We start from the raw sequence: 52332 nt of genomic DNA on the forward strand, positions 1-52332 counted from the left end.
CATGTCTTGTGTTATACTGTTTGACATGAGGAATATGGTCTCCTTTCTGGTGTGTTTGGTGTGGTAGCTTAACTATATCACAGGAGACCCTATTTCTCATACTTTTTTATTCGCTTGTCCAAGATGTATTATAGTCCTACAGATTTTTCCGCCGGAAAACGCCGCGTTGGTTGACGCGCGCGGGCGGGTATGGTATGATACCCTTATATAACCCCGGCGTGGCCGCATGGGCCTGCGCCGGTAGTGAGGAGACAGAACAGCATGGTTTTTTGGAAACGGGAGCTGCGGGAGCTGGAGGCTTCCGGGCACCGGTTCGAGGATATTTTTCGCATTTTTTCCACGGAATTCACGGACACGCCCTTTTCTCTGCAGTTTACTGCCGGGCAGACGCAGCGCATGAGCTATGCGGAGCTGACGGCTCTGACGAACCGCTTGGCGCGTGTGCTGCATGCGCACTTTGCCGGGCAGGAGGGCGCGTTTCTGGCGATCCGCATGGAAAATTCTCCCCTGTGGGTCGCGGCGTTTTTTGGCACGCTGATGGCGGGCTTTCGGCCTCTGCTGCTGAACCTGCGGCTGGACGACGCGACGCTGGCCCCGGTCGAGCAGCTGGCGGCGGGCGTTCTGACGGACCGGCCGCGCGCGGGCTGTATCGATCTGTCCGCGGCCGGTGATGCGGCGGGATTCACGCCCGTCTGGGCCGATGAGATCGCTCTGATGACCTCCGGCACGACCGGCACGCCGAAGCTCGTGCTCTATGACGGCGCGGCAATCACGGCACAGCTGCTGCAGTCTGAGAGCATCGTGCGCAAGTGCCCGGAGGTCAAGCACGACCGGCTGGCGCGCGAGCTGCGGATGCTGGCATTTTTGCCGTTCTATCATATTTTCGGCCTGATGGCCTCGCTCTTGTGGTTCATTTTCTTCGGCGTGACGTTCGTGTTTCTCGAGCGCTACGACAGCCGCAGCATCCAGTATGCCTGCAAGGTCGGCCGCGTGACGCACTTTTTTGCCGTGCCCGCCGTGTGGGAGCAGACGGCCCGCCAGCTCCTGCGCGAGGCAGAGCGGCAGGGGCAGAAGGAAAAGCTCCTGCGCGCCGTGCGCTTCTCCAACGGGCTGCAGTCCGTCTTCCCGCGGCTCGGCGCAAGGCTGGCGCGGCGCGTGCTGTTCCGCCGCGTGCGGGAACAGGCGCTCGGCACGGAGCCAATGTTCTGCATCAGCGGCGGAGGCTTCCTGCAGCCGCAGGCGGCCGAGCTGATGAACGGCCTCGGCTACGGCATGCACAACGGCTACGGCATGACGGAGACGGGCATCCTGTCCGTCGAGCTGTCGCGGCGGGCCAAATGGCGGCTGTCCGGCGGCGTCGGTCAGCCTCTGCAGGCGCTCTCCGGCGGCTGGCGCATTGCGGAAGACGGCGTGCTGGAGCTGCGCTCTCCGCTTCTATACACGGCCATGCTCGAAAACGGCGTGCGCGTGCCGCGCGATCCGGAGGCATGGTTCCGCACGCGGGACGTCTTCCGCGCCGAGGGCGGCAGGTGGTATATGGAAGCCCGGCAGGGCGACCTGATCATTGGCGCGAACGGTGAAAATCTCAGCCCGGACCTGATCGAGCAGCGCCTTGCCCTGCAGGCCGGGACGGCCAGTTGTGTGCTCGGTATGGAGCTGGAGGGCGATGAGCGCCCCGTGCTGATCGTGCAGACGGCTGCGGACGACTATGCAAGAGCCAGAGCCTCCGCTGCGGCCTATGAGGCGGTTGCCCGCCTGCCGCTGACGATGCGCCCGGCGCGTATTTTCCTGACGGAGCAGGAGCTGCCCATCAGCTTCGGCAAGCCCCGCCGCGCAGAGCTGCGCGAAAAACTGGCGGACGGCTCGATCGTCCTGGCCCCGGCGCACCGGCCGGAGCCGGAGGAGCTGACCCGGCTGGAGGACGAGAGCAGCCGCGCGCTCGTGCAGGAGCTGTGTGAGCTTCTCGGCTCCGTGACGGGGCAGACCGTCGGCCCGGACACGCAGCTCCTGCAGGAGCTCGGCGTGGACAGCCTGACGTACTACAATATTTTTTCCGCCGTTTCGGAGCGCTACGGCATCAGCCTGACGATGGATGCTGCGCACCCGCTGTTCACGGCGCGGGATTTTGCCGCTGCAGTGCAGGCGGAGCGGGAGGCGGTCGAATGAAGCTGCTGTTCCGCTGGATCAACAAGCTGCTGTGCGGCTGGAACGTCGGCCTGTATTTCCGGCCGCGCATCCGCTACGAGGGCAAGAAGTGCCTCCCGGCCTTTACACGCGGGCCGGCAATTATCATCACGAACCACAAGAACCAGATGGATTTCCTGCTGGTGCTGTATCTGTTCTATTTCCGCTATGTCCGCTGCCTCGTCGGTAAGACGTTTTATGAGTGCAACCGCTTCCTGAACTGGTGCCTGCGGATGCTCGGTGCCATCAAGGTCGACCGCTTCTCGTTCGGCATGGACTTTTTCTGCGAGTCGGTCGAGGCGCTCCGGCGCGGGCAGCTGCTGCTCATCTTCCCGGAGGGGCGCTTCTCCACGACGGGAGAAATTCTGGAATTCCGCAGCACGGCGGCCCTGCTCGCCCTGCAGACCGATGTGCCCATCATCCCCATGTGGCACTCCGTGAACTATGGCTTCGGCAAGCGCACGGACGTCGTCATCGGCGAGCCGATCCGCCTTTCGGAGCTGTGCTCTACGGCCAATCCGGACGCGGCGGAGCTTGACCGCCTGACGGCCATCCTGCGCGACAAGGTCATCGAGCTGCGCGGCATGGCGCAGGAGGCGTGAGCCATGCGGAAGCTGCTGCAGCGGCTGTGGGATATCGCCGCAGATTTTGCAAATTTTATGGGCGGCCTCGGCATGCGCCTTGTCTGGCTGCCGAAGCTCCATTTTTCGCCCGGCGCGGAGCATGTGCGCACGGACCCCGGTCCGGCGCTGTTCGTGCTGAATCACAGCTGGTGGATGGATGCCCCGATGCTGTGCCTGCTGTGCCGCCGCAGACGCATTTCCGTCGTGGCGGCGGGCGAGATGTTCACGGGCGTGCGCAGCCTTGCCATGCGCTCGCTGCGCTGCATCCCGGTCGACCGGGCCGCGGGCGCGGACCTGAGCTTCTTCCATGAGGCGCTGCGCCGCCTGCGCGCGGGCCGGTGCGTCGCCATCTTCCCGGAGGGGGCGCTCAACCCGACGGAAACGCTCCTGCCCTTCAAGCAGGGGGCGGCGCTGCTGGCCCTGCAGGCCGGGGTGCCGGTCATCCCCGTCTACAGCGCGGGGAACTATCAGCCGTTCCAGCGGCTGCAGTTCCGGTTCGGCGCGCCCATCGTGCTGACGCAGCGGCCGAACGCCGCGGGCGTGCAGGAGGCGACGCAGTGCCTGCAGGAGGCCATGGAGCGCCTGCAGGAGGAGCTTTATCTGGAGATGAAACCGAAATATCGGAAGCGTGCGGCAGAGTTTCACCGCCGTTTCCGGGAAACGACGCTCCGGCGGCAGCGGGAGCAGCAAAAAGGAGAGAGAAATCATGACGCTTGAACGCCTGATCCGTGTTGCGCAGACGGCGCTGGAGGGCTCGGAGGCAGATCTCACCCATGTAACGGTGCAGACCCGCCTGCAGGAGGACCTCGGCCTGAACAGCATCACGATGCTGATGCTCATGATCGGCATCGAGGACGAATTTTCCATCCGCTTCCCGACGGAACGCCTGCCGGAGCTGCACACCGTTGGCGATGTGGTCGCCGTCATCGAGGAGCTGCTCCATGCTCCGGCGTAAACGGCTGGCAGACCTGCCGGAACACTGGGACTTCGGCGAGCTGACGCCCGGTGCGCAGGTGCGTGTGCGGCGCAGCGGGTATTACCACCACGGCATTTACATCGGAAACGGTGAGATCGTCCATTTTGACGGCTCGCCGAATGAGCAGGATGCAGCTGCCGTGCGGGTGCGCCGCACCGGCATGGAGGAATTCCTGCGCGGCGGCCTGCCGGAGCTTCGCATCTATGGCCGTGCGGAGCGAAAGCTGCTGCGCGCGCCGGACGAGATCGCCGCAGCCGCGCTTTCTGCCGTCGGCCGCGGCGGCTATGACTACCGGACGAACAACTGTGAGCACTTTTCCAACGAATGCGCTTTTGGCGAGCACTACAGCCGCCAGAGCGGGGAGGGTAACGAATGAAAAAGTGGTGGATTGTTTTGATAGCCGTTCTGGCGATCGCCGCTGCGGCGGTCGTCGGCTATATGCTCAGCACGGCGCCGCGCGGCGTGGAGAGTCTGCAGGCCACGCAGCCGGAGACGGCCGCGCCCACGGAGCCCGCAACGGAGCCGCCGACCGAAGCGCCGACGGAGCCGCCCATGGAGGCGGGCGAGACGCTGGTCCTCAACGGGACGGAGCTTGTCACGGCCATTTCGGACGGAACGGAATACGTTTCGGCAGACGCGCTGCAGCAGGCGGGGCTTCCCCTGCCGGAGGCGGAGCCGCTTCAAAACGGCGGGACGGACTATTATGTGCTGTCCGCCGTCTCGGAGGAGAATCGCTGCGCGGAATATGTCGACGACGAGACCGGACTTCGCTATCTGACGCCCGGTGCGGCGCGCTTTTCCATCGAGCAGAGCGTGAACGTGCCGGTGCTCATGTACCATGCTGTCAGCGACAATATGTGGGGCATTGACGAGCTGTTTGTCAGCCCGGCCTCCATGGAGGAGCAGCTGCGGTATCTTGTGGACAACGGCTATGAGCCAATCTGGTTCTCCGATCTGGCGGAGCTGGAGCAGTACGAGAAGCCTGTCATCCTGACGTTTGATGACGGCTATGACGACAACTACACGGAGCTTCTGCCGCTGCTGCGGAAATACAATGTCAAAGCGACGGTGTTCATGATCGCCGATGCCATGGGCATGCAGCACAAAATGACGGAGGAGCAGGTGCGCGAGATGGCGGATTCCGGCCTCGTTTCCATCCAGAGCCACGGCCTGACTCATGCGGATATGGATGCCATGGACGAGGAGACGCTCATCCGGGAGCTTGGCGAGTCGCAGCGTATCCTGACGCGCGTGACGGGCCGTCAGCCCTCGGTGCTGTGCTATCCGACGGGCCGCTACAGCGACCTGACGCTCGAGGTCGCAGAGCGCTACTACAACTTCGGCCTGAAAATGGTCGGCGGGCAGTATAACACGGCGGACGATCCCTTCCTTGTGAGCCGCTATTACGTCTCGCGGTATACGGGCCTTGACAGCTTCGCTGCTATGGTCGCCCCTGCGGGCACATAAACAGGCCGCAAAATGCAAAACACGCAAAAGCAGGTCCTTACGGACCTGCTTTTGCGTATCAGCCTCGCAGAGTTCGCCGCCCGCAGACGGCGAACGAATTGCAATCTCTTTGTCGGAAAAGCCCGAAGGTTTTTTTCGATTTTTTTCGACAGGAAGGCCCGGCCTGCTCTACCGAGCGGCCGGGTCGTTTTCGTGATCCCTTTGAAGTAAATTATCCAGCATTTTCAGGCACACGGCGCGGAAGACTGCTTCGTCCTCCGGGCTGATGCCCTGCCGCAGCAGATGGTCGGTCTCATCGAGGCACGAGACGAACTGCGCGTGCATGGCGCGGGCCTTGTCCGTGGGCAGGAGCTGCTTGCAGCGCTGGTCGCGCGAGACCGCGCGGCGCTCGAGCAGGCCTGCGGCCTCCATGCGCTGAAACAGGCGGCTGAGCGTTGCACCGCGCAGCTGGAAGCGCTGCTCCACGTCGCGCTGCGTCAGGCAACGGCCCTCGTTGCGCAGCAGATAGTGCAGGATCATGCCCTGTGTGCCGGTCAGCTCTACAAGCCCGGCCTCCGATGCCGCTGCGTCCAGATGGCGGCGGATCTGATTGGACAGACATTTTACGACACCGCCGATGGGCTGCTCCATCTGCTGCATGGATGCTCCGCCTCCGTTTCTGCTTTTGGAATTTATAAATCTTATTATACCGCCGGATCGCGGCTCCGTCAACCGTGGAATGACAGAATTAACAAAAAATCCATTGACAATTTAGTGATATCGCCATATAATTAGCATGCTAACAATTTGAAGCAAGGAGGAATACCATGCTGAAAACCTTGGGGGCGCAGGTGAAGCAGTATCGCTGGGTCACGTTCATCACGCCCGTTTTTTCTGCGCTGGAGGCCGTGGCTGACATGTTCCTGCCGATGCTGATGTCCCAGATTATCGACAAGGGCGTCAAGGTCGGCGGACAGGCCGGTATGCAGGCCGTGCTGCACTACGGCGCGATCATGGTGGCCGTTGCCATCGGCGCGCTGCTATGCGGCATTCTGGCGGGCCGCTTCGCCTCGATCGCTTCAACGGGCTTCGCGGCGAATCTGCGGCAGGCCATGTTTGCCAACATCCAGAGCTTTTCGTTCTCGAACATCGACCGCTTCTCCACGGCAGGCCTTGTTACGCGCCTGACGACAGACGTCAGCAACGTGCAGCTCTCCTATCAGATGATCACGCGTATCTGCGTGCGCGCGCCTGTCATGCTCATCACGGCGCTCATCATGGCATTTTCCATTCACGCCAGCCTGAGCATGATCTTCGTTGCGGCCATCGTGATTCTGGCGGCTGCGCTGTCGTTCATCATCTTCAAGGCGACGGGCACGTTCAACCGCGTGTTTAAGAAGTACGACGATCTGAACGCCAGCGTGCAGGAGAACGTCGGTGCTATCCGCGTCGTCAAGGCCTTCGTGCGCGAGGATTATGAGCGCAGCAAGTTCAACAAAGCGGCCAACGCCGTCTACCGCATGTTCGTAAAGGCGGAGACCTACGTGTCGTTCAACAACCCCGTGATGATGCTGACGGTGTTCGGCAGCATGCTGGGCCTGTCGTGGCTCGGCGCAAAGGCCATCGTGCTTGAAGGCTTCACGGAGGGCGGCCTGATGAGCCTGTTCAGCTATGTCATGAGCATCCTCATGAGCCTGATGATGATCTCCATGATCTTTGTCATGATGAGCATGAGCGTGGCAAGCGCCCGCCGCATCTGCGAGGTGCTGAACGAAAAGGCCGACCTCACCAGCCCGGCGCAGGCGCTCACGGCCGTTCCGGACGGCAGCGTGGATTTTGACCACGTCAGCTTCTCCTACCGGCAGGGCAAGGGCAAGCCCGTCCTGCAGGACATCGACCTGCACATCGAGGCCGGGCAGACCATCGGCATCCTCGGCGGTACGGGCAGCGCGAAGTCGAGCCTCGTCAACCTGATCTCCCGCCTGTACGATGTATCGGAGGGCAGTGTTCGCGTCGGCGGGCACGATGTGCGTGAATATGACCTGACGACGCTGCGTGACGAGGTCGCGGTCGTGCTGCAGAAGAACGTGCTGTTCTCCGGCACGATCCTGGAAAACCTCCGCTGGGGCAACGCGGAGGCCACGCAGGAGGAGTGCGAGCGTGTCTGCCGTCTTGCCTGCGCGGACGATTTTATTCAAGCCATGCCGCAGGGCTATGAGACCTACATCGAGCAGGGCGGCACGAATGTCTCCGGCGGGCAGAAGCAGCGCCTGTGCATCGCCCGCGCCCTGCTGAAAAAGCCGAAGATCCTCATCCTCGACGATTCGACGAGCGCCGTCGATACCGCGACGGACGCGCGCATTCGCAAGGCCCTGCGCGAGGAGATCCCGAATACGACGAAGATCATCATTGCCCAGCGCATTTCCAGCGTGCAGGACGCCGACCGCATCCTTGTTCTGGACGAGGGCCGCGTCAACGGCTTCGGCACGCATGAGCAGCTGCTTGCCTCGAACCGCATCTATCAGGAGGTCTATCAGGGGCAGACGCAGGGCGGCGGCGACTTCGACGAGAAGGAGGGTGCATAATATGGCGACGAAACCGATGCGCGGCCCTGCCGGGCGCGCGATGCACGCCACGGAACGGCCGAAGAATACCGGCAAGACCATGCGCCGCACCATGGCCTTCATCCTGAAGCACTATAAGTGGCACTGCCTTGCCGTCGTGATCTGCATCGTCCTGACGGTGCTGGCCCAGCTGAACGGCACGCTGTTCCTGCAGAAGCTCTATGACAGCTACCTTTCCCCCATGCTGGAGAGCGGCAGCACGGACTTCACGCCCCTGCTGCACAAGCTCATCCAGGTCGGCGCGGTCTACGCCATCGGCGTGCTGTGCTCGTGGGGCTATACCCGCCTGATGGTCAATGTCTCGCAGGGCACGATGCGCAACTTCCGCGAAAAGCTCTTCGGCCATATGGAGAGCCTGCCCATCTCGTATTTCGACACGCATTCCCACGGCGACATCATGTCCGTCTACACGAACGATATCGACACGCTCCGCCAGTTCATCGGCCAGAGCCTGCCGCAGCTGTTTTCCAGCATCATCAGTATCGTGAGCGTGTTCGTCAGCATGATCGTGCTCAATGTGCCGCTGACGCTGCTGACGCTCGTCATGGTGGCTCTGATGCTGTTCGCCACGAAGAAGATCGCCGGGAAGTCAGGCAAGTTCTTCGTCCGGCAGCAGCAGGACCTCGGCAAGGTCAACGGCTATATCGAGGAAATGATGCAGGGCCAGAAGGTCGTGAAGGTCTTCAACCACGAGCAGGCCGCCATCGAGCGCTTCAACGAGCTCAACGAGCAGCTGCGCGACAGCTCCTGCCGTGCCAACAGCTATGCAAACGTCCTCATGCCGGTCAACGCCCAGCTCGGCAACGTCAGCTACGTGCTGTGCGTCGTGGCGGGCGCGGCGCTGGCGCTGCATGGCTATGTCGGCCTGACGCTCGGCACGCTCGCGGCGTTCATGACGCTCAACCGCAGCTTTAACCAGCCCATCACGCAGGTCAGCCAGCAGCTGAACTCCGTCGTTATGGCCATGGCCGGTGCGGAGCGCGTGTTCCGTCTGCTCGATGAAAAGTCCGAGACGGATGAGGGCTATGTGACCCTTGTCAACGCGGTCGAGCATCCGGACGGCACGCTGACCGAGAGCGAGAAGCGCACCGGCGTGTGGGCGTGGAAGCATCCGCATCAGGCGGACGGCACCGTGACCTATACGAAGCTCGCGGGCGACGTGGTGTTCCACGATGTGGACTTCGGCTATACGCCGGAGAAGATCGTTCTGCACAACATCGATCTCTATGCGACGCCGGGCCAGAAGATCGCCTTTGTCGGCTCGACGGGCGCAGGCAAGACGACGATCACGAACCTCATCAACCGCTTCTATGACATCGCGGACGGCAAGATCCGCTATGACGGCATCAATATCAACAAAATTCGCAAGGACGACCTGCGCCGCAGCCTCGGCATGGTCCTGCAGGATACGCACCTGTTCACCGGCACGGTCATGGAGAACATCCGCTACGGCCGTCTGGATGCTACGGACGAGGAATGCATCGCTGCGGCGAAGCTGGCCAATGCGGACGGCTTTATCGAGCGCCTGCCGAACGGCTATGACACCATGCTGACGAGCGACGGCGCGAACCTCAGTCAGGGCCAGCGCCAGCTGCTTGCCATTGCGCGCGCCGCCGTGGCAGACCCGCCAGTGCTGATCCTTGACGAGGCGACGTCCTCCATCGACACGCGCACGGAGGCGCTTGTGCAGGCCGGTATGGACGGCCTGATGAAGGGCCGCACGACGTTCGTCATCGCCCACCGGCTTTCGGCGGTGCGGAATGCGGACTGCATCATGGTCCTTGAGCAGGGCCGCATCATCGAGCGCGGCACGCACGACGATCTCATCGCCCAGAAAGGCCGCTATTACCAGCTCTATACCGGCAAAAAGCCGGAGAAATAAAACCAAAGACGCTGCAGCTTTTTCGTGGCTGCAGCGTCTGTTTTACTTTTTCGGCAGGATGACGCGGAACGTCGAGCCCTGCCCGGGGGCGCTGTCGACCTCGATGACACCGTCGGACAGCTCGACGATGCGCTTGACGAGCGGCAGGCCGAGGCCGTTTCCCATGGCCTTGCGGGAGCTGTCGCCCTGATAGAATTTCTCGAAAATGCGCGCTTGCACCTCGGGCGTCATGCCGCAGCCGTGGTCCATGACGGAGACGACGGCGCATTCCGTCTGGTCGAGCAGGCGCAGGAACAGCTCCTGCCCCGGCTCACTGAATTTGATGGCATTGCCGATGAGGTTCGTCCAGACCTGCAGCAGCAGCGGCTCGCAGGCCGTCACGCTCACGGCGTCCAGCTCGGCACGAAAGCTCAGCGACTTTTCCTCCCACTGCGGCTCGAGCATCACAACGGCCTGCCGCAGCTGCTCATCGAGGCGGAACGTGCTGCGCTGGTCGGAAAGCGACTGATTTTCGAGCTTTGAGAGCATGAGGATGTTGCCGACGAGCGTGGAGAGGCGGTGCGTGTTATAGAGGATCTTGTCCAGATATTCGTCGCGCTCCGCCTGCGTCAGGCCGGTGTCCTGCAGGAGCATGGCATAGCCCTCGATGGCGGTCAGCGGCGTCTTGAATTCGTGTGAGACGCTGGAGACAAAGTCGTTTGTGACGTTGTTGATCCGGTTCATCTCGCGCACGAGTGCGTTGAAGTTCCGCAGGGTCGTCTGCACCTCTTCAAGCTTACTCGGGTCTTCGACCGTGATGCTGTAGTTGCCGCGCGCGACCTCGCGCGAGGCCTTGCTCAGCTTGACCATCGGGGCCAGCACGCGCCGCCCGACGAGAAAGCTGGCGCTGCCGCTTGCGGCGGCCGCCACGAGCAGCAGGGCCACGAGCGTGGAGACGTTGATGTGGCCGATGACGCCGAGCTGCTGCAGGGCCGTCAGCGCGCCGACAACGGCGCCGAACGAGATGATGACGACGATGGCGATGATGAGCAGGTAATACGTCCGCAGACGCAGGGAAAAGCGTTTATCCTTCTTCATGCTTCCGCTCCGCCTTATAACCGATGCCCCGAACGGTTATGATCTCAAAGTCCTGATTTTCCCGGAAACGGTCGCGCAGCCGGTTGATGTGCACGTCCACCGTGCGGGGGTCCGTGTGGGTGTCGATGCCCCAGATGTCGTCCATGAGCTGCTGCCGCGTGAAGATGTGCCCCGGCGAGGAGACGAGCTTGTATAGCAGCAAAAATTCCTTCTGCGGCAGGACGGTCTGCACGCCGCCCGTCAGAACGGAGAACGAGTCGAATTCGAATGTCGTTGTGCCAAGCGTCTGCCGCCGGTCCGCGACCATCTGCGCGCGCCGCAGCAGGGCGTTGATGCGCAGCACGAGCTCGTTGACGTTGATGGGCTTGACCAGATAGTCGTCCGCCCCGGCCAGAAAGCCGAACTGCATGTCCTGAAAGCCGTCGCGCGCCGTGATCATCAGCACGGGGATAGTGCTGCCGCTGTCGCGCAGGCCGCGCACCAGCGCATAGCCGTCCAGCTGCGGCATCATGATGTCCGAGACGATGAGGTCGATATAGTCGCGCTCGAGGACCTGCAGCGCCTCCACACCGTCGGCTGCGCCGATGGGCTGGAAGCCGTGGCGCGTCAGTACGCGGCAGAACAGCTGCCGCAGCTCGGCGTCGTCCTCGGCAACGAGAATCTTGAACATGGGGATCCCTCCGTTTCCGTCTTCTCAGTATACCACAGACGGCCGGATTTTGGAACGGAAAATTTCCGGTTTATGAACTGAAATTCATAATCGGTTGACGCAGAATTGATAATTCCGGGATATGATATCAGTAGAAATAGGAAAAGGACGGAAACGGAATTGAAAAATAAAATGTCGCGGCAGGAACGCCGCGAGGCGCGCCTGCGGCAGGAAAAGCTGCGCCTGCAGAAGAAAAGCAAGCTGACGCTCGTCGTCTATGCCGTGATCCGGCTCATCGTGATCGGCGTGCTCATCCGCTCTGCCTTCAACGGCCAGATCGAGAGCGTCTATACCTGCCTTCTGACGCTCGTGCTGCTGCTCCTGCCCTCCATTCTGGAGCGGAAGCTGGGGGTACGCCTCCCGGCCGGCCTGGAGATCACGGTCGTCATCTTCATCTTTGCAGCGGAGATCCTCGGCGAGATCGCCTGCTTCTATGTGACGGTCCCGTTCTGGGATAAGGCCCTGCATACGACGAGCGGCTTTATCTATGCGGCGGTCGGCTATTCCATGGCGGACGTTCTGAACCGCCACAAGAAGGTCAGCTTCGAGCTTTCGCCGCTGTTTCTGGCGCTCGTGGCGTTCTGCTTCTCCATGACGATCGGCGCGGTGTGGGAAATTTTTGAATTCTCCATGGATAACCTGTTCCACAAGGATATGCAGAAGGACACAGTCATCCAGCAGATCACCTCCGTGGCGCTCGACCCGACGAACCGCAACATTCCCATCACCATTTCAAACATTCAGGATGTCGTCGTGAACGGCGAGAGCCTCGGCCTCGGCGGTTATCTGGACATCGGCCTGTATGACACCATGGGCGACCTGATCGTCAATCTTATCGGCGCGGTCGTGTTCAGCGTCATCGGCTATTTCCATCAGAAGCACCGCAAAAAGTCCGTTGTGACGCAGCTGTTCGTCCCGCAGGTGGACGAAAAAGAGGAGGATGTGCAGCATGAATGATAAGGAGCACCGCAATCTGGAGCGCGCGGGAAAGGCGGATACGGACCGGATCCTGACGATCCCCAATGTGCTAAGCTTTTTCCGGCTGGCGCTCATTCCCGTGATCATCGTACTGTATGCAAAGAATGAGGTCTGGTGGGCGTTCGGCATGCTCGTGCTGTCCGGCGTGACGGACGTTGTGGACGGCTGGGTCGCGCGGACGTATCACATGGTCTCGAATTTCGGCAAGGCCATCGACCCCGTTGCCGACAAGCTGACGCAGATCGCCGTGCTGCTGTGCCTCATGCCTATGAAGTGCTGGTGGGTCGTCGGCATTCTGGTTTTGAAAGAGGTCTCCATCGGCATCATGACGCTCCTGACCCTGCACCACACCGGCATGGTCTACGGCGCGGGCTGGTACGGCAAGCTGTGCACGGCCGTGATCTACCTTTCCATGTTCGTCCTGATGCTCTGGCGGACGGCGCCGGACTGGTTCCTGTATGCGGATGCCGCGCTCTGCGCCTGCCTGATCCTGCTGGCGTTTGTGAAGTATGCCATCCGCTACGGCGGCATTCTGCGGGAGGCGCGCGCAGACGGCGCGCGGAAGCAGGCATGAATGCGCCGATCCTCTCGTTTTTTGCGGCGCATGCCCCGCGGCAGGCGCTGCACCGCGGCCGCAGGAGGCGCTTCTTCCGCTGCCCGGCCTGCAGAGCCGTGCAGATCGTCCCGGCAGGCTGCGGCCAGACGAAGATCGTCTGCCGCAAGTGCGGGGAGATATTCTTACGGAGAACTTGAATACGACAGGGGGCCGCTTATGGAGGGGCTCCATAAGGAGGAAGGCAGTGCAGAATTTGTGCTGCCTTCTTTTATACGATTCGAAAACGGATCGATACTGGATTATTGGTGACAAAACCCGATGCTCGCTGTATCTGTGGACAAAATGATATTCCGGGCTTTGCCCGGAGTGATATTTTCCTTTTCGGAACGTGATAGAAAAGCCTCCCGGCTTTTGTGATATTATATTCGCCGGTGAAACTGCCGCAGGCAATATCACGATGCGAAGCATAATATCACTGTCCGAAGGACAATATCACTCGCCGTCAGGCGAATATAACTGAGGCGCACTTCCGGAGTGCGCCTCTCGTGCGGCCTCCTTTTTGCGGGAACTTCCGGTGCTCTGCTGCGTCTAAGCAACAGAACATCTGCAAAGGAGGAATCACGCATGAAGCTGAAACAACTCATCTGCCTGCTGCTGGCAGCACTGCTGCTCGGGGCCTGCGGCAGTCCCGCCGCTCCGACGGAGGCAACGGAGGAAACGAAGCCGACCGATGCCGGGCTGGACCCGGTCGTTCCGAGTGATGCCGTCGAGTCGTCGGAAAAGCCGGAGCCGGTCGAGGATCTGACCGTACCGGATCAGACGGCGGCGGTAGGCGGGGCGAATTTCGCGCTCGGTCTGCTGCGCAGCGCGGCAAAGCCCGACGCCACGACGATCCTCTCGCCGTATTCCGCCCTGCTGGCCCTCGGCATGGCCGCAAACGGCGCGGGCGGCCGCACGCTGGAGGAGATGGAATATGCCCTCGGCGCGAAGCTGGACGATCTGAATGCCTGGCTTGCTTCCTGCCGCGCGGCGGAGGACGGCGAGGTCGTCTCCGCAAATTCGATCTGGACACGGAATGGAACCGTGCAGCTCCTGCCGGAGTTCCGGCAGACCATGGAGCAGAAATACGGCGCGGAGGTCCATGCCGGGGACCTCAGTGTTGCGGCCATCAACGAATGGGTCGATTCTAACACGAAGGGGCGCATCAAAAAGCTCCTGGAGCAGGATGACCCGAGCATCGTGACCTATCTCATCAACGCCATGACATTCGACGCAGAGTGGGCCAGCCCCTATGAGCCGCAGAGCTGCAGCGAGGGTACGTTCCACGCGAGCGACGGCACGGAGCAGACCGTGACCTACCTGTCCGGTGAAGAGCGCGGCTATCTTGAGGTCGCGGGCGCAACAGGCTTTGTGAAGCACTATTCCGGCGGACGCTATTCCTTTGCGGGCCTTCTGCCTGCCGAGGGCACCACACCGGAGGAGCTGCTCGAGGCGTTGGACGGCGCGACACTGTTGAATGCCCTCTGTGAGCCGCAGGCGAAAAAAGTCTATACGCGCATGCCGAAGTTCACGGCATCCACGACGGCGTCGCTGCGGCCCGTGCTTGAGGCCATGGGCATGCAGACGGCCTTTACGGACGCGGCGGATTTCTCCCTGCTGTCCGATACGCCCCTGAAGATCGACGCAGTCCAGCAGAAGACCTATCTGCAGGTCGATGAGAGCGGCACGATCGGTGCGGCCGTGACGAGCCTTCCCATCATGGAGACAACGGCTGTGGAGACGGAGCCGCCAAAGTATGTCGAGCTCACGCGCCCGTATCTCTGCGTGATCTTCGACCATGAGACGCAGAGCATCGTCTTCCTCGGGATTGTGAATCAGATCTCATAACCTGCAGCCCGTGCGCGGAAAATTCCGCGCACGGGTTGATTTTTTCCCCCATTAGTGGTATAACTAGTGATACAAGTTATACAAATCGGAAATGGAGGAACGACCATGGGAAACAATGGCTTCCCGGAGGGAAAATACATGACGACCGTGAAGGTCGGGCCGAAGGGGCAGATCGTCATCCCGGCCGAGGTGCGCGAAATGTTCGGTATCGCGCCGGGCGACCAGCTTCTGCTGCTGGCAGACACGGAGCAGGGCATCGCTCTGCCGCCCAAGGCACAGGCCGGGCAGATCTTTGCGGCCATTACGGCGGCAATGCCGAAGAGAAAGGATGACAAAGCATGAACGCCATTGAGACCCATGCCCTGACGCGCCGCTTCGGTGCGCACACGGCCGTGGACGGGCTGGACCTGACCGTCCGGCAGGGCGAGCTGTTTGCCCTGCTGGGCGTGAACGGAGCGGGCAAGACGACGACGCTGCGCATGCTCTCGGGCCTGCTGCAGCCGACGGGCGGCGAGGCGGACATCCTCGGCTTTCGCCTGACGCAGCAGCCGCAGGAGATCAAGCGGCGCATCAATCTCTCCCCGCAGGAGACGGCCGTTGCGCCGAACCTGACGGTACGGGAGAATCTCGAGCTTATCGCCGGGATCTACGGCGCATCGCGCCGGGAGGCCGCGCAGCGCGCGGCGGAGACGATCGCGGAGTTCCATCTGGGCGAGGTAGAGCGCAGCCGGGCCAAAACGCTCTCCGGCGGCTGGCAGCGGCGGCTTTCCATCGCTATGGCGCTGATCTCGCAGCCGCAGCTCGTATTTCTGGATGAGCCGACGCTCGGGCTGGATGTGCTGGCGCGGCGGGAGTTGTGGCAGGTCATCCGAAGCCTGCGCGGCAGAGTGACCGTCATCCTCACCACGCATTATCTCGAGGAGGCGGAGGCGCTTTCCGACCGCATCGGCATCCTGTCGCACGGCAGGCTGCGTATCTGCGGCACGGCGCAGGAGCTGTGCGCCGCGGCGGGCGAGACGCGCTTTGAGGAGGCCTTTATCAAGCTGGCAGGGGAGGGAGTCCAATGAGAAGAATGCGCTTTTTTGCCTCGCGCAACGCGCGCGAAATTCTCCGCGATCCGATCAGCGTCGGCTTCGGCGTCGCGTTTCCCATCCTGCTGCTCCTGCTGCTGAGCTTCCTGAAGCGACATATCCCGGCGGAGGCCCACATGACGCTCTTTGAGCCGGAGCAGCTTGCGCCGGGCGTCAGCGTGTTCAGCCTGAGCTTTCTGGCGCTGTTTTCCGCGCTGCTGCTCTCACGCGACCGCTCGTCGGCCCTCATCCTGCGGCTGTATGCCTCGCCGCTGACGGGGCGGGATTTCATCCTCGGCTATCTGCTGCCCATGCTCCCCATGGCGCTGGCACAGACGCTTGTGTGCCTGCTGGCGGCCATCCCGCTCGGCCTGCCGGTGTCGTGGCGCATTCTGGCCTGCACGGCGGTCAACGTGCCCATCGCGCTTGTGAATTTGGCGCTCGGGATGCTGTGCGGCACGCTGCTGCCGGAAAAGGCCGTCGGTGGGATGTGCGGAGCCTTGCTGACCAATGTCTCGGCGTGGCTCTCCGGCATCTGGTTCTCGCTCGACCTTGGCGGAAAGGTTTTCCGCCGCATCGCCTACGCGCTCCCGTTCGCCAACGCCGTCGACGCGGCGCGGGCCGCTCTGGCAGGGGACTGGGGCGGCATGTTCCCACAGCTCTGGATCGTTCTGGCATGGGCCTTTGGCCTGCTGACGGCGGCCATTGTGATCTTCCGCAGAAAAATGACCGCAAGATAAATTTCCGGTGCACCGATTTTCGGTGCACCGTTTTTTTCCTTGACAGGGAAAGCCGAGTATGCTACTATGAAAAAATGTTAAGACTGTCTAACTTTGGAGGGAGAAGCCATGACCTTAAAGGAGCTTCCTGTTGGAAAAAGCGGGCTCATTACGGCGGTCGGCGGCGAGGGGATCCTGCGCTGCAGACTGCTGGATATGGGCCTGATCCCCAATACGCGCGTGACGGTGCAGAAGATCGCCCCGATGGGTGACCCCATGGAGATTCGCCTGCGCAGCTATGAGCTGACGCTTCGCATGGACGACGCGGCGCAGATCGAGATCCTGCCGGAGGTGGGCGCATGATCTTTGCACTGGTCGGAAATCAGAACTGCGGCAAAACGACGCTGTTCAATCAGCTCACCGGGTCCAACCAGCATGTCGGCAATTTTCCCGGCGTGACGGTCGACAGCAAGGAGGGCGTGATGCGCGGCGCAAAGGGCTGCAGCGTCGTCGATCTGCCGGGCATCTATTCTCTGCGACCCTATACGGCCGAGGAGATCGTGACCCGCGATTTTATCCTGAATCAGAAGCCGGACGGCATCATCAATATCGTCGATGCCACGAATATCGAGCGCAACCTCTATCTGACGCTGCAGCTTCTTGAAATGCAGATCCCGATGGTGCTGGCGCTCAACATGATGGACGAGGTGCGCGGCAACGGCGGCACCATCGATGTGCAGAAAATGTCCGATGAACTCGGCATTCCGGTCGTTCCCATCGCCGCGGCGAAGAACGAGGGCATTGAGGATCTGGTCGAAAGCGCCGTGCGCGTCGCGCATACGCGTACGCTGCCGAAGCGCGTGGATTTCTGCGACGACGGTCCGGTGCACCGCTGCATCCACGCCGTCTCGCACCTGATCGAGGATCACGCGCAGGCTGCCGGGATGGCCCGGCGCTTTGCGGCGACGAAGCTCATCGAGGGCGACGAGGACATCATCAGCCGCCTCCTGCTCAATCAGAACGAGCTGGAGATGGTCGAGCACAGCATCGTCGAGATGGAGGACGAGGGCAAGCTGGACCGCAATGCCGCCATTGCCTCCATGCGCTATGACTACATCGAGCGCCTGTGCTCCAAAACCGTGGTCAAGTGCCGCGAGAGCCGCGAGCATCTGCGCAGTGTGCGCATTGACCGCGTGCTGACGAACAAATATGCAGCCCTGCCGATCTTTGTCGGCATCATGCTGCTGATCTTCTGGCTGACGTTCGACGTGGTCGGCGCGGGCCTGCAGGACCTGCTGGCGCTGGGCATCAGCCGCCTGAGCGCGGTGGTCGACCATGGCCTCACGGCCTATGGCATGAACCCGGTGGTACATAGCCTTATCATCGACGGCATTTTTGCCGGCGTCGGCAGTGTGGTGAGCTTCCTGCCCATCATTGTGGTCATGTTCTTCTTCCTGTCCATTCTGGAGGATACGGGCTATATGGCGCGCGTCGCCTTTGTGATGGACAAGCTCCTGCGCAAGATCGGCCTGTCCGGCCGCAGCTTCGTGCCGATGCTCATCGGCTTCGGCTGCACGGTCCCCGCCGTGATGGCAACGCGGACGCTGCCGTCCGCTCGCGACCGCCGCCTGACGATCCTGCTGACGCCGTTCATGAGCTGCTCGGCCAAGATCCCGATCTATGCCGTGTTCACGGCGGCATTCTTCCCGCAGCATGCTGTGCTCGCTATGGCGCTGCTCTACTTTGGCGGCATGGTCGTCGGCGTGCTCATCTCCCTTCTGCTGAATCACACGGTGTTCCGCGGAAATCCCGTCCCGTTCGTCATGGAGCTGCCGAATTATCGCCTGCCGACGCTCAAGAGCGTGGCCATGCTCCTGTGGGACAAGGCGCGCGACTTCCTGCAGCGCGCGTTTACGGTCATTTTCGTGGCGACGCTTGCCATCTGGTTCCTGGAGTCGTTTGACCTGCACCTGAATTTCGTGACGGACAGCAGCAGGAGCCTGCTTGCGTCCGTCGGGCGCATCCTCGCGCCGGTGTTCCGCCCGCTGGGCTTTGAGGACTGGCGTGTGACGACGGCTCTCATCACCGGCTTTACGGCCAAGGAGGCCGTGGTCAGCACGCTCGGCATCCTGACCGGCGCGGGAACGGAGCACCTGAGCGCGGCGCTCTCCGGCCTGTTCACGCCGCTGTCGGCCGTGAGCTTCCTGACGTTCACCCTGCTCTACACGCCGTGCGTCGCGGCCATTGCGGCCATCGGGCGCGAGCTGGGCGGCAGGCTGCGTGGCGCAGTCGTTGCGGTGTTCCAGTGCGTTGTAGCCTGGTGCGTTGCGGCGGGGCTGTATCAGCTCCAGCTGCTGATCGCCTGACGCATGGGCTGGCTGGAATGGGTCGTGCTGGCGCTGCTGGCGGCATGGCTGGCTGTGTCGCTTTGGCGCATGCTGCACCACCGCGGCTGCGGCTGCGGCGGCTGCAGTGGAGACTGCGCCCACTGCCGGACGTCCTGCGGAAAAGAAGACAGATAAAGGGGATGCGGCCGCATCCCCTTCAGACTGTCAAAAAACCTGCTTAGCCGAAAATTTCGGAGGGAAGGATAGTGTGAAAGGAAACCGTCAGGGTTTCCTTTCGCGTCAAATAACCCGCCGCAGCGGCAGAATTGCAAAATAGTGCTACAAAATTATATTTTGCAATTCGGAAAGCAGCTTGTCTAAAAAGTCCCTTTGGACTTTTTAGACAAGCTGAGGGGGATGCGGCCGCATCCCCTTTTGCTTTGACATCCGGCGGAAGATGTGCTATACTTTCCCAGTATTGGCATAGAATCGAACAGATAACCGGAAAGAAGGTTTTTCATGAATTTTATCGAATGGCTGAAGGTCATCTTGCTCGGCATCGTGGAGGGCATCACGGAATGGCTCCCCATCAGCAGCACGGGCCATCTGATCCTGACGGACGCCATCTGGCCGCTGCAGCAGTCGGATGCGTTCAAGGAGATGTTCAACGTTGTCATCCAGCTCGGCGCGATCCTTGCTGTTGTGGTGCTCTACTGGAGCAAGCTCTGGCCCTTCCACCGTAAGCGCATCCCGCAGCGCTCGTGGTTCGCCCAGCAGAGCACGAACGGCTTCGTGGGCGGCCTGCAGCGCTTCGGCGACCGTTATTGCTGCATGGACAAGATCGTCATGTGGCTGAAGATCGCGGTGTCCTGCCTGCCTGCCATGCTCATCGGCCTGCCGCTGAACGACTGGCTCGACAAGCACTTTTATAACCCGACCGTCGTGGCCCTGATGCTGCTGCTCTATGGCGCCGGCTTCCTGTTCGTCGAGCGGTATAACCGCAGCCGCAAGCCGCGCGTGAATTCCATCGCTTCGCTGCGCTGGTCGGATGCGCTGCTCATCGGCGTGTTCCAGGTGCTCGCGCTCATCCCCGGCACGTCGCGCTCCGGTGCGACCATTCTCGGCGGCATCCTCATCGGCACGTCGCGCGAGGTCGCCGCGGAATACACGTTCTTCCTCGCCGTGCCCGTGATGTTCGGCGCGTCGCTGCTGAAGATCGTGAAATTCGGCGCGATCAGCGGCACGGAGCTTGGCGTGCTGCTCGTCGGCATGGCGGTCGCCTTCGGTGTGTCCATCCTGGCCATCCGCTTCCTCATGGGCTATATCCGCAAGCACGACTTCACGGCATTTGGCTGGTATCGCATCGGCCTCGGCCTGCTCGTGCTGCTGTACTTCTATGTGATCCGCTGATATCAAGCGGGACCGCCTCACAAAGAGAGGCGGTCCCGGTATTTATATGTACTTGATTTCGAGGCTGCCGAAGCTGAGATCGGCATCCAGCAGGATCTGTGCCTCGGGATGTTCACAGGGCGTCCCGCGCTGATCGAGGCTGGCTGCCGTCGTGTCCTTCCCGGAGACCGTGACGGCGAAGCGGTCCGGCACGAGCAGCGTCAGGCTGCCGAAATTCGTCTCGACGGTCAGCGGGCAGTTGTCCTGCACGGCCTCGCAGCCGGACAGGTCGACGGTGAAGTCTCCAAAGCTCGCCTCGATCCTGCCGCTGCGCAGGAGCGGCGTCACGACCGGCACGCGGCAGGAGCCAAAGCTCAGCTCGCAGCTCAGGTGGCCGTTATCGCAGTGCGTGTTCTGCGTGAATTTCCCGCCGTAGGAGGCGCGCACATGGTGCTGCTTCCGCCTGCGGCCGCAGAAATAATCGACCAGCAGGCTCACGCCCCACAGCAGCAGAAAGACCGGGATCAGGACGCTCCAGCGGAAGCCGATGGACAGAAAGCCGAATGCGGTCAGCAGCGAATAGCCGCCTACGAGCATCAGGCCGATGCTGAAGCAGGAGAAGCGGTGCGTCAGCATGCTCAGACCGCCCAGCAGCAGGGCGGATGTCCAGAGGATCGTCCAGACGGATACATCGAATTTTCCCAGCGCATTGACAAGAAACAGCGCACCGATGGCGAGGACGTAGATCGCGAACCACAGCCCGCTGCGTGCGGCGCTGCCGATGGTGTAATCCAGAATGTGTTCCTTCTCCTCCGGCTTGATGACCTCTGCCTCGTGTACGCGCTCCTCCTTCGGTGGTGTGCGGCCGAGCAGCTCATCCACGCTGATGCCGAAGATGGAGGCAAGCTCCGGCAGAATGGTGATGTCGGGGCAGGAGAGGTTGTTCTCCCATTTGCTCACCGCCTGTGCGCTCACGCCGACGCGCTGCGCCAGCTGCTCCTGCGTCATGCCCAGCCGCTTGCGGTGATAGGCAATGCGCTTTCCAAGCGTTCCCTGTTCCATTGTGATTTTCCTCCTTCATGTTCTGGCATTACCATATCATGAATTGGCCGAAAAAGCTATCATCCGGTCGTTCATTTTGCAAAAAACCGCCGCTCAACTTCCGGTTGAGCGGCGGTTGTGCCTTTCAAAACGACAATGCCCGGCGCTTTCGCGCCGGACATTGGAGAAATCAGGTTTACTTCTTCTCGGACTCAGCGATCTCCTTCAGGGCATCCTTGCGGCTGAAGTTCGCGCGGCCCTTCTCATCGAAGCCCATGAACTTGACCCACGTCATGTCGCCGACGTTCAGAACGTCCTCGACCTTTTCGACGCGGCGGTTTTCAAGCTTGGAGATGTGGACCATGCCGTCGTGGCCCGGAGCGATCTCGACGAACGCGCCGATCGGCAGGATGCGGACGACCTTGCCGTAGTACAGGGCGCCGACCTCGGGGACGAAGCAGATGTCGTCGATCATCTTCTTGGCGGCGTAGCCCGCAGCGGGATCGACCGCAGCGATGAAGACGTTGCCGTCGTCGTCGATGTCGACCTTGGCGCCGGTATCGGCGCAGATCTTCTGGATGGTCTTGCCGCCGGAGCCGATGACCTCGCGGATCTTCTCGACGGGGATCTTCATGGAGATCATCTTCGGAGCGTACTCGGAGACGTCCGCGCGCGGCTCGGAGATGCAGGGGAGCATGACCTTGTCCAGAATTTCAAGACGGGCCTTGCGGCAGCGCTCGAGTGCGTCGGCAATGATCTCCATCGTCAGGCCCTTGTTCTTCAGGTCCATCTGAATGGCGGTGACGCCTTCCGTCGTACCGGCGACCTTGAAGTCCATCTCGCCGTGGAAGTCTTCCACGCCCTGAATGTCCGTGAACGTGCGCCATGCGCCGGTCTCCTGATCGGAGATGAGGCCGCAGGAAATGCCGGCGACCGGGCGCTTGATGGGAACACCGGCGTCCATCAGTGCCAGCGTAGAGCCGCAGATGGAGGCCTGCGACGTCGAGCCGTTGGAGGACAGGACCTCGGAGACGACACGGATGGCATACGGGAACTCCTCAACGCTCGGGATCACAGGCAGCAGGGCCTTCTCGGCGAGGGAGCCATGGCCGATCTCGCGGCGGGAGGTGGAGCGGCTTGCTCTGGCCTCGCCGGTGGAGAACGACGGGAAGTTGTAGTGGTGGATATAGCGCTTCGTCTCTTCCGGATAGATGGTGTCGAGCTTCTGCGCGGCGGACAGTGTGTTGAGCGTGCAGATGGACAGGACCTGCGTCTGGCCTCTGGAGAACAGGCCGGAGCCGTGGACGCGCGGCAGAACGCCGACCTCGGCGTCGAGCGGGCGGATCTCGTCCATCTGGCGGCCGTCGACGCGCTTGCCCTCGAGCAGCCACTTCTTGACGACCTTCTTCTGCATCTTATACAGGCAGACCTCGATGTTGACGTCGAAGTCCTCATACTTTTCGGCGAACTTGTCGGCGAAATCGCGGCGGGCCGCGGTCAGGCGCTCCTCGCGGACGTTCTTGTCGTCGGTGTCGAGGGCATATTCGATCTGGTTCATGCCATAGGCGCACAGATCGTCGAGCAGGTCGTGGTTGACGGCTGCCTTTTCAAACGTGAACTTCGGCTTGCCAATGGTCTCGACGATGGTGTTGATGAACTTCACGACCTCCATGTTCGTCTCATGGGCGATGCGGATGCACTCGAGCACGATGCTCTCCGGGGCTTCCTTGGCCTCGGTCTCGATCATGACGACCTTCTCGAACGTTGAGGCGATGCACACGAAGCACTCGGAGGCGCTGCGCTGCTCGGCAGAGGGGTTGATGACGTACTGGCCGCCGACATAGGCGACGTTCGTCGTGGCGATCGGGCCGTTCCAGGGGACGTCGGAGCAGGCCACAGAGATGGAAGCGCCCAGAGAGGCGACGATCTCAACGGGGTTCTCGTAGTCGTTGGCAAGGACGGTGCAGGTCACGACGACATCGTTGCGCAGCTCATCGTCGAAGAGCGGGCGCATCGGACGGTCGATGATGCGGCTGTTGAGGATGCCGCGCTCGGAGGGCTTGCCCTCGCGGCGGTTGAAGCTGCCGGGAATGCGGCCGACGGCGTACATTCTCTCCTCGAACTCGATGGTCAGCGGGAAATAGTCGATGCCGGGCTTGGGATCCGGGGAGCAGGTGACGGTCGTGAGCACGACGGTGTCGCCGTAGCGGCAGATGCACTCGGCGTCGGCCAGCTCTGCGACCTTGCCGGTCTCGACGGTAAAGGGACGGCCGCCGATGGAAGTCTCAAACACATGGTGGTTGGGATACTGTTTTCTGGTGATCATGGTTTATCCTCCTGTCAGAATGAAGTTCCACGGGAGGTTTAGCACTTGAAGCCGCGGCCAAACGCGCGCTCGGCAGCGCCTTCAACTGCTAAACTTCGCTCCCGTGTGCGGGGAAATGCGGGGATGGGGAAATCGTGAAAATGGGCGGACCGCTGGCGGGCCGCCCATTGTTCGTGATTACTTACGGATGCCCAGACGAGCGATGATGGCGCGATAGCGGTTGATGTCCTTCTTGGCCAGGTAGTCGAGCAGGCTGCGGCGCTTGCCGACCATCATGAGAAGGCCGCGGCGGGAGTGATTGTCGTGCTTGTGCTCACGCAGATGCTCGGTCAGCTCGTTGATGCGGGCGGTCAGGATCGCGATCTGGACCTCGGGGGAACCGGTGTCGCCCTCATGGGTCGCATACTCGGCGATGATAGCGGTTTTCTTTTCCTTCTGGATCATGGGAATACTCCACCTTTCAAAATATTATCCAACGGCTAAGTCCGGGCGGGCGGAATGCTCCTTCCGGAGCGGTCTCCCAGAACTGAGCGCGTGGATGTACCGGCAAAATTACCAGCCGTAATATCGTAGCATAGAATGACGGAAAAGTAAAGGATTATTTTTTGTCCGCGTCGCTTTTCTGCGGGATCCCGGCGCTTTCCGGCGCGCGGAAATCCAGCGTGATGGAGGCAAGCTCTGTCTGCAGCGGGTGATAGTGCACACCGGCGGCGTCCAGCATGCGCTTTGAGGCACGGATGTTGGCCGTTTCGGCGTATTTGTCGGAAAAATAGATGATCTCCCGGATGCCGCTCTGGATGATGGCCTTGGCACACTCATTGCATGGGAACAGGGCCACATACAGTCGCGCGCCGCGCAGCACGCGGCCGCCTGCGTTCAGAATGGCGTTCAGCTCCGCATGGACGACATAGGGATACTTTGTCTCCGCACCCTCGCGCTCCCACGGAAAGACGTCGTCGCTGCAGCTGCAGGGCAGACCGTTATAACCGGTGGAGAGGATGATGTTGTCCGGCGAGACGATGCAGGCGCCGACCTGCGTGTTCGGGTCCTTGCTGCGGCGGGCGGCCAGCAGGGCGACGCCCATGAAATACTCATCCCAGGAAATGTAGTCGGTTCGTTTCATCGCGGCTCCTTTCGGACGGGTCAGGCGAGAAAGCGCAGGGCCTTCACGCCGGTCAGGGCGAGCGTCACGAGCAGACCGGCAATAAGCACGCCGGCATAGATGGCGGGCAGGGCGCGCTTCAGCCGCATCTCCATCAGCGCGGCGACGAGGGCGCCGGTCCAGGCGCCGGTGCCGGGCAGGGGAATGGCGACAAGGATGCACAGACCGACCAGCTCGGATTTGCGCACACGGCTGCTCTTGCGGTCGGCGCGGCGCTCCAGCGAAACGGCAAGACGGCCGAGGCGGGGATAGCGCTTCATCCAGTGCAGGATCTTCCGCACGAACAGCAGCAGGAACGGGACGGGCAGCATATTGCCCAGTGCGCTTGCGGCGAAGGCCAGCCAGGGATCCAGTCCCTGCGAAATGCCATAGGGGATGCCGCCGCGCAGCTCCACGACCGGCAGCAGCGAAATGAGAAACGTCATCACGCATTTGCCAAGGACGGTGCCGAACAGCCAATCGATCATCGTTTCAGCTCACCTTTCAGAAATGTATCCTCAGTATAGCATACGACGCGCCCGATTGCAAGAAGAATGCCTGACGGAAGTCAGGCATTGGCTGTTACGGCAGCGCATGGACGAGGATGCCGATGTTGCGCCGGTAAATTTCGTCGAACTGGGAAAGCGGCAGCGGATTCGTGCCGAGACCGGCCTCGATCGTATAGCCGGGGCGGCGGAAGTCCTGCAGGAACCAGTCCTTATAGCCCGCAAAACCCGAGGCGAACGGCGTGTCCTCCAGCCGGTAGCCGCTGACCCGCGCCAGCCGTTCACCGAGCTCCTGCGCACCGGGCGGCGCATAGTCCTGAAAGCGCCAGTAGATCTCTTCTCCCTGCGTGTGATAGGACAGCGTGACGTCCGGCCGGATGGTCTGGGTCAGAGCTGCCATAGCAGCCGTTTCCGGCTGGTCGAGCGGCGAGGCCCCGACATAGTCCCGAGGGGCCGGGCCGGTGAAGCCGAGTGCGAATTTGTTTGTGCGCGCCTGCTCCCAGCCTGCGGGGTAGTTCAGATTGAGGTCCGTCCCCGTCAGATTCGCCTTCCAGCCGCCCGGGAACGGAATTTCCGGGAAGCCTGCCGCGATGCGCTGCGCTGCCTGATACTGTTGGCTGCCCGGCCGGATGGCCCCCGTGACGAGGTCGACGCCGTCCGGGTTCACCATTGGCACGAGCCACAGCGTTGTGCGCCGCCAGAGCTGCTGGGCATCCATGCCGAGGATGCGCCCCTCCGTCGCCACGGCATAGGCGTATTGCTCCAGAAACAGCAGCAGGACCGGTGTTGTGATCCACTCGTTCGCATGGTGGCTGGCGTTATAGAGCGCACAGCGCGGCCCCTGCCCGATGCGCAGGGCTGTGACGGGCCTGCCCCACGCCGTCCGGGCAATGCATTTCTGTGACAGGAACGGATAGCGCACGAGAAGTCCCTGCACGCAGATCTGCAGCAGCTCCGATGAAAACGGGACGTCCGCCGGCACGACGGGGAAGCCGTAGGGCACGTTCAGATATTGCCCCGGGATGAGCAGATTTGGGTTCTGGTTCGGATTGGCCGTCAGCATGGCGCGGACGGATGTGCCGCGCGCCGTGGCGATGCGGTAATAGGTGTCGCCGGGCTTGACCATATAGCGTTCATAGCCCAGCAGCAGCGGCGTGAGCCGCTGCATGGTCAGAATATCCTCCTGCCCGGACGGATACAGGCCCTCGCGCCGCTGGAATTCCTCCAGATCGGCGGCACCCGCCCGCTGCAGGGCAAGCTCGGTCAAGCGCATAGAAAATTCCCCCTCCGGGACATATCTATGCCGGAGGGGGAACATTCATGTGCAGCTTGTCAAAATAAGCTCCTTCGAACCTTCTCTCCGAAACTTTCGGCCGGGCGGTATTTTCGACAGTCCGGCAGTTGCTTCAGGAGTTCTCTTCCGGGGCCTCGGGAGTTTCGTTGTCCGCAAAGTCCTCTTCTTCCGCAGCGGTTTCGGTTTCCGGCTCCGTCTCGGGCTTGGCCTCGGGTTCGGCTTCGTCCTCAGGCTGCTCGCCGGCAAGCTTGGTCTTCGCGGCTTCCAGCTCCTGACGCAGGCGGTTGATGCGGCGGAACGACTGGGAGATGCGCTCACACAGCGGGTCGTACTCGGCGTCATCCGGCTCTTCATCCGTGACGTAGTCCTTGTAGTAGACCTTACCAAGCTGCGTGTAGCAGCGGCGGATCTTGTCCTGCTCCGCCAGAATGGCAAACTTCTTCTTGGAGATCAGCGCGACGAGACGCGCGGTCTGGGCTGCGCCGGCCGCAACGTGGACGGCCTTGCACTTCAGGGTTTCCATGGTTTCCTTCATAAAAGATCACTCCTTTGATTCGTCGGGTTCAATGGATTCTTCGGTTTTCCCGGATGCTTCGTCCTCCGGCTCAGATGCTGCATCTTCCGGTTCGGCGGTCTCCTCCGGCTGCGTCTCTGCGGCCGTGGCAGCGGCGGCTTCGGCGGCTGCCACGCGGTTGACCTGCATCTTCGCGGGATCGTGTCTGACAAAGATGGCCTGATACAGCAGGATGCCGAGCGACAGCAGCATGGTCACGGCTGCGAGCAGCTGGCTGACACGGACCGGGCCGAGCCACAGGCTGTCCGTGCGCAGGCCCTCGATGACCATGCGCCCTGCGCCGTACCATGCGAGATATGCAAGGAACATCTGACCGTCGAATTTGCGCTTCTTTGACAGGAAGTGCAGCACGACAAAGCCGGTCAGGTTCCAGACGGACTCATAGAGGAACGTCGGGTGGAAATACTGCAGCGCACCGTTCTCAACCAGGCCCATGCGAAGGAAGCAGGTCGTCACGCCGCCGTGGGCCTCTCGGTTGAAGAAGTTGCCCCAGCGGCCGATGGCCTGCCCGAGCAGCAGACCGATGCCGGTCAGGTCAAGGCAGGGAAAAATTTTGAGCTTCCGAACACGGGTATAGATCAGCATGCCGAGCACCGCGCCGATGACGCCGCCGTAGATGGCAAGACCGCCGCTGCGGATGTCGAGGAAGCGATACCACGGGATGCCGGGGCCGAAGAACTGGTCCCACTCGAAGATGACATAGTACAGGCGCGCGCCGACGATGGCGGACGGCAGGCAGATGAGCACGAGATTGAGAATGTCGTCCTGCGTGACGCCGAACTGCTTTGCCCGGCGCAGGCAGTACGTCACGGCGAGCAGCACGCCGATGGCGATGATGACGCCGTAGAATTTGATCTCGAAGTTTGTTCCCGGGATGCAGAAGCCGTCGGGCGGATTAATGCCCTCAATGCCGAGCCCGGGGAAGCTGATGGGACTGGTTAAGAAGATGTTCATGCGGATTCCTCACTTTCATTGGGAAGAATGATGCTGAGCGCGGCGCGCTCCGGGCGGATGACCTGCCGGATGAATTGCAGCACGTCCTCGGGCGTGACGGAAGCGTAGGCCTCCGGGAAGGAGAAGTAATCCACGCCGTCGAAGTGGTAGGCACACATACGGTAGCACACACTTTCAAAGCTGTCAAGGTCGCGGGTGCGGCGGCCGAGCGACGAACGGATGAGCCGGTCAAACAGCGCGCGGTCAAAGCCCGCGCGGGACAGGCGCTGCGCCTCGTCCAGAATGGCGCGGAGCACGGCGTCCGGGTCGCGGCTGTCGCCGCCCGCGCTGAACAGGCAGGCATCGCGCACGCTCTCATATCCGGCGGAAAAGTCCGAATTGATGAGGCCCTCGTCATACAGGCGCGTGTAGAGCGCCGAGGATTCTCCTACGAGAATTTCGGCAGCCAGATCGCCGATGATCTCGCGGCGCATGGACTCCAGACCGCGGGCGGGCGGCTCACATTTGAAGCCGAGGCAGAACGTCGGCATGGCGATCTCCATATGCCGGACCGTGCGCTTTGTCGGGCAGGTCATGGCCTCGGCCGGGCCGTAGTCCCGCACGGGGACCGGCTCTGCATGGGCGTTTGCGGACTCCGCACGGGCGATCTCCTCCACCAGCGCAGGGTCGACATCGCCCGTTACGCAGAGCATGAGATTTGCGGGCGCGTAGAATGCCGCATGGCAGTCCTGCAGGACCTGCGGGGTGATCTCACCGATGGATTCGACCGTTCCGGCGATCGGAACGCGGATGGGGTGATGCGCGAACATCGCGCCGAACAGGTCCTCATAGGCGCGGGAGTCTGCGCTGTCTTCATACATGCGGATCTCCTGGGCGATGATGCCGCGCTCCTTTTCTACGCTCTCGGCCGGGAACCACGGCGTGAGCACCATGCGCAGCAGAATACGGAGATTTTCGGCGAACTGCTCGGTGCAGTCGAAATAATAGGCCGTCATGGCATAGCCGGTGAAGGCGTTCGGATAGCCGCCGTGGGCCGCGAAGAGGTTCATCGCGTTGTCCTCCGGCAGATCGAACATCTTGTGCTCCAGATAGTGCGCCACGCCATCCGGCGTGCGGCAGGGGATGCCGCCGCGCGTGAAGGACGTGTCGACGGAGCCGTAGTCCACGCCGAGGAAGGCGTAGCTGCGGGCAAAGCCGGGTTTCGGGACGACGCGGAGGAGCAGGCCGTTTTCAAGCCGCTGCTCCCAGTAGCGCTCGCCGAGGCGCGGGAATTCATGCAGTGTCATGCTTCGTCTCCCTTCAGGAAATAGATCGTGTCCGTGGTGATGCGCCGGGCTGCGCGCACGACATCTTCGACCGTCAGGGCGGGGAGCTTCTGCAGCATGGTCTCGGGGTCGTCGCACGGCTCGATGGACATGCCGATATACCAGTCGTCGAGCGCGGCGGGCGTGTCCAGCCCGGCGCGGACAGCGGAGATCAGCGAGCGGCGGGCGGATTCCAGCTCCTCCGGTGTGATCTCGCCGCGGCGGCAGGCGTCCAGCTCGGCCAGAATGGCGTCGCGTGCCGTTTCATACTGATCAAACGAGATACCGGACGACACGATCATCAGACCCTTGAACTTCTCAACGGCGGATGAGGCATAGTAGCACAGTGAGCGCTTTTCGCGGACATTCACGAACAGCTTGCTCGTCACGCCGCTGCCGTAGACGGAGTTGAGCAGCACGAGGGCGGGATAGTCCGGGTCGGAGGCAGTGATGCCGGTGCGCATGCCGATGACGAGCTTACCCTGCGTGACATCCATGGACTCCGTAACCTCGCGCACGGTCTTCGCGCTTCGGCGCACGACCGTCGGCGGGGGAGAGACGGGGTCACGCTCCAGTCCGTCAAACAGCGGACGGAACAGGGCGGCGGCCTCCTGCGGCGTGCGGCGGCCTGCGTAGAACAGCATGATGGGAGCGGTGCGCAGCACCGTGCGCCAGTGCGCCGTCAGGGCCTCCGGCGTGATCGCGGCGACGTCCTCAGCATAGCCGAGGCGGGGAATGCTGGCGGCTTCGCCCTCGCACATGATCCGGCGCATGCGCATGGCGGCGTAGACGCGCTTGTCGTTCTGCGCGGACTCGATGGCGTGGATCAGGTTCTGCTTTTCGCTTTCAACATAGCGGGCGTTCAGCAGGCCGTTTTCCAGCGCGGGATGGAACAGAATATCGCGGAAAAAATCCACCATCGGGGCAAAGACGGCCTCGCCCGCCGGGAGGAAGGCCTCTTCAATAAAATCAGCGTAAAAGCCGGTCAGCTTCGTTTCGCCGCGCAGGCGGACGAGTGTGCCGAGCGTTGCGCCGTACAGCTCGTCAAGGCGCATCGAGATGGCGCGCATATCCGGCCAGCGCTCCGAGCCGCGCAGCAGCACACTTGGCAGCAGGGCATCGAGCGGGGCGGCGGCCCGTGTGTGCGGGCGCATCAGGTTGAAGCTAAAGCAGCCGGACTTGAATTTCTCGGTCTGCACGGCCAGCAGGGTAACGCCTGCGGCCAGCTCGATCGTTTCGATCATGGGCATTCATCCTTTTTCAGCATGTTTGCCTTTATTATACACGTTTTTCCCGGAAATGAAAGAGCCGCAAAAAGATTTCGCTTGTTATTCCGGGCGGAATCCTGTAGAATAGGGAGAAGTGATTTGTATTTATGGAGGGATGAACATGGAGCAGTGGCTTGAAGTGACCATCCGAACGGCATCCGGCGGCATCGATCTTCTGTGCGCCGAGCTGACGGAGGCCGGGTTTGACAGCTTCGTCATCGATGACAGCGAACAGTTCCGCCAGTTCCTCGACGGCGCGCGCGCCTATTGGGATTATGTGGATGAAAAGCTTGCCGCGCGGATGCGCGACCTGTCGCAGGTGCGCCTGTACCTGCCTGAGGAGACTGCGGAGGCTCAGCTTGCAGAGCTGCGCGCCCTGCTCGCGGAGCTGCCCGGCCGCTATCCGGCCTGTGAATTCGGCCCGCTGACGCTGGCGCTCGACCGCATCCCGGACGAGGACTGGGCCAATTCCTGGAAACAGAACTACCGCCCCCTGCCAGTGGGTGAGCGCCTGCTCGTTGTTCCGCAGTGGATGACGGTCGACGACCTGCAGGGCCGTCTGCCCGTGATCCTCGATCTCGGCCTGACGTTCGGCACGGGCGAGCATGCCTCGACGCAGCTTTGCATGCGCGCGCTCGAGTCGCTCCTCCACGGCGGAGAGCGCGTGGCAGACCTCGGCAGCGGCAGCGGCATCCTTTCCGTCAGCGCCCTGCGGCTCGGCGCGGCAAGCGCCGTCGGCGTCGACATCGACCCGAGCGCGGAGCATATCGCCGCGGCGAATGCGGCGCAGAACGGCTTCGGCCCGGACCGCTTCACGGCGCGGACGGGCGACGTCGTCGAGGATGCGGATTTTCTGCAGGCGCTGGCGGGCGACGGCTTTGACATCGTGTGCGCCAACATCGTGGCCGATGTCATCATCCGTCTTGCGCCCGTTGTGCCGAAGCTCATGCGGCCGGATGCGGCGTTCGTCTGCAGCGGCATCCTCACGACGCGGGAGGACGACGTGCGCGCGGCGCTTGCTGCCGCCGGGCTGGAGATCGTCCATGCGGCGCACGAGGGTGAATGGTGCGGCCTGACGGCGCGCCTGGGGGCGCGCTGAGATGCCCCGCCTTTCCTATCGCAGGCGCCTGATGCTGCGCAAGCTCCTGCGCGTGCTCGGCATCGTGCTGGCGGCGGCCATCGTCATCGGCGCGGCGCTGCTGCTGTACCTTGAGCCTTATGTCACCTATGACCGCGACGGCGCGCACCTCTCCCTGAAGAAAAACGCGCAGGATCCGGACGGCACGGGCGCGACGGCGGCGCTGCCGGAGGTCTCGGATGCGCAGATCGTCTATGACGAGGCGCAGCCCGGCTCGGACCGGATCGCCGACCTCGGCGGCGTGTATGTCACGACGCAGATGCTGCGCGACCCCGAGGCCGTGCGCGCGGCACTCGAGCAGCAGGGGGCCTGCGCCGTTCTGCTGCAGCTCAAGAGCACGTTTGGCAATTTTTACTATTCCAGCTCCATCGACGGCGCGGAGCTGGCGGACGTCGATACGGCGGCCGTGGATTCCCTCATCGACTGGCTCAGCCAGCACGGCTATTACCTCATTGCGGAGGTCCCGGCCTTCTGCGACACGGCGTTTGCGCTGGCCAATTCCGCTGCGGCCCTCCCGCTTTCGAGCGGCGCGCTGTGGATGGACTCCAACGGCTGCTACTGGCTCGACCCCGCGAGCGAGACCGTGATGATCTACCTCAAGCAGATCGCGCGTGAGCTTTCGAGCCGCGGCTTCCGCGAGGTCGTGTTCTCGGACTTCCGTTTCCCGGCGAGCAACAGCATCTCCTATCATTCCGAAAAGTCCGGCGCGGAGCTGACGCAGGACGCGGCGCAGGAGCTGACGACGTTCTTCTCCGGGAGCAATCTCATGATCTCGTTTGAGACGGACGACACGGCCTTCCCGGCCGATGTCTGCACGGGCCGCCTGTATATCCGCGATGTGGACGGCTCAAAAATCGAAAAATTCGCGCAGGCCTATGGCGGCGCGGAAAATCTGACAGAGCTCGTGTTCCTGGTCAACTCAAAGGACACGCGCTTCGACGAGCGCGCCGTGCTGCGGCCGCTGCTGAATTCCTGAGGAGGGACGAGAATGCGAAGAACAGACCGGGAGATCACGGACCGGCAGGAGCTGCTGGACGTCATGGCGCGCTGTGACGTCTGCCGCCTTGCCCTGAATGACGAAAGCGGCTATCCCTATGTCGTGCCGCTGAATTTCGGTATGGAGGAGCGGGACGGTACGCTGTATCTGCTGTTCCACGGCGCGCTGACCGGAACGAAATATGACCGCATGGAGCGGGACCCGCGCGCGACGTTCGAAATGGACTGCGGCCACATGCTCTGCACCGATGAAGCGAAGGGCATGTGCACCATGGCCTATGAGAGCGTCATCGGCCGGGGGCGGCTCGAGCCGGTCCCGGAGGCGGAGCGCGAGGCTGCGCTGCAGTGCCTGATGGCGCACTACGGCCGCCCGGACTTTGCCTTTGACCGTGCGTCCGTGGCGCACACGCGGGTATTCCGTCTTGCGGTCGAGTCCATGACGGGCAAGCGACGCAAAAGGAAATAAGAAACACATTGGCCTGCCGCCATCGCGGCAGGCCGTTTTGATAACCATATTCCATTTCATAATGGCTCCGGCAGGGGAATATACTCTCCCATAAGAATACAACGAGGTGGGAGAATGGAACATATCGTCAATCAGATCATCCTAACCGGAAATCTCGCCGGTGCTCCGCGCTATTCCCATGAAAACCACGGCCGCCGGTTTTATGCTTTCCCGCTCGAGGTCGAGCGCCTGTCCGGCACGACGGACACGCTGCCGGTGCTCGCGCCGCTGGAGCTTCTGGAGCAGACGCCCGCGGCAGGCGGGGATACGCTGTGTGTGACGGGGCAGATCCGCTCCTATAACAACCGCGAGCCGGAGGGGCGGCGGCTCGTGATCTCCGTGCTGGCCGAGACGATGACGCTCTGCAGCGCGGCGCACGACAACCGCGCCGAGCTGCTCGGGACCATCTGCCGCGCGCCGGTCTATCGCCGCACACCGCTCGGGCGGGAGATCTGCGACGTGATGCTCGCGGTGAACCGGCCCTATCGCCGTGCGGACTATCTGCCCTGCATCCTCTGGGGCCGCACGGCGCAGGAGGCGGCGGAGCTGCCGGTCGGCACGCAGTTGGCGCTGACCGGGCGGCTGCAGAGCCGGGAGTATATCAAAATGCTCGGCACCACGGCCGAGCGGCGGACGGCTTATGAAATTTCTGCGATCTCGGCGGAGCCGGTCCGGGAATAACCAGGAATAAAAAATGCAGCGGCCGGGGAGGCGCACTCCGTAGGGATGTGCGCCTCCGTTATATTCGCCTGACGGCGAGTGATATTGTCCTTCGGACAGTGAAATGATGCTTTGCATCGTGATATTGCCTGCGGCAGTTTGAGCGGCGAATAGAATATCACAAAAGCCGTGCGGCTTTTATATCACGTTCCGAAAAGGAAAATATCACTCCGGGCAAGGCCCGGAATATCACTTTTTTGTCCATAGGCACAATGAGCATCGGATCATACAAAAAGAAGGCAGCACAAATTTTGTACTACCTTCTTCCTTACTAAGCCTCTCTTAAGAGAATAGCTCCGGCCGCATGTTGATTTGGATTCTCAGATCGGCTCGTCCATCAGACGGTCGAATTCTGCCGCGACGCGGTCGAATTCTTCCTCGGGGATGTCGAGCAGATCGAAATCGGTGTCGTTGCGCTGATAGCCGTAGAGATAGACGTCGTCGGAATCGTCCAGGGCCTCCAGTGCGATATATTCCTTGCCGTCGAGCTCGAACGTGCCCATCATGCCGCAGTCGAACGTAACGCCGTCGTCAAATTCCAGCGTGATGATCTCGTCCTCGCCGTACTGTGCGCGCTTGTCTTCCATGTCAATGACCTCCGTTTTGTTGGTAGCTTCAGTATACACGCTTTTTATTCCGCATGCAAGTCCAAAAATTGCCGATAAGCCGTCGGCAGGCCGATCTCGTGCTGCAGCGCGTTCTCATCCGCCCAGGTGAACTGCGGCGCTTCCGCCGCACACGTCAGCCAGACGCCGCGTAGGTCCCACTGTACATGCGTGAAGATGTGCGTCCGTTCGGCCGTTTTCAGGATACCGGTCGGATGCACGCCCCACTGCTCCGCCTGCCGGAGCGCCTCCGCCGTTTCCAGCTTGCCGGGCACGTCCGGCAGCTGCCACAGCCCTGCCAGCAGGCCGCGGGACGGACGTTTGCAGACGGCGAGCCGGTCGCCGCACTGCAGCACGAAAACGGTGCGCTTCTCGATGCGGCGGGGCTTCTTCGGCGGCTTTGTCGGGAACTGCAGCTCCGCCCCCTGCGCGTGGGCTTCGCAGAGCGCACGCAGCGGGCAGGCGTCGCACTGCGGTGCGCCGTTCGGCAGGCAGACGGTCGCGCCCAGCTCCATGAGTGCCTGCGTGAAATCGCCGCAGTGTCCTGCTGGATAGATTGCGCTCAGCGCTTCTCCGATGCGCCGCCGCACGCGCACGTCGGCCGGAGAGTCGGCACAGGCCGTCAGCCGCAGGATCACGCGCAGAACGTTGCCGTCCACGGCGGCAGCGGGCGCCTCAAAACAGATGGAGGCGATGGCCCCGGCGGTATAGTCGCCGATACCGGGCAGGGCGCGGATGGCGGAAAGCTCCCGCGGGAACTCGCCGCCGTGCTGCTCCATGACGCACTGCGCCGCCTTCTGCAGGTTGCGCACACGGGAATAGTAGCCGAGGCCCTCCCAGAGCTTCAGCAGCACGTCCTCGGGCGCGCTTGCCAGCGCAGCGATATCCGGCAGACGCTCGAGAAAGCGGAGATAATAGCCGCGGACGGCTTCGACGCGCGTCTGCTGCAGCATGATCTCCGAGAGCCAGACGTGATACGGCTCACGGTCGCGCCGCCATGGCAGGTCGCGGCGGTGTTCCGCAAACCACGGCAGCAGCAGGACGGGCAGCTGCTCAAGCATGTTCTTTTCCTCCTTAAAACACAATGGTCCTGCAGCGAATGAACTGCAGGACCATTTGTTATCAGACTGTCAAAAAAGCCTCGCAGAGTTTGCGCCCGCAGGCGCAAAGAAAATGGAAATCAATTTCTCCGGCGGCGTGTACGTCGGAGAAAATACCGCTCGGCTCGCAAACGTGCGAAGGGCGCGCCCTTCGTGCGCTGCAGCGAGCCGCAGCCCCGTTCAAACGAGAGCCCAGTGAAACGGGTCTCGTTTGAGAGCTTGTCAAAAATACTTTTTTGACAAGCTCTTGTTATTTCGTTTCCTGCTTGCCGCTTTCGGCGGCGGAGGAGCGGCGGGCGGAGCGTCTGCGCCTGCGGCGGCGTGCGGCAGACGGACGCGCGGCCAGTGTGTCATATTTCTGCGCGGCCTCGCTGTTGCCCTCATAGACAAGACGGCTGGCGCGCTGCGTGCCGCCGGGCTCGTCGCTGATGCGGATGCGGACCAGATAGCGCCCGTGCTCCGGGCACTCGGCCATCGCCATATAGCGGTGGCCCTGCTGCGAGATCCAGCGGCCGTTGCGCATGCTCTTGCCGCATTTCGGACAGTGGTTCTCGCGGCTTGTCATGGCTTCTATGGCGGCCTCACGGGTCGCGTAGCCATGGAAGACAGAACGGCTGATGCAGCCTGCGGGCGGATCGCCGTGGAAGCCGTCCGCATGGCTCTGCAGGGCCTGCTTATATTCTGCAATGCCGCGCGGCAGGTCCAGACGGCTGCAGATGATGGCCGTGTGGTAGGCATCACCGAGCGCGTCGTGCGCCGGGCGCGACGGCTCGATGCCAAGCAGCTCCATGGCGGTCGAGAGGGCCTTCTGAGTGTTGCCACAGCCGGTCTGCGCATTGAAGATCATCTGCGCATTGTACCACTGCGTGATCCAGTCCGGCTCGCCGTCGTGCAGCAGGATATTGTCCTCCAGCACCGTGATGTCGTCAAAGCCCCACGTCAGGAAGATGCAGGGGCCGCCGATCCAGTCACGGAAGCGCTCGAGCGCCTCGGGGAAGGAAAGACCCTCCTCGCGCAGGCGGGCGTCGCGCAGTCCTGTGAGCTTGGAGACGCGGCTGTTGAGCTTTTTATAGTATTTGGGGCGCACCAACACCTGAAATTCATCGGCGATCTTGCCGGTCTCGAGCAGGCGCACTGCGCCGATCTGAATGATCTCCCCGTGGATCTGCACCGGCAGCACCTTCTGCGCCGCATAGGAGCCGGGCCACGGCTGATTCCACTCCATGTCCAGAACGATATACTGCATGGATATTCCTCCGCCTTCTGATTCACAATCAACTTAAATCATATCATACTTTTCTCAGCACCGCAACAACACTTTTTGCGCTGCGGCATAGAATGGAAAAAAAGAAGAAAGCCAAAGCAGACTGTCAGAAAACCTGCCCGGACGAACGTTTCGGAGGAGCGGCAAAATTGCAAAATCAAACTACAAAATTTTGCTTTGAATTTTTTTGGCGGAAAAGTCTGAGAGGTTTTTGACAAGAGGAAAAGGAGAACTGTTTATGCCGTTTTTATTTCTGAGTCCCTCCACGCAGGCGGGCAATCCCTATGTGACGGAGGGAAACGAGCGCCTGTGGATGAACCGTATCGCCGACCGGATGGAACCGTATCTGCGCGCCTCCGGCATCAACGTCACCCGCAACGACCCGGAGGGGACGGTCGGCACGTCTATCCGCGCCTCGAACGCCGGAAACTATGATTTCCATCTTGCTCTGCACAGCAACGCCGCGCCGCCGCAGTCGGCCGGGACCGTGCGCGGCATCGACCTCTATTATTATCCCGGCAGCACGGACGGCCTGCGGATGGCTAATATCCTGGCGGATAATCTGCGCGAGATCTATCCGCTGCCGCAGAGAGTGCGGCCGCTGGCCTCGACGTCCATCACGGAGATCCGCCGCGTGCGTGCCCCGTCCGTGCTGGCGGAGCTGGGCTATCATGACAACCGCGCCGATGCCGAATGGATCGAAAACAATCTCGAGGCCATTGCGCGCAGTCTGACCCTGTCCGTGACGGAGTATTTCGGCGTGCCGTTCCTCTCGCCGCGGCCGGAGCGGGAGGGGGTCGTGTCCGTGAACAGTGGGAATCTTCTGCTGCGCGGCGCTCCGGCCACAACGGCCCGCATTCTCGCGCGCATGCCGAACGGCGCGCCGGTGCGTATCCTCAATTCCTATGACGACTGGTCCGTCGTGGATTATGACGGCCTGCTCGGCTGGGCGAAAAGCGAGTATCTGCGGCCGCTTCCGTGACATTGCGACAAAAAGCCCGCCGTGCCCAAAAATAAGACAGCTTTTCCGCTGTGCCTGAAATTGCGGCACGGCGGAATTTCTGTCTATTGTGCGGAAAAGACGGGCATCTTATAATAAGGCTACAAATTCGATAGAAACGACGGAGGAACTGAGCATGTATTATTCCAGTGGTAATTATGAAGCGTTTGCCCGCCCGCAGAAGCCGCAGGGCGTTGACGAAAAAGCCGCATATCTCATCGGCTCCGGCCTTGCCGCTCTGGCGGCTGCCTGCTATCTTGTCCGAGATGGTCAGATGGCCGGTGAGCGGATCCATATTCTGGAGAAGGACCCGATCCCCGGTGGCGCGTGCGACGGCTATCAGTATACCGACATCGGCTATGTCATGCGCGGCGGCCGCGAGATGGACAACCATTTCGAGTGCATGTGGGACCTGTTCCGCTCCATCCCGTCCATTGAGACGGAGGGCGTAAGCGTGCTGGATGAGTATTACTGGCTCAACAAGGCAGATCCGAACTACTCGCTCTGCCGTGCCACGGAGAAGCAGGGCCAGGATGCCCATACCGACAAGAAGTTCGGCCTGTCCGACAAGGCCGCAATGGAGATCATGAAGCTGTTCTTCACACCGGATGAGGAGCTCTACAACAAGCGCATCGACGAGATATTCGACCACGAGGTGCTCGATTCGAACTTCTGGCTCTACTGGCGCACGATGTTCGCCTTTGAAAACTGGCACTCCGCGCTGGAGATGAAGCTGTATCTTAAGCGCTTCATCCATCATGTCGGCGGCCTGCCCGATTTTACGGCTCTGCGCTTCACGCGCTACAATCAGTACGAGTCCATGATCCTGCCGATGGTGCATTATCTGCAGGAGCACGGTGTGGACTTCCAATACAACACGAAGGTCGTCAATGTGGAGTTTGACATCCGGAACGGCCGCAAGGCGGCACGCCGCATCGTTCTGCAGCGCGAGGGCAGGGGGGATGCCATCGACCTGACGGACAACGACCTTGTTTTCATCACGAACGGCGGCTGCGTCGAGAACTCCGCCTACGGCAGCCAGAATGAGCCCGCGGCCTTCAACAAGACCATCCGCGAGGGCGGCGGCTGGGATATGTGGCGCAAGATTGCGGCACAGGATCCGTCGTTTGGCCATCCGGATAAGTTCTGCAGCGATCCGGAGCAGTCGAACTGGATGAGCGCGACCGTTACGACGCTCGACCGCAGGATCGTGCCGTATATCGAGAAGATCTGCAAGCGCGACCCGTTCTCCGGCAAGGTCGTTACGGGCGGCATCGTCACGGCCCGCGATTCCGGCTGGCTTCTCAGTTGGACGATCAATCGCCAGCCGCAGTTCCGCAATCAGCCGAAGGACCAGCTCGTCATCTGGGTCTACGGGCTGTTCTCGGACAAGCCGGGCGACTTCGTTAAGAAGACCATGCGCGAGTGCACTGGCAAGGAGATCTGCATGGAGTGGCTGTATCACCTCGGCGTGCCGGTCGCCGAGATCGCGGATCTCGCAGAGCATAGCGCAAAGACCGTCCCTGTTATGATGCCGTATATCACCGCGTTTTTCATGCCGCGTGAAAAGGGCGACCGCCCGAACATCGTTCCGGACGGAGCCGTGAACTTCGCCTTCCTCGGTCAGTTTGCCGAGACGGCCCGCGATACGATCTTCACGACGGAGTATTCCATCCGCACCGGTATGGAGGCCGTCTACAGTCTGCTCGACATCGACCGCGGTGTGCCGGAGGTCTGGGGCAGCACCTATGACGTGCGCGACCTCGTGAACGCCAGTGTTGCCCTGCGCGACGGCCGCAAGATCACGGACATGGACCTTGGCGTAGTCGAAAAGCTGGCTCTGAAGGAGCTGCTGAAGAAGGTACGCGGCACGGATGTTGAGAAGCTGCTCGCCGAGCACGGCGCGATCTGAGGCGGGATACAATAATATATAGGAAGCAATTCAGCGCCGCACGGTCGCCCGGGCGGCGCTTTTATGTGAAAAACAAAGAAAATTCGCAAATGCCCCCTGACATTTTTGCGCAAAATGTGGTATGATATCCATAGAATGGCAGAAAACAGGAAGGAGTGAGCGAAATGCTGGAGCCTGGTCAGACCATACTGTACGGAACGGAGGGGATCTGCACGATCGAGGCGATCGAAACGCTGCGGATCGGGGGAAAGCGCAGCAAATACTACGTTCTGCGCCCGGTGTATCGCACGCGCGCGACGATCTATGTCCCGACGGACAACGAGCTGCTGTGCAGCCGGATGCGGCCCGTTCTGTCCGAGCCGGAGATCGAGAGCCTGCTTCAGTCCGCAGCGGGCGAAAGCATCTCCTGGATCGATGACCCGAACGAGCGCAAGCAGGTGTTTGCCCAGATCCTGTCCGGCGGCGACCGCAGGCGGGTCCTGCACCTGATCCGGATGCTCTATGTACGCCGCCGCGAGCTGCAGAAAAACGGCAAGCATCTGCGCATTGCCGACGAGCAGACCCTGCGCGACGCGGAAAAGCTCCTGAACGACGAGTTTGCCCATGTTCTGCACATCCCGCAGCAGGACGTCCCGGATTACATCCGCAGCCGGATGGAGCGGGAGGCCTGAGGCGGCGCGACCCACAACGAATCAACAGGAGGAATCATCATGGAAAAAGTCTACACGGAAAAGGCACCTGCGGCCATCGGCCCGTATTCTCAGGCAATGAAGGCAGGCGGCCTGCTGTTCACGTCCGGCCAGATCCCCATTGATCCTGCGACGGGCGCCGTGGCGGGGGAGGACATTACGGCGCAGACCGAGCAGGTCATGCAGAATCTCGGCGCAGTTCTCGAGGCGGCCGGAACGTCGTTCCAGCGGACGGTCAAGACGCTCTGCTTCCTGCAGACGATGGACGACTTCGCTGCGTTCAACGAGGTCTATGCCCGCTATTTCACGGAGAAGCCCGCACGCAGCTGCGTCGCCGTGCGCACGCTCCCGAAGGGCGTCCTCGTCGAGGTCGAGGCGATCGCGGAGCTGTAAGGCACGGCTAAGAGAGGGGAAAGATCGTGTATTGCAGATCATGCGGCTGTAAATTGGAGCCGGAAGCACGTTTCTGCCGCAGCTGTGGGGCACCGGCCCCGGAGCCGCTGCCGGTCCAGCCGGTCGTGCAGATTCTGACACCCGAACAGCCGGCCGAACAGACGGCACGGAAACCTTCCGGCGGATGGGGAAAATTCTTCTTCGGTCTGCTTGCCGGTGTGTTGTGCTGTGCGATCGCAGCCGGCGTATTTGCGCTGTGCCGGAAGGGCGGCGCGGAGACCAAATTGGAGGGCAGCGGCTTCGACTCTCCGGAGGCGGCTATGCAGGCCTATCTCGACGGGCTGCTCAACGGAGATGCAGAGAAAGCGATCTCCAGCTTTGCCATTGAGACCTTTACTGCGCATTTCGATTGGAAGACCTATGCCGAGCGACGCAGTATGTATCTGCCGAATTCCTACAGCCCGGACTGGTTTGGTGCGGAGCAGGTGAATCTCGCCGTTCGTTTCCGCGATGCAGCGGGAGCACTTTATACGCAGTATCGCCTGATCGCTTTGGCGGACACCCCCTATGACATGCAGGATGGAATTGACGCTGTGCACTTCGATTCAACGAATGATCTGGAAAACTTCACCCGCGAGTTTGCGGACGATGACATCCGGTCAAACATGCACGTCGAGGAAATCGTGTGCGCCGAGGAGTATCCGGATGCGGATTTCCAGGAACGTTACGCGAGCGAGGCAAATACCAAAAACCGCGAGGGACTTCGGAAAGAGTGCGGCGCGGATGAGCTGTGCACGGTGTTTGCGTCCGTAAGCTTCGACGGGGAACAGTATTGGTTCGCCATGGAGACGGCTTGCTATGACGGCGTCTGGTATAACCTCTCTCTGAACGGGAATGGCGGTGCACTGCTTGGATTTCCGGCATACGGTATCGGCATCGTCGAGTAGATCAACAGAAATCGGGGCGGCTGCAGGCCTCTGCGGCCGCCTGTTTCGGCCTCTTGCAGGGAAATCCTGAAAATCTCCGTTTTTCACAAAATAATCTGAAAAAAATTATGAAAAAAACCGAAAAAAGGCTTGACATTCACGGCTGCGTGGATTACAATATAAGGGCGCGCGTTGAGGGATGCTCTGCGCACGCACTGCGATGATGCGGGAGATTGCGCCGATGGCGGTAACTTCCGCGGAGTATGTCCGGTCATCGGGCGGCTGAGGCACTTTGTGTGCGTGGCGTATATCGCCGCACATGAGGCACGGCCGGCGAACGTCGGCCTTTTTTCATGGCTGCGGAGTGATACGCACGGTTAAGCGTACAGCAAAAGCGCTTCGACCGTACCCAGCAAACCAGAGAACTGAGTACGTTTCAAGGAGGAAACAACAACATGGCAAACGAAATGATCAGAATTCGCCTGAAGGCCTATGATCATCAGCTCATCGACTCCACTGCGGAGAAGATCGTCGAGTCGGCAAAGCGCAACGGCGCGACCGTCTCCGGCCCGATCCCCCTTCCCACGAAGAAGGAAGTCGTCACCATCCTTCGCGCTGTTCACAAGTATAAAGATTCCCGTGAGCAGTTCGAGCGCAGAACCCATAAGAGACTGATCGATATCCTCAATCCGAATGCGAAGTGCATCGAAGCTCTGCAGGGCCTCGACCTTCCGGCCGGCGTTGAGATTGAGATAAAGCTGTAATCCCGCTCCGGGATACAGCGAGCCCCGACCGCCCGAGGTGGTCCCGGGTCATGTTGGCAGACCAATGGCTGCCCAATGGTCAAGTCTTCCAACCAATAACCTAAAAAGGAGTAAACAACATGCAGAAAGCAATCATCGGCAAGAAAGTGGGCATGACCCAGATCTTCGATGAGAACGGCCATGTGATCCCTGTTACGGTCATCGAAGCAGGCCCGTGCGTCGTCGCTCAGAAGAAGACGATCGAGAATGACGGCTATGTTTCCGTGCAGCTGGCTTACGGCGAGGTCGCCGAGAAGAAGCTCAGCAAGCCGGAGCTGGGTCATCTCAAGAAGGCTGGCATCTCTGCCAGAAAGCACCTGAAGGAATTCAAGCTTGACAATGCTGCTGAGCTCGAGGTCGGCGCCGAGATCAAGGTCGACACCTTTGCTGCTGGCGATCACGTTGACGTGACCGGCATCTCCAAGGGCCACGGCTATCAGGGCGTCATCAAGAGATGGAACGCACAGCGCACCCCGACGACCCACGGCGGCGGCCCGGTCCACCGTCATGCAGGTTCCATGGGCTCCTCCTCCGATCCTTCCCGTATCTTCAAGGGTAAGATCGGCGCAGGCCAGATGGGCGTTGAGCAGGTCACCGTGCAGAACCTTGACGTCGTCAAGGTCGACGCGGACCTGAACATGCTCGTCATCCGCGGCGCGATCCCCGGCCCGAAGGGCGGCCTTGTGTACGTCAAGAGCACTGTCAAGAAGATCAAGGAGACGCACGGCGAGGCTGGCGTCAGCAAGAACCCGCAGAAGGCTTCCGCTCGTAACCCGCAGAAGGCTTCCGCGAGAGGCTAAGGAAAGGAGCTAAATCACCATGCTTAAGACCAATGTTTACGACATGAACGGCAAGCAGGTCGGCGAGGTTGAGCTTTCCGAGGCTGTGTTCGGCATCGAGCCCAACGAGTCCGTCGTCCACGACGTCGTCAAGAATCATCTGGCCAACTGCCGTCAGGGCACGCAGTCCGCACTGACCCGCGCTGAGGTCTCCGGCGGCGGCAAGAAGCCCTGGAAGCAGAAGGGCACCGGCCACGCCCGCCAGGGCAGCACCCGCGCCCCGCAGTGGACGCACGGCGGCATCGTCTTTGCCCCGAAGCCCCGCGATTACAGCTACACGCTCAACAAGAAGGTCCGCCGTCTGGCTCTGAAGTCCGTTCTGAGCGCCAAGGCTCAGTCCGCTGACATCGTCGTCATCGACGAGATCAAGATGGACGAGATCAAGACCAAGAAGTTCGCCGGTTTCCTGAGCGCAGTCAACGCCGACTGCAAGGCTCTGGTCGTGACCGCTGAGGCCAACGAGAACGTCGTCCTCTCCGCCCGCAACCTGCCCGGCGTCCAGACCACCTTTGCCAACCTCGTCAATGTGTACGACATCCTCAATGCGAAGAAGCTCGTGCTCGACAAGGCTGCGCTTGCGAAGATTGAGGAGGTGTTCGCATGAAGACCGCATACGATATCATCATTCGCCCGGTCATCACCGAGCAGTCCATGGAAGCCACTGAACTGAAGAAGTATGTCTTCCTGGTCGCGGAGAGCGCCAACAAGACCGAGATCAAGAAGGCTGTTTCCGAGATCTTCGGCGTGAAGGTCGAGAAGGTCACCACCATCCGCATGGATGGCAAGCTGAAGCGCCAGGGCAGATATCCCGCCGGCCGTACCGCCAGCTACAAGAAGGCTGTCGTCAAGCTGACCGCCGATTCCAAGACCATCGAGTTCTTCGAGGGTATGGTCTAATCCATCTCATAAAGGAGTGTAACGCAAAATGGCGATTAAAACGTATAAGCCTTATACCCCGGCCCGCCGCGGCATGACCGTGTCTGCTTTCGACGGCGTCGATAAGAAGGCAAAGCCCGAGCGTAGCCTGCTTGAGACCCTGAAGAAGAATTCCGGTCGCAACAGCTACGGCAGAATCACCGTCCGCCATCGCGGCGGCGGCAACAAGCGCAAGTACCGCGTGATCGACTTCCGTCGCGATAAGCTGGATATGCCCGCTGTCGTGCAGCGCCTGGAGTACGATCCGAACCGCAGCGCGTTCATCGCGCTGGTCAAGTACGAGGACGGCGAGCTGCGCTATGTGCTCGCACCGGTCGGCCTGAAGGCCGGCGACACCATCCTCGCCTCCGCCGCTGCGGATATCAAGCCGGGCAACTGCCTGCCGCTTGCCAACATCCCCGTCGGCACCATCATCCACAACATCGAGCTGCAGCCCGGCTACGGCGCTCAGCTTGTCCGCTCCGCCGGCGTCGCTGCACAGCTGCTGGCGAAGGAAGGCGAGCTCGCTCAGGTTCGCCTGCCCTCCGGTGAGGTCCGCTACGTCCGCATGAACTGCACGGCGTGCATCGGCCAGGTCGGCAACATCGACCACGGCAACGTGCACATCGGCAAGGCCGGCCGCAAGCGTCACATGGGCATCCGCCCGACCGTCCGCGGCTCCGTCATGAACCCGAACGATCACCCGCACGGCGGCGGCGAAGGCCGCGCACCTGTTGGCCGTCCCGGCCCCGTCACTCCGTGGGGCAAGCCTGCAATGGGCCTGAAGACCCGCAAGGCGAAGAACCCGACCAACAAGTTCATCATCAAGCGCCGCAACGGTAAGTAAGGAGGAAATGAAACATGAGCAGAAGTATTAAGAAAGGCCCGTTTGTTGCTCCTGAACTCTACAAGCGCGTGGAAGAGCTTAACAAAACCGGTGAGAAGAAAGTTCTGAAGACCTGGTCGAGATCCTCTACCATCTTCCCCTCCTTCGTCGGTCATACGATTGCTGTCCATGACGGCCGCAAGCACGTTCCCGTCTATGTGACAGAAGACATGGTTGGTCATAAGCTGGGCGAGTTCGTTCCCACGAGAACGTTCCGCGGTCATTCCGGCTCCAAGACCTCCAATTCTAAGTAAGGAGGAGAAAACATGGAAGCGAAAGCTCATCTGAAATACCTGCGTATTTCCCCGCGCAAGGTCTCGATCCTGTGCGACATCATCCGCGGCAAGGATGCCAAGACTGCCTGCGTCTATCTGATGCAGACGCCCAAGGCTGCTTCCGAGCCGATGCTCAAGCTCCTCAAGAGTGCGATCGCCAATGCTGAGAATAACAACGGCATGGACGTCGACAAGCTGGTCGTTACCACTGCTGTCGCGAACCCCGGCCCGATCCTCAAGCGCGGCAGAGCCACTGCCAGAGGCAGATACAGCCGCATTCTCAAGAGAACCACGCATATCACCATCGGTGTGAGCGAGAAGGCTTAAGGAGGTTACTATGGGACAGAAAGTTAATCCCCACGGATTGCGCGTTGGCGTGATCAAGGACTGGGACTCTCGTTGGTATGCCCGTAACGACAAGGTCGGCGACCTTCTCGTTGAGGACTACAACATCCGTAAGGATCTCAAGAAGAGACTCTATTCCGCCGGCATTGCGAAGATCGAGATCGAGCGCAGCAATGCCCGCGTTAAGATCAACCTGCACTGCTCCCGTCCGGGCGTCGTCATCGGCAAGGGCGGCCAGGAGATCGAAAAGCTCCGTCTGGAGCTCGAGCAGAAGCTCGGCAAGGCCGTTTCTCTGAACATCGTCGAGATCCGCAGCCCGGACCTCAACGCCCAGCTCGTGGCTGAGAACATCGCCGCGCAGCTCGAGAAGCGCATTTCCTTCCGCCGCGCCATGAAGCAGGCGATGCAGCGTGCGACCCGTCTGGGCGCAAAGGGCATCAAGTGCGCCTGCGGCGGCCGTCTGGGCGGCGCCGAGATCGCCCGCAGCGAGTCCTATCATGAGGGCACCATCCCCCTGCAGACTCTGCGCGCGGACATCGACTACGGCTTCGCTGAGGCCAACACCACTTACGGCAAGATCGGCTGCAAGGTCTGGATCTACAAGGGCGAAGTCCTGAACTCCACGCTCCGTCAGACCGCTCCCGAGGCTCCGCGCCGTGAGCGCCGCAACAATGACCGTCGCCGCGATGATCGCCGTGGCGGTGACCGCCGCGGTTCCGGCAGACCCTATGGGGATCGCCGCCGCGATGATCGCAGGGAAGGAGGCAACCGCTGATGTTAATGCCCAAGAGAACAAAGTTCCGCAAGGTTCAGCGCGGCCGTATGAAGGGCGCTGCCTCCCGCGGCAATAAGGTTTCCTACGGTGAGTTCGGCATCCAGGCCATGGAGCCCGGCTGGATCACCGGCAACCAGATCGAGGCGGCCCGTATCGCCATGACCCGTTACACCAAGCGTAGCGGCCAGGTCTGGATCAAGATTTTCCCCGACAAGCCTGTTTCCAAGAAGGCGCTCGGCGTCCGTATGGGCTCCGGCAAGGGCGCTCCGGAATACTGGGTTGCAGTCGTCAAGGCGCAGAAGGTCATGTTCGAGATCGGCGGCGTGTCCGAGGAAGATGCCCGCGAGGCTCTCCGTCTGGCACAGCACAAGCTGCCCATCAAGACCAAGATCATCGCCCGTGAAGATGCAGTATCTGAGAATGGTGGTGAATAATGATGAAGGCAAAAGAACTGAGAGCGATGTCCGTCGCTGATCTGGAGGCGAAGGCTGCCGATCTGAAGAAGGATCTGTTCTTCCTGCGGATGCAGCACGCGACCAACCAGCTCGATAACCCCGTCAAAATCGCTGCTGTCAAGAAAGACATTGCCCGCATCAAGACTATTATTCGTGAGAAAGAGACCGCAATCTGAGGAGGTAAGCAATTATGAGTGAAACTACAAGAGCTTTCCGCAAAACCAGAGTTGGTCAGGTCGTCTCCGATAAGATGGACAAGACCATCGTGGTTGCAATTGAGGACAGCGTACAGCACAAGCTGTATAAGAAGATCGTGAAGAGAACCTACAAGCTGAAGGCGCACGACGAGAACAACGAGTGCGGCGTCGGCGATACCGTGAAGGTGATGGAGTGCCGCCCCCTGTCCAAGGACAAGAGATGGCGTCTCGTTGAAATCATCAAGAAGGCTGAGTAAGGAGGTCGACAACTTATGATCCAGCAGGAATCTTATCTGAAGGTTGCCGACAACACCGGCGCAAAGGAGATCAAGTGCATCCGTGTGCTTGGCGGCTCCAAGCGTAAGTTCGGCAACATCGGCGACGTCATCGTCGCTTCCGTCCGTAAGGCTACCCCGGGCGGCACCGTGAAGAAGGGCGAAGTCGTTCGCGCTGTCATCGTGCGTACCTGCAAGGGCGTTCGCCGCGCCGACGGCACCTATGTCCGTTTCGACGAGAACGCTGCCGTCCTGATCAAGGACGACAAGAATCCCCGCGGCACCCGTATTTTTGGGCCGGTCGCCAGAGAGCTTCGTGACAAGGAATACATGAAGATCCTCTCTCTGGCCCCGGAAGTCATTTAATGGGGGGACCAGTCAATGAACATTAAGAAGAACGATACCGTCATTGTCCTTTCCGGCAAGTCCAAGGGCAAGAAGGGCAAGGTGCTCACCGCCATGCCCAAGGAGAACAAGCTGCTCGTCGAGGGCGTCAACGTGGCTACCTGCCATGTCAAGGCCCGCAAGCAGAACGAGACCAGCGGCATCATCAAGCGTGAGATCCCCATTCGTGCGGATAAGGTCCAGCTCTACTGCAGCACCTGCAAGAAGGGCGTTCGCGTCGGCTTCAAGCTCGACGGCGACAAGAAGGTCCGCGTCTGCAAGAAGTGCGGCAAGGAAATCTGAGGAGGAGGGACGAGATTATGGCTAGACTGAAAGTGAAGTATACCGAAGAAATCGCTCCCGCTCTCATGAAGAAGTTCCAGTATAAGAGCGTCATGCAGATCCCCCAGATCGCGAAGGTCATTGTGAACGTCGGCTGCGGCGAGAGCAAGAACAACGCGAAGGAGATCGAGGCTATCTGCAAGGATATCGCCACCATCACCGGCCAGAAGCCCATCACGACGAAGGCTCGCAAGTCCGTCGCAAACTTCAAGGTCCGTGAGGGCGAGACCGTCGGTGTGAAGGTCACGCTGCGCGGCGACAAGATGTGGGAATTCCTCGACCGCCTGTTCAACGTGGCTCTGCCCCGTGTCCGCGACTTCCGCGGCATCAACCCCAATGCTTTCGACGGCCGCGGCAACTATGCCATGGGCCTGAAGGAGCAGCTCATCTTCCCCGAAATCGAGTATGACAAGGTCGACAAGATCCGCGGCATGGACATCTGCATCTGCACCACCGCGACGACCGACGAGGAAGCCAAGGAACTGCTGACCATGGTCGGCGCTCCGTTCCACGCTTAATTGGGAGGAAGAACACAATGGCTAGAAAAGCAATGATCCTGAAGCAGCAGGCTGGAAACAAGTTCTCCACCCGCCGCTACAACCGCTGCAAGATCTGCGGCAGACCCCATGCCTACCTCCGCGACTACGGCGTTTGCCGTATCTGCTTCCGTGAGCTCGCCTACAAAGGCGAGATTCCCGGCGTCAAGAAGGCAAGCTGGTAATTTTTCATTCCCGCGCGTGTGCGCGAATACGCATCCTTGCGTGATTCAAATGGAAAACAGGCATCAGAAGTCAGGGGAACATGGAGCCGCTTGCGGCTCACATTCCTCTGATACTCTGACGTCTTAACGGGTTCAGCCCGTAACTTCTAAAGGAGGTCAATCACATGCAAATCACCGATCCCGTTGCAGATATGCTCACCCGAATCCGGAATGCGAACTCTGCAAAGCACGAAACTGTGGATGTCCCCGCTTCCAACCTCAAGAAGGACATTGCCAAGATCCTGCTCGACGAGGGCTATATCAAGGCATACTCCGTTGAGGAGGACGGCAAGCAGGGCGTGATCCACATCACCCTGAAGTACCTGGGCAACAAGGAGAAGGTCATTTCCGGTCTTCGCCGCGTCTCCAAGCCGGGCCTGCGTATCTACGCCGGCGCTGCGGAGCTGCCGAAGGTTCTCAAGGGCCTTGGCATCGCCATCATTTCCACTTCCAAGGGCGTCATGACCGATAAGGCTGCTCGCGCAGCACATATCGGCGGCGAAGTCCTTGCGTTCGTCTGGTAAGGAGGTAACATTATGTCCAGAATCGGCAAAATGCCTATCACTGTACCGGCAGGCGTTGAAGTGACCATCGCGGACGGCAATCTCGTCACCGTCAAGGGCCCGAAGGGTACTCTGACCAGCAAATTCCATCATGATATGATCATCAAGCAGGAGGGCGCTGTTCTGACCGTCTCCCGCCCGGATGAGGAGCACGAGCACAAGAGCCTGCATGGCCTGACCCGCACGCTGCTGCACAACATGATCGTCGGCGTCGAGAAGGGTTACACGAAGGAGCTTGAGGTCAATGGTGTCGGCTACCGTGCACAGAAGCAGGGCAAGCAGCTCATCATGAACCTTGGCTACTCCCATCCTGTTGTTGTCGATGAGATCGACGGCATCACCATCGACGTTCCTGCCCAGAACAAGATCGTCATCAGCGGCATCGACAAGCAGAAGGTCGGCCAGTTCGCTGCTGAGGTCCGCGGCAAGAGACCGCCTGAGCCTTACAAGGGCAAGGGCATCAAGTATACGACCGAGGTTCTTCGCCATAAGGAAGGCAAGACCGGCGGTAAGAAATAACAGGAGGTGTGCGTAAATGATTAAGAAGACCGATAAGAAGGCCATGCGCCTGAAGCGCCATGTTCGCGTTCGCGGCAAGATCTCCGGCACACCGTGCAGACCCCGCCTGAATGTTTTCAGAAGCAACGCCAACATCTATGCGCAGATCATTGATGATGTCAATGGAGCCACTCTGGTTTCCGCTTCTACCGTGGAGAAGGAGTTTGAGGGTGCGACCGGCAACTGCGAAGCTGCCAAGAAGGTCGGCCTGCTCCTCGCCGAGCGTGCGAAGGCCAAGGAGATCGAGGAAGTCGTTTTTGACCGCGGCGGCTATGTCTACCACGGTCGTGTAGCGGCACTCGCCGAAGGCGCGCGCGAGGGCGGCCTCAAATTCTAAGAGGAGGAACGAGAAATGGCTTATAACAGAGCGTCCGAAAAGGACAATGCTCCCGAGATGATTGAGCGCGTCGTCTACCTGAACCGTGTTTCCAAGACGGTCAAGGGCGGCCGCGTTATGAAGTTCTCTGCTCTCGTCGTCGTCGGCGACGGCAAGGGCACCGTGGGCTATGGCCTGGGCAAGGCAGCCGAGGTTTCCGAGGCGATCCTGAAGGGCATTGCCAACGCGAAGAAGAACCTGCAGAAGGTCGTTCTCGCGGAGACCACGATCCCCCACGAAGTCATCGGCATCTTTGGCGCCGGTAAGGTCCTGCTGAAGCCGGCTCCTGTCGGTACCGGCGTTCTGGCCGGCGGCGCTGTCCGTGCTGTTATGGAAGCTGCCGGTATCAGCAACATTCGCGCCAAGTGCCTGCGCTCCAACAACCCGCAGAACGTTGTCAAGGCAACGATGCAGGGCCTGCTGAGCCTGCGTGGACCGGAAGAGGTCGCTCGCATCCGCGGCAAGAGCGTCGAAGAAATCGTTGGTTAAGGAGGATACGGACATGGCACAGTTAAAGATCAAGCTGGTCAAGAGCATCAGCGGTCGTATCCAGAAGCACATTGCGACGGCTGAGTCCCTCGGCCTGCGCAAGATCGGCCAGGAGACCATCCAGCCCGATAACGAACAGACCCGCGGCAAGATCGCCAAGATCGGCTATCTTCTCGAGGTCACCGAAGTAGAATAAGGAGGAGACAAGAATGGAGTTACATGAACTTGCTCCCATCGCGGGTTCTACCCAGGTTGGCAAGCGCAAGGGTCGCGGCACCGGCACCGGCAACGGCAAGACGGCTGGTCGCGGTCACAAGGGTCAGAAGGCCCGTTCCGGCGGTAAGATCCGTGTCGGCTTCGAAGGCGGCCAGATGCCTCTGGCGAGACGCATCCCGAAGCGTGGTTTCAATAACATCTTTGCAAAGCCGCTGACGGCCGTGAACCTCGGCCAGCTCAACGTCTTTGAGGACGGTGCAGTGGTCGACGCCGCTGCCCTGACGGAGAAGGGCATCATCCGTGACTGCAAGTACGGCCTGAAGGTCCTCTCCAATGGCAATCTCACTAAGAAGCTCACTGTGAAAGCAGCAGCGTTTTCCGGATCTGCCAAAACGAAAATCGAAGAGGCAGGTGGAAAGGCTGAGGTGGTGTAAGTGCTTACTACCATCCGCAATGCCTGGAAGATCCCTGAGCTGCGCAGAAAGCTCCTCTTCACGCTCGTGATCATCCTTCTGTACCGCATCGGCAACGTCATTCCCGTTCCCGGTGTCAACGTGCAGCAGATGTCCCTGATGTTCAGCCAGCAGCTGAGCAACACCATCTTCGGCCTGTTCGATATGATGTCCGGCTCTGCCTTCTCGCAGGCCACCATCTTCGCACTGTCGATCCAGCCGTATATCAACGCATCCATCATCATTCAGCTTCTTACCATCGCCATTCCTGCTCTCGAGCGCCTGAGCAAAGAGGGCGGCGAAGAGGGCAAGAAGATGATCACG

The 52332-nt window shown here is 61.0% G+C and carries 66 protein-coding genes (1 of these 66 only partly in view); 50 read left to right on the forward strand and 16 right to left on the reverse strand.

The annotated features are described in order from the left end of the window. Window positions 1-261: 261 nt before the first annotated feature. Genes ACMKFF_RS02425 through ACMKFF_RS02450 form a run of 6 tightly spaced genes read left to right on the forward strand, consistent with a single transcriptional unit; the run spans window position 262 to window position 5250 of the window. Entirely contained in the window at window positions 262-2166 is a 1905-nt protein-coding gene (locus tag ACMKFF_RS02425; RefSeq protein WP_419495929.1) for an AMP-binding protein, read from the forward strand. Continuing rightward, window positions 2163-2786 carry a lysophospholipid acyltransferase family protein gene (locus ACMKFF_RS02430; RefSeq protein WP_349136650.1) on the forward strand — a complete coding sequence of 208 codons (624 nt, stop codon included), beginning with the start codon at window positions 2163-2165 and terminating at the stop codon, window positions 2784-2786. Before ACMKFF_RS02425 ends, ACMKFF_RS02430 begins: the two co-directional genes overlap by 4 nt. A 3-nt stretch (window positions 2787-2789) precedes the next feature. Then, window positions 2790-3524, forward strand: coding sequence for a lysophospholipid acyltransferase family protein (locus ACMKFF_RS02435; RefSeq protein ID WP_419495930.1), 735 nt, complete (start codon window positions 2790-2792; stop codon window positions 3522-3524). Further along, window positions 3514-3762: an acyl carrier protein gene (locus ACMKFF_RS02440; protein WP_418487994.1), complete on the forward strand. Its 249-nt coding sequence runs from the start codon at window positions 3514-3516 to the stop codon at window positions 3760-3762. The genes ACMKFF_RS02435 and ACMKFF_RS02440 overlap by 11 nt, the downstream gene beginning before the upstream one ends. Next, on the forward strand, window positions 3749-4159 hold the full coding sequence (locus ACMKFF_RS02445; protein WP_419495931.1) for a lecithin retinol acyltransferase family protein: 411 nt from the start codon (window positions 3749-3751) through the stop codon (window positions 4157-4159). The genes ACMKFF_RS02440 and ACMKFF_RS02445 overlap by 14 nt, the downstream gene beginning before the upstream one ends. Continuing rightward, complete coding sequence (locus ACMKFF_RS02450) at window positions 4156-5250, forward strand: polysaccharide deacetylase family protein (RefSeq protein WP_419495932.1); 1095 nt, start codon at window positions 4156-4158, stop codon at window positions 5248-5250. The genes ACMKFF_RS02445 and ACMKFF_RS02450 overlap by 4 nt, the downstream gene beginning before the upstream one ends. A gap of 168 nt (window positions 5251-5418) precedes the next feature. Here the strand turns inward: ACMKFF_RS02450 and ACMKFF_RS02455 are convergent, their stop codons facing one another. Beyond that, window positions 5419-5889, reverse strand: coding sequence for a MarR family winged helix-turn-helix transcriptional regulator (locus ACMKFF_RS02455; RefSeq protein WP_418468200.1), 471 nt, complete (start codon window positions 5887-5889; stop codon window positions 5419-5421). A 167-nt stretch (window positions 5890-6056) separates the two neighbouring features. Between ACMKFF_RS02455 and ACMKFF_RS02460 the strand changes: the two genes are divergently transcribed. Both ACMKFF_RS02460 and ACMKFF_RS02465 read left to right on the forward strand, forming a co-directional pair. Next, window positions 6057-7814: an ABC transporter ATP-binding protein gene (locus ACMKFF_RS02460; RefSeq protein WP_418487990.1), complete on the forward strand. Its 1758-nt coding sequence runs from the start codon at window positions 6057-6059 to the stop codon at window positions 7812-7814. A gap of 1 nt (window position 7815) precedes the next feature. Next, window positions 7816-9735, forward strand: a complete 1920-nt coding sequence (locus ACMKFF_RS02465; RefSeq protein WP_419495933.1) for an ABC transporter ATP-binding protein — start codon at window positions 7816-7818, stop codon at window positions 9733-9735. 42 nt (window positions 9736-9777) lie between these two features. Here the strand turns inward: ACMKFF_RS02465 and ACMKFF_RS02470 are convergent, their stop codons facing one another. Next, window positions 9778-10812, reverse strand: coding sequence for a HAMP domain-containing sensor histidine kinase (locus ACMKFF_RS02470; protein WP_419495934.1), 1035 nt, complete (start codon window positions 10810-10812; stop codon window positions 9778-9780). Beyond that, window positions 10799-11482: a response regulator transcription factor gene (locus ACMKFF_RS02475; protein ID WP_417324920.1), complete on the reverse strand. Its 684-nt coding sequence runs from the start codon at window positions 11480-11482 to the stop codon at window positions 10799-10801. Before ACMKFF_RS02475 ends, ACMKFF_RS02470 begins: the two co-directional genes overlap by 14 nt. Window positions 11483-11641: 159 nt before the next feature. Between ACMKFF_RS02475 and ACMKFF_RS02480 the strand changes: the two genes are divergently transcribed. From ACMKFF_RS02480 to ACMKFF_RS02530, 11 genes are all read left to right on the forward strand, one after another. Then, window positions 11642-12478 (forward strand): hypothetical protein, encoded by an 837-nt coding sequence (locus tag ACMKFF_RS02480; RefSeq protein WP_419495935.1) that lies wholly within the window; start codon window positions 11642-11644, stop codon window positions 12476-12478. Next, window positions 12471-13073: a CDP-alcohol phosphatidyltransferase family protein gene (locus ACMKFF_RS02485; RefSeq protein WP_349136718.1), complete on the forward strand. Its 603-nt coding sequence runs from the start codon at window positions 12471-12473 to the stop codon at window positions 13071-13073. Before ACMKFF_RS02480 ends, ACMKFF_RS02485 begins: the two co-directional genes overlap by 8 nt. Further along, window positions 13070-13252 (forward strand): hypothetical protein, encoded by a 183-nt coding sequence (locus tag ACMKFF_RS02490; RefSeq protein ID WP_349136719.1) that lies wholly within the window; start codon window positions 13070-13072, stop codon window positions 13250-13252. Before ACMKFF_RS02485 ends, ACMKFF_RS02490 begins: the two co-directional genes overlap by 4 nt. A 427-nt stretch (window positions 13253-13679) precedes the next feature. Continuing rightward, window positions 13680-14942 carry a serpin family protein gene (locus tag ACMKFF_RS02495; RefSeq protein ID WP_419495936.1) on the forward strand — a complete coding sequence of 421 codons (1263 nt, stop codon included), beginning with the start codon at window positions 13680-13682 and terminating at the stop codon, window positions 14940-14942. Between the two features lie 105 nt (window positions 14943-15047). After that, window positions 15048-15284 (forward strand): AbrB/MazE/SpoVT family DNA-binding domain-containing protein, encoded by a 237-nt coding sequence (locus ACMKFF_RS02500; protein WP_349136726.1) that lies wholly within the window; start codon window positions 15048-15050, stop codon window positions 15282-15284. Then, entirely contained in the window at window positions 15281-16009 is a 729-nt protein-coding gene (locus tag ACMKFF_RS02505; protein ID WP_419495937.1) for an ABC transporter ATP-binding protein, read from the forward strand. The genes ACMKFF_RS02500 and ACMKFF_RS02505 overlap by 4 nt, the downstream gene beginning before the upstream one ends. Beyond that, window positions 16006-16752: an ABC transporter permease gene (locus ACMKFF_RS02510; RefSeq protein WP_419495938.1), complete on the forward strand. Its 747-nt coding sequence runs from the start codon at window positions 16006-16008 to the stop codon at window positions 16750-16752. The genes ACMKFF_RS02505 and ACMKFF_RS02510 overlap by 4 nt, the downstream gene beginning before the upstream one ends. Before the next feature lie 108 nt (window positions 16753-16860). Further along, window positions 16861-17094 (forward strand): FeoA family protein, encoded by a 234-nt coding sequence (locus tag ACMKFF_RS02515; protein ID WP_349136729.1) that lies wholly within the window; start codon window positions 16861-16863, stop codon window positions 17092-17094. Continuing rightward, a complete protein-coding gene (feoB, locus tag ACMKFF_RS02520) occupies window positions 17091-19097 on the forward strand; it encodes a ferrous iron transport protein B (RefSeq protein WP_419495939.1) in 2007 nt (668 codons plus the stop codon). The genes ACMKFF_RS02515 and feoB overlap by 4 nt, the downstream gene beginning before the upstream one ends. Window positions 19098-19100: 3 nt before the next feature. Continuing rightward, window positions 19101-19253: a hypothetical protein gene (locus ACMKFF_RS02525; protein ID WP_419495940.1), complete on the forward strand. Its 153-nt coding sequence runs from the start codon at window positions 19101-19103 to the stop codon at window positions 19251-19253. A 324-nt stretch (window positions 19254-19577) separates the two neighbouring features. Further along, the gene (locus ACMKFF_RS02530) at window positions 19578-20468 is read left to right on the forward strand and encodes an undecaprenyl-diphosphate phosphatase (protein ID WP_418488123.1); all 891 of its coding nucleotides are present in this window, start codon (window positions 19578-19580) and stop codon (window positions 20466-20468) included. A gap of 42 nt (window positions 20469-20510) precedes the next feature. Here the strand turns inward: ACMKFF_RS02530 and ACMKFF_RS02535 are convergent, their stop codons facing one another. The 10 genes from ACMKFF_RS02535 to yfmF form a co-directional block, all read right to left on the reverse strand. Then, window positions 20511-21509: a helix-turn-helix domain-containing protein gene (locus ACMKFF_RS02535; protein WP_419495941.1), complete on the reverse strand. Its 999-nt coding sequence runs from the start codon at window positions 21507-21509 to the stop codon at window positions 20511-20513. Window positions 21510-21684: 175 nt separating this feature from the next. Continuing rightward, complete coding sequence (locus ACMKFF_RS02540; RefSeq protein WP_349136734.1) at window positions 21685-23814, reverse strand: polyribonucleotide nucleotidyltransferase; 2130 nt, start codon at window positions 23812-23814, stop codon at window positions 21685-21687. Window positions 23815-23991: 177 nt separating this feature from the next. Beyond that, window positions 23992-24258 carry a 30S ribosomal protein S15 gene (gene rpsO, locus ACMKFF_RS02545; RefSeq protein ID WP_349136735.1) on the reverse strand — a complete coding sequence of 89 codons (267 nt, stop codon included), beginning with the start codon at window positions 24256-24258 and terminating at the stop codon, window positions 23992-23994. Between the two features lie 154 nt (window positions 24259-24412). After that, on the reverse strand, window positions 24413-24937 hold the full coding sequence (locus ACMKFF_RS02550; protein WP_419495942.1) for a deoxycytidylate deaminase: 525 nt from the start codon (window positions 24935-24937) through the stop codon (window positions 24413-24415). Window positions 24938-24957: 20 nt separating this feature from the next. Further along, complete coding sequence (locus ACMKFF_RS02555) at window positions 24958-25443, reverse strand: COG2426 family protein (RefSeq protein WP_349136737.1); 486 nt, start codon at window positions 25441-25443, stop codon at window positions 24958-24960. Between the two features lie 94 nt (window positions 25444-25537). Then, window positions 25538-26734: a M14 family metallopeptidase gene (locus ACMKFF_RS02560; protein ID WP_419495943.1), complete on the reverse strand. Its 1197-nt coding sequence runs from the start codon at window positions 26732-26734 to the stop codon at window positions 25538-25540. A gap of 133 nt (window positions 26735-26867) precedes the next feature. Continuing rightward, window positions 26868-27290, reverse strand: a complete 423-nt coding sequence (locus ACMKFF_RS02565) for a hypothetical protein (protein ID WP_418464317.1) — start codon at window positions 27288-27290, stop codon at window positions 26868-26870. A gap of 6 nt (window positions 27291-27296) precedes the next feature. Next, window positions 27297-28283, reverse strand: a complete 987-nt coding sequence (lgt, locus tag ACMKFF_RS02570; RefSeq protein ID WP_419495944.1) for a prolipoprotein diacylglyceryl transferase — start codon at window positions 28281-28283, stop codon at window positions 27297-27299. Beyond that, window positions 28280-29569, reverse strand: coding sequence for an EF-P 5-aminopentanol modification-associated protein YfmH (yfmH, locus tag ACMKFF_RS02575; RefSeq protein ID WP_419495945.1), 1290 nt, complete (start codon window positions 29567-29569; stop codon window positions 28280-28282). Before yfmH ends, lgt begins: the two co-directional genes overlap by 4 nt. Beyond that, a complete protein-coding gene (gene yfmF, locus ACMKFF_RS02580; protein ID WP_419495946.1) occupies window positions 29566-30831 on the reverse strand; it encodes an EF-P 5-aminopentanol modification-associated protein YfmF in 1266 nt (421 codons plus the stop codon). The genes yfmH and yfmF overlap by 4 nt, the downstream gene beginning before the upstream one ends. Before the next feature lie 145 nt (window positions 30832-30976). Between yfmF and prmA the strand changes: the two genes are divergently transcribed. The 4 genes from prmA to ACMKFF_RS02600 all read left to right on the forward strand — a co-directional run bounded on the left by prmA (window position 30977) and on the right by ACMKFF_RS02600 (window position 34175). Further along, window positions 30977-31954 (forward strand): 50S ribosomal protein L11 methyltransferase, encoded by a 978-nt coding sequence (gene prmA / locus ACMKFF_RS02585; RefSeq protein ID WP_419495947.1) that lies wholly within the window; start codon window positions 30977-30979, stop codon window positions 31952-31954. Window positions 31955-31985: 31 nt separating this feature from the next. Then, window positions 31986-32969 (forward strand): putative glycoside hydrolase, encoded by a 984-nt coding sequence (locus tag ACMKFF_RS02590; RefSeq protein ID WP_419495948.1) that lies wholly within the window; start codon window positions 31986-31988, stop codon window positions 32967-32969. Between the two features lie 12 nt (window positions 32970-32981). Continuing rightward, complete coding sequence (locus ACMKFF_RS02595; RefSeq protein WP_419495949.1) at window positions 32982-33455, forward strand: pyridoxamine 5'-phosphate oxidase family protein; 474 nt, start codon at window positions 32982-32984, stop codon at window positions 33453-33455. Between the two features lie 114 nt (window positions 33456-33569). Continuing rightward, window positions 33570-34175: a single-stranded DNA-binding protein gene (locus ACMKFF_RS02600; RefSeq protein WP_349135442.1), complete on the forward strand. Its 606-nt coding sequence runs from the start codon at window positions 33570-33572 to the stop codon at window positions 34173-34175. Between the two features lie 359 nt (window positions 34176-34534). On the opposite strand, the gene ACMKFF_RS02605 is transcribed toward ACMKFF_RS02600, so the two are convergent. From ACMKFF_RS02605 to ACMKFF_RS02615, 3 genes are all read right to left on the reverse strand, one after another. Next, the gene (locus ACMKFF_RS02605) at window positions 34535-34801 is read right to left on the reverse strand and encodes a DUF1292 domain-containing protein (RefSeq protein WP_349135443.1); all 267 of its coding nucleotides are present in this window, start codon (window positions 34799-34801) and stop codon (window positions 34535-34537) included. 44 nt (window positions 34802-34845) lie between these two features. Continuing rightward, complete coding sequence (gene mutY, locus ACMKFF_RS02610) at window positions 34846-35880, reverse strand: A/G-specific adenine glycosylase (RefSeq protein WP_419495950.1); 1035 nt, start codon at window positions 35878-35880, stop codon at window positions 34846-34848. Between the two features lie 289 nt (window positions 35881-36169). Beyond that, on the reverse strand, window positions 36170-37165 hold the full coding sequence (locus ACMKFF_RS02615; protein ID WP_349134916.1) for a 3'-5' exonuclease: 996 nt from the start codon (window positions 37163-37165) through the stop codon (window positions 36170-36172). A gap of 256 nt (window positions 37166-37421) precedes the next feature. Between ACMKFF_RS02615 and ACMKFF_RS02620 the strand changes: the two genes are divergently transcribed. From ACMKFF_RS02620 to secY, 27 genes are all read left to right on the forward strand, one after another. After that, the gene (locus ACMKFF_RS02620) at window positions 37422-38165 is read left to right on the forward strand and encodes an N-acetylmuramoyl-L-alanine amidase (protein WP_417323695.1); all 744 of its coding nucleotides are present in this window, start codon (window positions 37422-37424) and stop codon (window positions 38163-38165) included. A gap of 154 nt (window positions 38166-38319) precedes the next feature. After that, window positions 38320-40095 (forward strand): oleate hydratase, encoded by a 1776-nt coding sequence (locus ACMKFF_RS02625; RefSeq protein ID WP_419495951.1) that lies wholly within the window; start codon window positions 38320-38322, stop codon window positions 40093-40095. 164 nt (window positions 40096-40259) lie between these two features. Then, the gene (locus ACMKFF_RS02630; protein ID WP_349134919.1) at window positions 40260-40766 is read left to right on the forward strand and encodes a CarD family transcriptional regulator; all 507 of its coding nucleotides are present in this window, start codon (window positions 40260-40262) and stop codon (window positions 40764-40766) included. A gap of 39 nt (window positions 40767-40805) precedes the next feature. Then, the gene (locus ACMKFF_RS02635; protein ID WP_349134920.1) at window positions 40806-41177 is read left to right on the forward strand and encodes a RidA family protein; all 372 of its coding nucleotides are present in this window, start codon (window positions 40806-40808) and stop codon (window positions 41175-41177) included. Between the two features lie 26 nt (window positions 41178-41203). Continuing rightward, on the forward strand, window positions 41204-42124 hold the full coding sequence (locus ACMKFF_RS02640) for a zinc-ribbon domain-containing protein (protein WP_419495952.1): 921 nt from the start codon (window positions 41204-41206) through the stop codon (window positions 42122-42124). Window positions 42125-42558: 434 nt separating this feature from the next. Next, window positions 42559-42867, forward strand: a complete 309-nt coding sequence (gene rpsJ, locus ACMKFF_RS02645) for a 30S ribosomal protein S10 (protein WP_349134923.1) — start codon at window positions 42559-42561, stop codon at window positions 42865-42867. Between the two features lie 119 nt (window positions 42868-42986). Then, window positions 42987-43706, forward strand: a complete 720-nt coding sequence (gene rplC / locus ACMKFF_RS02650) for a 50S ribosomal protein L3 (RefSeq protein WP_367927903.1) — start codon at window positions 42987-42989, stop codon at window positions 43704-43706. Between the two features lie 19 nt (window positions 43707-43725). Next, window positions 43726-44349: a 50S ribosomal protein L4 gene (rplD, locus tag ACMKFF_RS02655; protein WP_417323699.1), complete on the forward strand. Its 624-nt coding sequence runs from the start codon at window positions 43726-43728 to the stop codon at window positions 44347-44349. Further along, window positions 44346-44642 (forward strand): 50S ribosomal protein L23, encoded by a 297-nt coding sequence (gene rplW, locus ACMKFF_RS02660; RefSeq protein WP_349134926.1) that lies wholly within the window; start codon window positions 44346-44348, stop codon window positions 44640-44642. The genes rplD and rplW overlap by 4 nt, the downstream gene beginning before the upstream one ends. 28 nt (window positions 44643-44670) lie before the next feature. Continuing rightward, window positions 44671-45507 (forward strand): 50S ribosomal protein L2, encoded by an 837-nt coding sequence (gene rplB / locus ACMKFF_RS02665; protein ID WP_349134927.1) that lies wholly within the window; start codon window positions 44671-44673, stop codon window positions 45505-45507. 14 nt (window positions 45508-45521) lie between these two features. Beyond that, complete coding sequence (gene rpsS, locus ACMKFF_RS02670) at window positions 45522-45800, forward strand: 30S ribosomal protein S19 (protein WP_349134928.1); 279 nt, start codon at window positions 45522-45524, stop codon at window positions 45798-45800. Window positions 45801-45812: 12 nt separating this feature from the next. Then, window positions 45813-46148, forward strand: a complete 336-nt coding sequence (gene rplV / locus ACMKFF_RS02675; protein ID WP_349134929.1) for a 50S ribosomal protein L22 — start codon at window positions 45813-45815, stop codon at window positions 46146-46148. A gap of 10 nt (window positions 46149-46158) precedes the next feature. Beyond that, entirely contained in the window at window positions 46159-46941 is a 783-nt protein-coding gene (gene rpsC, locus ACMKFF_RS02680) for a 30S ribosomal protein S3 (protein WP_349134930.1), read from the forward strand. Then, window positions 46941-47375, forward strand: a complete 435-nt coding sequence (gene rplP / locus ACMKFF_RS02685; protein ID WP_367927906.1) for a 50S ribosomal protein L16 — start codon at window positions 46941-46943, stop codon at window positions 47373-47375. The genes rpsC and rplP overlap by 1 nt, the downstream gene beginning before the upstream one ends. A 2-nt stretch (window positions 47376-47377) precedes the next feature. Beyond that, window positions 47378-47572 (forward strand): 50S ribosomal protein L29, encoded by a 195-nt coding sequence (gene rpmC / locus ACMKFF_RS02690; RefSeq protein WP_349134956.1) that lies wholly within the window; start codon window positions 47378-47380, stop codon window positions 47570-47572. Between the two features lie 14 nt (window positions 47573-47586). Beyond that, window positions 47587-47850, forward strand: a complete 264-nt coding sequence (gene rpsQ, locus ACMKFF_RS02695; protein WP_349134932.1) for a 30S ribosomal protein S17 — start codon at window positions 47587-47589, stop codon at window positions 47848-47850. Window positions 47851-47865: 15 nt separating this feature from the next. Then, entirely contained in the window at window positions 47866-48234 is a 369-nt protein-coding gene (gene rplN / locus ACMKFF_RS02700) for a 50S ribosomal protein L14 (protein ID WP_349134933.1), read from the forward strand. A gap of 15 nt (window positions 48235-48249) precedes the next feature. Then, window positions 48250-48555: a 50S ribosomal protein L24 gene (rplX, locus tag ACMKFF_RS02705; protein ID WP_349134934.1), complete on the forward strand. Its 306-nt coding sequence runs from the start codon at window positions 48250-48252 to the stop codon at window positions 48553-48555. Window positions 48556-48572: 17 nt separating this feature from the next. Then, window positions 48573-49112, forward strand: a complete 540-nt coding sequence (gene rplE / locus ACMKFF_RS02710) for a 50S ribosomal protein L5 (protein WP_349134935.1) — start codon at window positions 48573-48575, stop codon at window positions 49110-49112. Window positions 49113-49129: 17 nt separating this feature from the next. Then, window positions 49130-49315 (forward strand): type Z 30S ribosomal protein S14, encoded by a 186-nt coding sequence (locus ACMKFF_RS02715; RefSeq protein WP_349134936.1) that lies wholly within the window; start codon window positions 49130-49132, stop codon window positions 49313-49315. Between the two features lie 164 nt (window positions 49316-49479). Next, a complete protein-coding gene (gene rpsH, locus ACMKFF_RS02720) occupies window positions 49480-49878 on the forward strand; it encodes a 30S ribosomal protein S8 (RefSeq protein WP_349134937.1) in 399 nt (132 codons plus the stop codon). Between the two features lie 12 nt (window positions 49879-49890). Next, on the forward strand, window positions 49891-50436 hold the full coding sequence (gene rplF / locus ACMKFF_RS02725; RefSeq protein WP_349134938.1) for a 50S ribosomal protein L6: 546 nt from the start codon (window positions 49891-49893) through the stop codon (window positions 50434-50436). Window positions 50437-50452: 16 nt separating this feature from the next. Then, window positions 50453-50812 (forward strand): 50S ribosomal protein L18, encoded by a 360-nt coding sequence (gene rplR / locus ACMKFF_RS02730; RefSeq protein WP_367927907.1) that lies wholly within the window; start codon window positions 50453-50455, stop codon window positions 50810-50812. Window positions 50813-50827: 15 nt separating this feature from the next. After that, window positions 50828-51340: a 30S ribosomal protein S5 gene (gene rpsE / locus ACMKFF_RS02735; protein ID WP_349134940.1), complete on the forward strand. Its 513-nt coding sequence runs from the start codon at window positions 50828-50830 to the stop codon at window positions 51338-51340. A 13-nt stretch (window positions 51341-51353) separates the two neighbouring features. Continuing rightward, a complete protein-coding gene (gene rpmD / locus ACMKFF_RS02740; RefSeq protein ID WP_349134941.1) occupies window positions 51354-51536 on the forward strand; it encodes a 50S ribosomal protein L30 in 183 nt (60 codons plus the stop codon). A 13-nt stretch (window positions 51537-51549) separates the two neighbouring features. After that, on the forward strand, window positions 51550-51990 hold the full coding sequence (gene rplO, locus ACMKFF_RS02745) for a 50S ribosomal protein L15 (protein WP_349134942.1): 441 nt from the start codon (window positions 51550-51552) through the stop codon (window positions 51988-51990). Further along, window positions 51991-52332, forward strand: the beginning of a protein-coding gene (secY, locus tag ACMKFF_RS02750) for a preprotein translocase subunit SecY (RefSeq protein ID WP_419495953.1). Its footprint extends 960 nt past the window's final position; the window shows 342 of its 1302 coding nt (coding positions 1-342); its start codon is at window positions 51991-51993; the stop codon falls past the right edge of the window.

It is taken from the genome of Faecousia sp., assembly GCF_048519415.1.
Classification (GTDB): Bacteria; Bacillota; Clostridia; order Oscillospirales; family Oscillospiraceae; genus JAZOXB01.

Bases quoted from the DNA above. Each gene is read 5' to 3' on its own strand.
- ACMKFF_RS02425 (WP_419495929.1), top strand. From the start codon at position 262: ATGGTTTTTTGGAAACGGGAGCTGCGGGAGCTGGAGGCTTCCGGGCAC.
- ACMKFF_RS02430 (WP_349136650.1), top strand. From the start codon at position 2,163: ATGAAGCTGCTGTTCCGCTGGATCAACAAGCTGCTGTGCGGCTGGAAC.
- ACMKFF_RS02435 (WP_419495930.1), top strand. From the start codon at position 2,790: ATGCGGAAGCTGCTGCAGCGGCTGTGGGATATCGCCGCAGATTTTGCA.
- ACMKFF_RS02440 (WP_418487994.1), top strand. From the start codon at position 3,514: ATGACGCTTGAACGCCTGATCCGTGTTGCGCAGACGGCGCTGGAGGGC.
- ACMKFF_RS02445 (WP_419495931.1), top strand. From the start codon at position 3,749: ATGCTCCGGCGTAAACGGCTGGCAGACCTGCCGGAACACTGGGACTTC.
- ACMKFF_RS02450 (WP_419495932.1), top strand. From the start codon at position 4,156: ATGAAAAAGTGGTGGATTGTTTTGATAGCCGTTCTGGCGATCGCCGCT.
- ACMKFF_RS02455 (WP_418468200.1), bottom strand. From the start codon at position 5,889: ATGCAGCAGATGGAGCAGCCCATCGGCGGTGTCGTAAAATGTCTGTCC.
- ACMKFF_RS02460 (WP_418487990.1), top strand. From the start codon at position 6,057: ATGCTGAAAACCTTGGGGGCGCAGGTGAAGCAGTATCGCTGGGTCACG.
- ACMKFF_RS02465 (WP_419495933.1), top strand. From the start codon at position 7,816: ATGGCGACGAAACCGATGCGCGGCCCTGCCGGGCGCGCGATGCACGCC.
- ACMKFF_RS02470 (WP_419495934.1), bottom strand. From the start codon at position 10,812: ATGAAGAAGGATAAACGCTTTTCCCTGCGTCTGCGGACGTATTACCTG.
- ACMKFF_RS02475 (WP_417324920.1), bottom strand. From the start codon at position 11,482: ATGTTCAAGATTCTCGTTGCCGAGGACGACGCCGAGCTGCGGCAGCTG.
- ACMKFF_RS02485 (WP_349136718.1), top strand. From the start codon at position 12,471: ATGAATGATAAGGAGCACCGCAATCTGGAGCGCGCGGGAAAGGCGGAT.
- ACMKFF_RS02490 (WP_349136719.1), top strand. From the start codon at position 13,070: ATGAATGCGCCGATCCTCTCGTTTTTTGCGGCGCATGCCCCGCGGCAG.
- ACMKFF_RS02495 (WP_419495936.1), top strand. From the start codon at position 13,680: ATGAAGCTGAAACAACTCATCTGCCTGCTGCTGGCAGCACTGCTGCTC.
- ACMKFF_RS02500 (WP_349136726.1), top strand. From the start codon at position 15,048: ATGGGAAACAATGGCTTCCCGGAGGGAAAATACATGACGACCGTGAAG.
- ACMKFF_RS02505 (WP_419495937.1), top strand. From the start codon at position 15,281: ATGAACGCCATTGAGACCCATGCCCTGACGCGCCGCTTCGGTGCGCAC.
- ACMKFF_RS02510 (WP_419495938.1), top strand. From the start codon at position 16,006: ATGAGAAGAATGCGCTTTTTTGCCTCGCGCAACGCGCGCGAAATTCTC.
- ACMKFF_RS02515 (WP_349136729.1), top strand. From the start codon at position 16,861: ATGACCTTAAAGGAGCTTCCTGTTGGAAAAAGCGGGCTCATTACGGCG.
- feoB (WP_419495939.1), top strand. From the start codon at position 17,091: ATGATCTTTGCACTGGTCGGAAATCAGAACTGCGGCAAAACGACGCTG.
- ACMKFF_RS02525 (WP_419495940.1), top strand. From the start codon at position 19,101: ATGGGCTGGCTGGAATGGGTCGTGCTGGCGCTGCTGGCGGCATGGCTG.
- ACMKFF_RS02530 (WP_418488123.1), top strand. From the start codon at position 19,578: ATGAATTTTATCGAATGGCTGAAGGTCATCTTGCTCGGCATCGTGGAG.
- ACMKFF_RS02535 (WP_419495941.1), bottom strand. From the start codon at position 21,509: ATGGAACAGGGAACGCTTGGAAAGCGCATTGCCTATCACCGCAAGCGG.
- ACMKFF_RS02540 (WP_349136734.1), bottom strand. From the start codon at position 23,814: ATGATCACCAGAAAACAGTATCCCAACCACCATGTGTTTGAGACTTCC.
- rpsO (WP_349136735.1), bottom strand. From the start codon at position 24,258: ATGATCCAGAAGGAAAAGAAAACCGCTATCATCGCCGAGTATGCGACC.
- ACMKFF_RS02550 (WP_419495942.1), bottom strand. From the start codon at position 24,937: ATGAAACGAACCGACTACATTTCCTGGGATGAGTATTTCATGGGCGTC.
- ACMKFF_RS02555 (WP_349136737.1), bottom strand. From the start codon at position 25,443: ATGATCGATTGGCTGTTCGGCACCGTCCTTGGCAAATGCGTGATGACG.
- ACMKFF_RS02560 (WP_419495943.1), bottom strand. From the start codon at position 26,734: ATGCGCTTGACCGAGCTTGCCCTGCAGCGGGCGGGTGCCGCCGATCTG.
- ACMKFF_RS02565 (WP_418464317.1), bottom strand. From the start codon at position 27,290: ATGAAGGAAACCATGGAAACCCTGAAGTGCAAGGCCGTCCACGTTGCG.
- lgt (WP_419495944.1), bottom strand. From the start codon at position 28,283: ATGAACATCTTCTTAACCAGTCCCATCAGCTTCCCCGGGCTCGGCATT.
- yfmH (WP_419495945.1), bottom strand. From the start codon at position 29,569: ATGACACTGCATGAATTCCCGCGCCTCGGCGAGCGCTACTGGGAGCAG.
- yfmF (WP_419495946.1), bottom strand. From the start codon at position 30,831: ATGATCGAAACGATCGAGCTGGCCGCAGGCGTTACCCTGCTGGCCGTG.
- prmA (WP_419495947.1), top strand. From the start codon at position 30,977: ATGGAGCAGTGGCTTGAAGTGACCATCCGAACGGCATCCGGCGGCATC.
- ACMKFF_RS02590 (WP_419495948.1), top strand. From the start codon at position 31,986: ATGCTGCGCAAGCTCCTGCGCGTGCTCGGCATCGTGCTGGCGGCGGCC.
- ACMKFF_RS02595 (WP_419495949.1), top strand. From the start codon at position 32,982: ATGCGAAGAACAGACCGGGAGATCACGGACCGGCAGGAGCTGCTGGAC.
- ACMKFF_RS02600 (WP_349135442.1), top strand. From the start codon at position 33,570: ATGGAACATATCGTCAATCAGATCATCCTAACCGGAAATCTCGCCGGT.
- ACMKFF_RS02605 (WP_349135443.1), bottom strand. From the start codon at position 34,801: ATGGAAGACAAGCGCGCACAGTACGGCGAGGACGAGATCATCACGCTG.
- mutY (WP_419495950.1), bottom strand. From the start codon at position 35,880: ATGCTTGAGCAGCTGCCCGTCCTGCTGCTGCCGTGGTTTGCGGAACAC.
- ACMKFF_RS02615 (WP_349134916.1), bottom strand. From the start codon at position 37,165: ATGCAGTATATCGTTCTGGACATGGAGTGGAATCAGCCGTGGCCCGGC.
- ACMKFF_RS02620 (WP_417323695.1), top strand. From the start codon at position 37,422: ATGCCGTTTTTATTTCTGAGTCCCTCCACGCAGGCGGGCAATCCCTAT.
- ACMKFF_RS02625 (WP_419495951.1), top strand. From the start codon at position 38,320: ATGTATTATTCCAGTGGTAATTATGAAGCGTTTGCCCGCCCGCAGAAG.
- ACMKFF_RS02630 (WP_349134919.1), top strand. From the start codon at position 40,260: ATGCTGGAGCCTGGTCAGACCATACTGTACGGAACGGAGGGGATCTGC.
- ACMKFF_RS02635 (WP_349134920.1), top strand. From the start codon at position 40,806: ATGGAAAAAGTCTACACGGAAAAGGCACCTGCGGCCATCGGCCCGTAT.
- rpsJ (WP_349134923.1), top strand. From the start codon at position 42,559: ATGGCAAACGAAATGATCAGAATTCGCCTGAAGGCCTATGATCATCAG.
- rplC (WP_367927903.1), top strand. From the start codon at position 42,987: ATGCAGAAAGCAATCATCGGCAAGAAAGTGGGCATGACCCAGATCTTC.
- rplD (WP_417323699.1), top strand. From the start codon at position 43,726: ATGCTTAAGACCAATGTTTACGACATGAACGGCAAGCAGGTCGGCGAG.
- rplW (WP_349134926.1), top strand. From the start codon at position 44,346: ATGAAGACCGCATACGATATCATCATTCGCCCGGTCATCACCGAGCAG.
- rplB (WP_349134927.1), top strand. From the start codon at position 44,671: ATGGCGATTAAAACGTATAAGCCTTATACCCCGGCCCGCCGCGGCATG.
- rpsS (WP_349134928.1), top strand. From the start codon at position 45,522: ATGAGCAGAAGTATTAAGAAAGGCCCGTTTGTTGCTCCTGAACTCTAC.
- rplV (WP_349134929.1), top strand. From the start codon at position 45,813: ATGGAAGCGAAAGCTCATCTGAAATACCTGCGTATTTCCCCGCGCAAG.
- rpsC (WP_349134930.1), top strand. From the start codon at position 46,159: ATGGGACAGAAAGTTAATCCCCACGGATTGCGCGTTGGCGTGATCAAG.
- rplP (WP_367927906.1), top strand. From the start codon at position 46,941: ATGTTAATGCCCAAGAGAACAAAGTTCCGCAAGGTTCAGCGCGGCCGT.
- rpmC (WP_349134956.1), top strand. From the start codon at position 47,378: ATGAAGGCAAAAGAACTGAGAGCGATGTCCGTCGCTGATCTGGAGGCG.
- rpsQ (WP_349134932.1), top strand. From the start codon at position 47,587: ATGAGTGAAACTACAAGAGCTTTCCGCAAAACCAGAGTTGGTCAGGTC.
- rplN (WP_349134933.1), top strand. From the start codon at position 47,866: ATGATCCAGCAGGAATCTTATCTGAAGGTTGCCGACAACACCGGCGCA.
- rplX (WP_349134934.1), top strand. From the start codon at position 48,250: ATGAACATTAAGAAGAACGATACCGTCATTGTCCTTTCCGGCAAGTCC.
- rplE (WP_349134935.1), top strand. From the start codon at position 48,573: ATGGCTAGACTGAAAGTGAAGTATACCGAAGAAATCGCTCCCGCTCTC.
- ACMKFF_RS02715 (WP_349134936.1), top strand. From the start codon at position 49,130: ATGGCTAGAAAAGCAATGATCCTGAAGCAGCAGGCTGGAAACAAGTTC.
- rpsH (WP_349134937.1), top strand. From the start codon at position 49,480: ATGCAAATCACCGATCCCGTTGCAGATATGCTCACCCGAATCCGGAAT.
- rplF (WP_349134938.1), top strand. From the start codon at position 49,891: ATGTCCAGAATCGGCAAAATGCCTATCACTGTACCGGCAGGCGTTGAA.
- rplR (WP_367927907.1), top strand. From the start codon at position 50,453: ATGATTAAGAAGACCGATAAGAAGGCCATGCGCCTGAAGCGCCATGTT.
- rpsE (WP_349134940.1), top strand. From the start codon at position 50,828: ATGGCTTATAACAGAGCGTCCGAAAAGGACAATGCTCCCGAGATGATT.
- rpmD (WP_349134941.1), top strand. From the start codon at position 51,354: ATGGCACAGTTAAAGATCAAGCTGGTCAAGAGCATCAGCGGTCGTATC.
- rplO (WP_349134942.1), top strand. From the start codon at position 51,550: ATGGAGTTACATGAACTTGCTCCCATCGCGGGTTCTACCCAGGTTGGC.